47 protein-coding genes (2 of these 47 only partly in view) are annotated in these 57,671 nt (G+C 61.1%); 18 read left to right on the top strand and 29 right to left on the bottom strand.

Going from position 1 to position 57,671, the window contains the following annotated elements; translation table 11 throughout:
- Nucleotides 1-1,703: the 5' portion of an IlvD/Edd family dehydratase gene (locus tag B0D71_RS04295; RefSeq protein WP_103393633.1), read on the bottom strand. The gene continues 34 nt to the left of window position 1, outside the view; the window shows 1,703 of its 1,737 coding nt (coding positions 1-1,703); its start codon is at nucleotides 1,701-1,703; its stop codon lies off the left edge, out of view.
- A gap of 194 nt (nucleotides 1,704-1,897) precedes the next feature.
- Here B0D71_RS04295 and B0D71_RS04290 point away from each other — a divergent pair, with 194 nt between their 5' ends.
- The 8 genes from B0D71_RS04290 (at nucleotide 1,898) to B0D71_RS04255 (ending at nucleotide 8,665) form a co-directional block, all read left to right on the top strand.
- The gene (locus B0D71_RS04290) at nucleotides 1,898-3,220 is read left to right on the top strand and encodes an MFS transporter (protein ID WP_103393632.1); all 1,323 of its coding nucleotides are present in this window, start codon (nucleotides 1,898-1,900) and stop codon (nucleotides 3,218-3,220) included.
- A gap of 74 nt (nucleotides 3,221-3,294) precedes the next feature.
- Entirely contained in the window at nucleotides 3,295-4,287 is a 993-nt protein-coding gene (gene araD1, locus B0D71_RS04285; RefSeq protein ID WP_103393631.1) for an AraD1 family protein, read from the top strand.
- Between the two features lie 10 nt (nucleotides 4,288-4,297).
- Nucleotides 4,298-5,878 (top strand): aldehyde dehydrogenase (NADP(+)), encoded by a 1,581-nt coding sequence (locus B0D71_RS04280; protein ID WP_103393630.1) that lies wholly within the window; start codon nucleotides 4,298-4,300, stop codon nucleotides 5,876-5,878.
- A gap of 134 nt (nucleotides 5,879-6,012) precedes the next feature.
- Nucleotides 6,013-6,351, top strand: a complete 339-nt coding sequence (locus B0D71_RS04275) for a DUF5629 family protein (protein WP_103393629.1) — start codon at nucleotides 6,013-6,015, stop codon at nucleotides 6,349-6,351.
- Nucleotides 6,344-7,513, top strand: coding sequence for a lactonase family protein (locus tag B0D71_RS04270; RefSeq protein WP_103393628.1), 1,170 nt, complete (start codon nucleotides 6,344-6,346; stop codon nucleotides 7,511-7,513). The genes B0D71_RS04275 and B0D71_RS04270 overlap by 8 nt, the downstream gene beginning before the upstream one ends.
- A 155-nt stretch (nucleotides 7,514-7,668) precedes the next feature.
- Complete coding sequence (locus B0D71_RS04265) at nucleotides 7,669-7,848, top strand: hypothetical protein (RefSeq protein WP_103393627.1); 180 nt, start codon at nucleotides 7,669-7,671, stop codon at nucleotides 7,846-7,848.
- 350 nt (nucleotides 7,849-8,198) lie between these two features.
- Entirely contained in the window at nucleotides 8,199-8,411 is a 213-nt protein-coding gene (locus tag B0D71_RS04260) for a hypothetical protein (RefSeq protein WP_103393626.1), read from the top strand.
- Nucleotides 8,408-8,665, top strand: coding sequence for a hypothetical protein (locus B0D71_RS04255; RefSeq protein WP_103393625.1), 258 nt, complete (start codon nucleotides 8,408-8,410; stop codon nucleotides 8,663-8,665). Before B0D71_RS04260 ends, B0D71_RS04255 begins: the two co-directional genes overlap by 4 nt.
- A gap of 167 nt (nucleotides 8,666-8,832) precedes the next feature.
- On the opposite strand, the gene B0D71_RS04250 is transcribed toward B0D71_RS04255, so the two are convergent.
- From B0D71_RS04250 to B0D71_RS04205, 10 genes are all read right to left on the bottom strand, one after another.
- A complete protein-coding gene (locus tag B0D71_RS04250) occupies nucleotides 8,833-9,429 on the bottom strand; it encodes a glutathione S-transferase (protein WP_103393624.1) in 597 nt (198 codons plus the stop codon).
- Nucleotides 9,426-13,067: an AAA family ATPase gene (locus tag B0D71_RS04245; RefSeq protein WP_103393623.1), complete on the bottom strand. Its 3,642-nt coding sequence runs from the start codon at nucleotides 13,065-13,067 to the stop codon at nucleotides 9,426-9,428. The genes B0D71_RS04250 and B0D71_RS04245 overlap by 4 nt, the downstream gene beginning before the upstream one ends.
- Nucleotides 13,064-14,308, bottom strand: coding sequence for an exonuclease SbcCD subunit D C-terminal domain-containing protein (locus B0D71_RS04240; protein ID WP_103393622.1), 1,245 nt, complete (start codon nucleotides 14,306-14,308; stop codon nucleotides 13,064-13,066). Before B0D71_RS04240 ends, B0D71_RS04245 begins: the two co-directional genes overlap by 4 nt.
- 254 nt (nucleotides 14,309-14,562) lie before the next feature.
- On the bottom strand, nucleotides 14,563-16,200 hold the full coding sequence (locus B0D71_RS04235) for a BatD family protein (protein WP_103393621.1): 1,638 nt from the start codon (nucleotides 16,198-16,200) through the stop codon (nucleotides 14,563-14,565).
- A complete protein-coding gene (locus B0D71_RS04230) occupies nucleotides 16,197-17,936 on the bottom strand; it encodes a tetratricopeptide repeat protein (RefSeq protein WP_103393620.1) in 1,740 nt (579 codons plus the stop codon). Before B0D71_RS04230 ends, B0D71_RS04235 begins: the two co-directional genes overlap by 4 nt.
- Complete coding sequence (locus tag B0D71_RS04225) at nucleotides 17,933-19,015, bottom strand: vWA domain-containing protein (protein WP_103393619.1); 1,083 nt, start codon at nucleotides 19,013-19,015, stop codon at nucleotides 17,933-17,935. Before B0D71_RS04225 ends, B0D71_RS04230 begins: the two co-directional genes overlap by 4 nt.
- Nucleotides 19,008-19,502, bottom strand: a complete 495-nt coding sequence (locus B0D71_RS04220; protein WP_085725184.1) for a DUF4381 domain-containing protein — start codon at nucleotides 19,500-19,502, stop codon at nucleotides 19,008-19,010. The genes B0D71_RS04225 and B0D71_RS04220 overlap by 8 nt, the downstream gene beginning before the upstream one ends.
- Entirely contained in the window at nucleotides 19,499-20,443 is a 945-nt protein-coding gene (locus B0D71_RS04215) for a DUF58 domain-containing protein (RefSeq protein WP_103393618.1), read from the bottom strand. Before B0D71_RS04215 ends, B0D71_RS04220 begins: the two co-directional genes overlap by 4 nt.
- 5 nt (nucleotides 20,444-20,448) lie before the next feature.
- Nucleotides 20,449-21,408, bottom strand: a complete 960-nt coding sequence (locus tag B0D71_RS04210) for an AAA family ATPase (RefSeq protein ID WP_103393617.1) — start codon at nucleotides 21,406-21,408, stop codon at nucleotides 20,449-20,451.
- Between the two features lie 293 nt (nucleotides 21,409-21,701).
- Entirely contained in the window at nucleotides 21,702-22,055 is a 354-nt protein-coding gene (locus B0D71_RS04205) for a hypothetical protein (protein WP_103393616.1), read from the bottom strand.
- A 503-nt stretch (nucleotides 22,056-22,558) separates the two neighbouring features.
- On the opposite strand from B0D71_RS04205, the gene B0D71_RS04200 reads away from it, so the two are divergent.
- A complete protein-coding gene (locus B0D71_RS04200) occupies nucleotides 22,559-27,454 on the top strand; it encodes an NAD-glutamate dehydrogenase (RefSeq protein WP_103393615.1) in 4,896 nt (1,631 codons plus the stop codon).
- A gap of 159 nt (nucleotides 27,455-27,613) precedes the next feature.
- On the opposite strand, the gene B0D71_RS04195 is transcribed toward B0D71_RS04200, so the two are convergent.
- The 4 genes from B0D71_RS04195 to pdxR form a co-directional block, all read right to left on the bottom strand.
- Nucleotides 27,614-28,324 carry an ATPase gene (locus B0D71_RS04195; RefSeq protein ID WP_103393614.1) on the bottom strand — a complete coding sequence of 237 codons (711 nt, stop codon included), beginning with the start codon at nucleotides 28,322-28,324 and terminating at the stop codon, nucleotides 27,614-27,616.
- A 229-nt stretch (nucleotides 28,325-28,553) separates the two neighbouring features.
- A complete protein-coding gene (locus B0D71_RS04190; protein WP_103393613.1) occupies nucleotides 28,554-28,964 on the bottom strand; it encodes a cupin domain-containing protein in 411 nt (136 codons plus the stop codon).
- A 307-nt stretch (nucleotides 28,965-29,271) separates the two neighbouring features.
- Nucleotides 29,272-29,565, bottom strand: coding sequence for an antibiotic biosynthesis monooxygenase family protein (locus B0D71_RS04185; RefSeq protein ID WP_103393612.1), 294 nt, complete (start codon nucleotides 29,563-29,565; stop codon nucleotides 29,272-29,274).
- 123 nt (nucleotides 29,566-29,688) lie between these two features.
- Complete coding sequence (gene pdxR, locus B0D71_RS04180) at nucleotides 29,689-31,122, bottom strand: MocR-like pyridoxine biosynthesis transcription factor PdxR (RefSeq protein ID WP_103393611.1); 1,434 nt, start codon at nucleotides 31,120-31,122, stop codon at nucleotides 29,689-29,691.
- 205 nt (nucleotides 31,123-31,327) lie between these two features.
- On the opposite strand from pdxR, the gene B0D71_RS04175 reads away from it, so the two are divergent.
- The 3 genes from B0D71_RS04175 to B0D71_RS04165 all read left to right on the top strand — a co-directional run bounded on the left by B0D71_RS04175 (nucleotide 31,328) and on the right by B0D71_RS04165 (nucleotide 33,546).
- Nucleotides 31,328-31,768, top strand: coding sequence for a carboxymuconolactone decarboxylase family protein (locus B0D71_RS04175; protein WP_103393610.1), 441 nt, complete (start codon nucleotides 31,328-31,330; stop codon nucleotides 31,766-31,768).
- A gap of 71 nt (nucleotides 31,769-31,839) precedes the next feature.
- Entirely contained in the window at nucleotides 31,840-32,817 is a 978-nt protein-coding gene (locus B0D71_RS04170) for a LysR family transcriptional regulator (protein WP_103393609.1), read from the top strand.
- A 207-nt stretch (nucleotides 32,818-33,024) separates the two neighbouring features.
- Nucleotides 33,025-33,546, top strand: coding sequence for a GNAT family N-acetyltransferase (locus B0D71_RS04165; protein WP_103393608.1), 522 nt, complete (start codon nucleotides 33,025-33,027; stop codon nucleotides 33,544-33,546).
- A gap of 1 nt (nucleotide 33,547) precedes the next feature.
- Here B0D71_RS04165 and B0D71_RS32060 read toward each other — a convergent pair whose 3' ends face one another.
- Entirely contained in the window at nucleotides 33,548-33,670 is a 123-nt protein-coding gene (locus B0D71_RS32060; RefSeq protein ID WP_276310315.1) for a hypothetical protein, read from the bottom strand.
- Nucleotides 33,671-33,719: 49 nt separating this feature from the next.
- On the opposite strand from B0D71_RS32060, the gene B0D71_RS04160 reads away from it, so the two are divergent.
- Nucleotides 33,720-34,214, top strand: a complete 495-nt coding sequence (locus B0D71_RS04160) for a hypothetical protein (RefSeq protein WP_103393607.1) — start codon at nucleotides 33,720-33,722, stop codon at nucleotides 34,212-34,214.
- A 301-nt stretch (nucleotides 34,215-34,515) separates the two neighbouring features.
- Nucleotides 34,516-35,478, top strand: coding sequence for an IS110 family transposase (locus B0D71_RS04150; protein WP_103393606.1), 963 nt, complete (start codon nucleotides 34,516-34,518; stop codon nucleotides 35,476-35,478).
- 116 nt (nucleotides 35,479-35,594) lie between these two features.
- Here B0D71_RS04150 and B0D71_RS04145 read toward each other — a convergent pair whose 3' ends face one another.
- The 13 genes from B0D71_RS04145 to B0D71_RS04085 form a co-directional block, all read right to left on the bottom strand.
- Nucleotides 35,595-37,955, bottom strand: coding sequence for a tetratricopeptide repeat protein (locus tag B0D71_RS04145; RefSeq protein WP_103393605.1), 2,361 nt, complete (start codon nucleotides 37,953-37,955; stop codon nucleotides 35,595-35,597).
- A gap of 160 nt (nucleotides 37,956-38,115) precedes the next feature.
- Nucleotides 38,116-40,629: a fused MFS/spermidine synthase gene (locus B0D71_RS04140; RefSeq protein WP_103393604.1), complete on the bottom strand. Its 2,514-nt coding sequence runs from the start codon at nucleotides 40,627-40,629 to the stop codon at nucleotides 38,116-38,118.
- A 190-nt stretch (nucleotides 40,630-40,819) separates the two neighbouring features.
- Nucleotides 40,820-42,394, bottom strand: a complete 1,575-nt coding sequence (locus B0D71_RS04135) for an arylsulfatase (protein WP_103393603.1) — start codon at nucleotides 42,392-42,394, stop codon at nucleotides 40,820-40,822.
- Between the two features lie 73 nt (nucleotides 42,395-42,467).
- Nucleotides 42,468-43,496 (bottom strand): HAD family hydrolase, encoded by a 1,029-nt coding sequence (locus tag B0D71_RS04130; protein WP_103393602.1) that lies wholly within the window; start codon nucleotides 43,494-43,496, stop codon nucleotides 42,468-42,470.
- Nucleotides 43,493-44,920, bottom strand: a complete 1,428-nt coding sequence (locus B0D71_RS04125) for a BatD family protein (RefSeq protein WP_103393601.1) — start codon at nucleotides 44,918-44,920, stop codon at nucleotides 43,493-43,495. The genes B0D71_RS04130 and B0D71_RS04125 overlap by 4 nt, the downstream gene beginning before the upstream one ends.
- Complete coding sequence (locus tag B0D71_RS04120) at nucleotides 44,917-46,497, bottom strand: VWA domain-containing protein (protein ID WP_103393600.1); 1,581 nt, start codon at nucleotides 46,495-46,497, stop codon at nucleotides 44,917-44,919. Before B0D71_RS04120 ends, B0D71_RS04125 begins: the two co-directional genes overlap by 4 nt.
- A gap of 1 nt (nucleotide 46,498) precedes the next feature.
- Complete coding sequence (locus B0D71_RS04115) at nucleotides 46,499-47,491, bottom strand: vWA domain-containing protein (RefSeq protein WP_103393599.1); 993 nt, start codon at nucleotides 47,489-47,491, stop codon at nucleotides 46,499-46,501.
- The gene (locus B0D71_RS04110) at nucleotides 47,478-48,068 is read right to left on the bottom strand and encodes a DUF4381 domain-containing protein (RefSeq protein WP_103393598.1); all 591 of its coding nucleotides are present in this window, start codon (nucleotides 48,066-48,068) and stop codon (nucleotides 47,478-47,480) included. Before B0D71_RS04110 ends, B0D71_RS04115 begins: the two co-directional genes overlap by 14 nt.
- Complete coding sequence (locus tag B0D71_RS04105; protein WP_103393597.1) at nucleotides 48,065-49,000, bottom strand: DUF58 domain-containing protein; 936 nt, start codon at nucleotides 48,998-49,000, stop codon at nucleotides 48,065-48,067. The genes B0D71_RS04110 and B0D71_RS04105 overlap by 4 nt, the downstream gene beginning before the upstream one ends.
- The gene (locus B0D71_RS04100; RefSeq protein WP_103393596.1) at nucleotides 48,997-49,977 is read right to left on the bottom strand and encodes an AAA family ATPase; all 981 of its coding nucleotides are present in this window, start codon (nucleotides 49,975-49,977) and stop codon (nucleotides 48,997-48,999) included. The genes B0D71_RS04105 and B0D71_RS04100 overlap by 4 nt, the downstream gene beginning before the upstream one ends.
- A gap of 8 nt (nucleotides 49,978-49,985) precedes the next feature.
- On the bottom strand, nucleotides 49,986-50,933 hold the full coding sequence (locus B0D71_RS04095; RefSeq protein WP_103393595.1) for a SphA family protein: 948 nt from the start codon (nucleotides 50,931-50,933) through the stop codon (nucleotides 49,986-49,988).
- A 14-nt stretch (nucleotides 50,934-50,947) separates the two neighbouring features.
- On the bottom strand, nucleotides 50,948-52,351 hold the full coding sequence (locus B0D71_RS04090; protein WP_103393594.1) for a DUF1254 domain-containing protein: 1,404 nt from the start codon (nucleotides 52,349-52,351) through the stop codon (nucleotides 50,948-50,950).
- A 597-nt stretch (nucleotides 52,352-52,948) separates the two neighbouring features.
- The gene (locus tag B0D71_RS04085; RefSeq protein WP_103393593.1) at nucleotides 52,949-53,374 is read right to left on the bottom strand and encodes a YciI family protein; all 426 of its coding nucleotides are present in this window, start codon (nucleotides 53,372-53,374) and stop codon (nucleotides 52,949-52,951) included.
- Nucleotides 53,375-53,555: 181 nt separating this feature from the next.
- Between B0D71_RS04085 and B0D71_RS04080 the strand changes: the two genes are divergently transcribed.
- The 4 genes from B0D71_RS04080 to B0D71_RS04065 form a co-directional block, all read left to right on the top strand.
- Nucleotides 53,556-53,999 carry an SRPBCC family protein gene (locus tag B0D71_RS04080; RefSeq protein ID WP_103393592.1) on the top strand — a complete coding sequence of 148 codons (444 nt, stop codon included), beginning with the start codon at nucleotides 53,556-53,558 and terminating at the stop codon, nucleotides 53,997-53,999.
- Nucleotides 54,000-54,174: 175 nt separating this feature from the next.
- On the top strand, nucleotides 54,175-54,675 hold the full coding sequence (gene tpx, locus B0D71_RS04075) for a thiol peroxidase (RefSeq protein WP_103393591.1): 501 nt from the start codon (nucleotides 54,175-54,177) through the stop codon (nucleotides 54,673-54,675).
- A 177-nt stretch (nucleotides 54,676-54,852) separates the two neighbouring features.
- Nucleotides 54,853-56,169, top strand: a complete 1,317-nt coding sequence (locus tag B0D71_RS04070) for an MdtA/MuxA family multidrug efflux RND transporter periplasmic adaptor subunit (RefSeq protein ID WP_103393590.1) — start codon at nucleotides 54,853-54,855, stop codon at nucleotides 56,167-56,169.
- A protein-coding gene (locus B0D71_RS04065) for an MdtB/MuxB family multidrug efflux RND transporter permease subunit (RefSeq protein WP_103393589.1) crosses the window boundary here: on the top strand, nucleotides 56,166-57,671 show its start. The gene runs 1,599 nt beyond the window's last position; 1,506 of the gene's 3,105 nt are visible here — the first part of the coding sequence; it begins with the start codon at nucleotides 56,166-56,168; the stop codon falls past the right edge of the window. The genes B0D71_RS04070 and B0D71_RS04065 overlap by 4 nt, the downstream gene beginning before the upstream one ends.

The raw sequence follows: 57,671 nt of genomic DNA, 5'->3' as shown, positions 1-57,671 counted from the left end.
CAACCGACCAGGAAGTCGAAGTCACAACCCTGGTCCGCTTGCAGCACGTGGTCGATATACAGCTGACGATACCCACCGACGATCAGGTTCTGTGGCGGTTGCAGGTCAGCCATGCGCGCCGCCAGTTCGGCGTCCGGGATGTCCAGGTGCAGGCGGCCGCTGGCGCAATCGAGTTCGATCCAGTCACCTTCTTTCACGGCGGCCAACGGCCCGCCGGCGGCGGCTTCAGGGGCGACGTGCAGGACAACGGTGCCGTACGCCGTTCCGCTCATGCGCGCATCGGAAATGCGCACCATGTCGGTCACGCCCTGGGCCAGCAGTTTGGCCGGCAGGCCCATATTGCCGACTTCGGCCATGCCTGGATAACCCTTCGGCCCGCAGTTTTTCATCACCAGGATCGAGTTGGCATCCACGTCCAGTTCTGGGTCGTTGATCCGTGCCTTGTACATGTCGAAGTTCTCGAACACCACCGCACGGCCACGATGCTGCATCAACTCGGGCGTGGCGGCGGAAGGCTTGAGCACCGCGCCCAGTGGCGCCAGGTTGCCGCGTAATACGCAGATGCCGCCATCGGCGCGGATCGGGTTGTCGAGGGGGCGGATCACTTCGTCCTCGCCATAGATTGGCGCGTTCTTGGTGTTCTCGCCGATCGACTTGCCGTTGACGGTCAAGGCATTCGGGTTCGGGATCAGGTTGGCTTCACCGAGGCGACGCAGCACCGCCGGCAAGCCACCGGCGTAATAGAACTCTTCCATCAGGAAACGCCCGGACGGTTGCAGGTCGACGATGGTCGGCATGCCGCGACCGATACGGGTCCAGTCATCCAGGTCCAACTCCACACCAATGCGCCCGGCGATGGCCTTCAGGTGGATCACCGCGTTGGTCGAGCCGCCAATGGCGGCGTTGACGCGGATGGCGTTTTCGAAGGCTTCCTTGGTGAGGATCTTCGACAGCTTCAAGTCCTCGCGGACCATCTCTACGGCACGCATGCCGGACATATGTGCCAGCACATAACGGCGCGCATCCACGGCCGGGATCGCCGCGTTGTGGGGCAGGGAAGTGCCGAGCGCTTCTGCCATGCAGGCCATGGTCGAGGCGGTGCCCATGGTGTTGCAAGTGCCGGCCGAACGGGACATGCCGCCCTCGGCCGCGAGGAAGTCATCGATGCTGATGGTGCCGGCCTTGACCTGTTCGCTGAGCTGCCAGACCACAGTGCCGGAGCCGATGTCCTTGCCTTTGTGCTTGCCGTTGAGCATCGGCCCGCCGGTGACGACGATCGCGGGAACATCGCAACTGGCGGCACCCATCAGTAGCGCCGGAGTGGTTTTGTCGCAACCGGTCAGCAACACCACGCCATCGATCGGGTTGCCGCGAATCGCTTCTTCCACGTCCATGCTCGCCAGGTTGCGGGTGAGCATGGCGGTAGGGCGCAGGTTCGATTCGCCGTTGGAGAACACCGGAAACTCCACCGGGAAGCCGCCGGCCTCGATCACGCCGCGTTTGACGTGCTCGGCAATCTGGCGGAAATGCGCGTTGCACGGGGTCAGTTCCGACCAGGTGTTGCAGATGCCGATGATCGGCTTGCCATGGAACTGGTGGTCGGCGATGCCCTGATTCTTCATCCAACTGCGGTACATGAAGCCGTTCTTGTCGGCGGTGCCAAACCATTGGGCGGAGCGCAGGGTGGGTTTCTTATCAGACATGATCGATTCTCTTATTGTATGACTATATTGTTCAAGCTGAGGCGTAACATAAGCTCAAATCCCCATATTTGGAAGTGTTGTTGATTAAATAGTAATACTATATAGTCCGCTCAAACGGAGGGATGGCCCTGGCGAATATTTCGCGAGAGGCGTCCCCCGAGGTTCCATAACAACAACAATCGGAGACCGATCTCATGAGCCAGGAACTGCGGCTTATCCGTCGCATCACGCTGAAACTGATTCCCTTCCTGATCCTGCTGTACCTGATCGCCTACGTGGACCGCTCCGCGGTGGGCTTCGCCAAATTGCACATGGGCGCAGACATCGGCCTGGGCGATGCCGCCTACGGTCTCGGTGCCGGGCTGTTCTTCATTGGCTACTTCCTGCTGGAAATTCCCAGCAACCTGATGCTCGATCGCTTTGGCGCGCGGCGCTGGTTCGCACGGATCATGATCACCTGGGGCGCCATCACCATCGGCATGGCCTTCGTCCAGGGGCCGAACAGCTTTTATGTGATGCGCTTTTTGCTCGGTGCCGCCGAGGCGGGGTTCTTTCCGGGCGTTCTGTACTACATCACCCAATGGTTCCCGGTACGCCATCGCGGCAAGATCCTCGGGCTGTTCATCCTTTCCCAACCCATCGCGATGGTGATCACCGGCCCACTGTCCGGCGGCTTGCTGGGCATGGACGGCGTGTTGGGGCTGCATGGCTGGCAATGGCTGTTCATCGTCATCGGCACCCCGGCGATCCTGCTGACCTGGCCGGTACTGCGCTGGTTGCCGGACGGTCCGCAACAGGTGAAGTGGATGGACCAGGCGGAAAAGGACTGGCTCAGTGGCGAGTTGAAAAAGGATCTGGACGCGTATGGCCAGACCCGTCACGGCAATCCGTTGCACGCACTCAAGGACAAGCGTGTCCTGCTGCTGGCGCTGTTCTACTTGCCGGTAACCCTGAGCATCTATGGCCTCGGTTTGTGGCTGCCGACCTTGATCAAGCAGTTCGGCGGCAGCGACCTGGTGACCGGTTTTGTCTCAGCGGTGCCGTACATCTTCGGGATCATCGGCCTGCTGATCATTCCACGCAGTTCCGACCGTTTGAATGACCGCTACGGCCACCTCGCCGTGCTTTACGTGCTAGGTGCGATTGGCCTGTTCCTCAGCGCCTGGCTGTCGGTGCCGGTGCTGCAACTGGCGGCGCTGTGCCTGGTGGCGTTCGCACTGTTCTCCTGCACAGCGGTGTTCTGGACCCTGCCGGGCCGATTCTTTGCCGGCGCGAGTGCGGCGGCGGGAATCGCCTTGATCAACTCGGTGGGCAACCTCGGCGGCTACCTCGGTCCGTTCGTGATCGGCGCGTTGAAGGAGTACACCGGCAATCTCGCGTCCGGCTTGTATTTCCTTTCCGGGGTGATGGTGTTCGGCCTGATTCTGACTGGCGTCGTCTATCGCCTGCTGGAACGCAAACACGTCCTGCCAGCCGATGAGTTTGCGGCGAGTGCGCGTGGGGCGTCCCGTACCTGACAGGAAACAGTAAATCACCACGGACCCTGTGGGAGTCGTGTTTGCCCAGGTTCTGCGTTAACAGGAGAAAATTCATGCGATTGGTTCAGTTCGAATTGAGTAACGGCGAACGCCGTGTCGGCGTGGTCGAGGCAGACCAGGTCCGTGAAGTGCAGGACGCGCGCACCGTTCGCGATCTGGCATTGGCGGCGATCGAGGCGGGTGCAAGCCTTGAGCAACAAGTGAAGGCACTGGGCCTGGGCATCAGCCATGACTACGCCGAACTGCTGACGCAACGGCGCATCTTGCCGCCGCTGGACCATGTGGACCCGGCGCACATGCTGGTCAGCGGCACGGGCCTGACCCACCTGGGCAGCGCGTCGGCCCGGGACAAGATGCACCAGCAAAGTGGCGACGAAACCGCGATGACCGACACCATGCGCATCTTCAAATGGGGTGTGGAGGGTGGCAAGCCTGCGGCGGATGAAGCCGGTGTGCAGCCGGAATGGTTCTACAAAGGCGACGGCAGCATCGTCGTCAGGCCGGGCCAGCCGTTCCCGCTGCCACCGTTTGCCGAAGATGCCGGTGAAGAGCCGGAAATCGCTGGCCTGTACGTGATCGGTCACGATGGCAAGCCGTATCGACTGGGCTTTGCCGTGGGCAACGAGTTTTCCGATCACGTCATGGAGCGCAAGAACTACCTGTATCTGGCTCACTCGAAACTGCGCAGTTGCAGCTACGGCCCGGAATTGCGGGTCGGCGAACTGCCCCAGCATCTGGCCGGTACCAGCCGCATTCTGCGCGACGGCGAAGTGCTGTGGCAGAACGAGTTTCTCAGTGGCGAGGCGAACATGTGCCACAGCCTCGCCAACCTGGAGTTCCATCATTTCAAGTACAGCCAGTTCCTGCGCCCGGGGGATGTGCACATCCACTTTTTCGGCACCGCGACCCTGTCCTTCGCCGATGGCATTCGCACCCAGCCGGGTGATGTGTTCGAGATCACCCAGGCCGAATTCGGCGCGCCATTGATCAACGGCATCGCACCGGTCGCAGCGTCTTTCGAACCCGGCAGCGTCGGTACACTTTGAGGAATTACCCATGATCCGGATTCTTGGTCACAACTACATCGGCGGCCAGCGCAGCGCTGCCGGCAGCGTCAAGTTGCAGAGTGTCGATGCAACGACGGGCGAGGCTTTGCCCCACGACTTTTCCCAGGCGACAGTGCAGGAAGTCGATGCGGCGGCCTGCGCGGCGGCGGCCGCGTATCCGGTCTATCGCAGTCTGAGTGCGGAGCGTCGGGCGCAGTTTCTCGATGCCATTGCCGATGAGCTGGATGCCCTCAGTGATGATTTTGTCGCGGTGGTCTACCGCGAAACGGCATTGCCCGCAGGACGGATTCAAGGCGAGCGTGGACGTACCAGCGGGCAGATGCGCCTGTTTGCCAAAGTGCTGCGGCGTGGCGATTTCTACGGCGCACGGATCGACCGGGCATTGCCGGAACGGCAACCGTTGCCTCGCCCGGACCTGCGTCAATACCGTATCGGCCTGGGACCTGTGGCGGTGTTTGGGGCCAGCAACTTTCCGTTGGCGTTTTCCACCGCCGGCGGCGACACCGCGTCGGCGCTCGCCGCCGGGTGCCCGGTGGTGTTCAAGGCCCACAGCGGACACATGGCTACGGCCGAGCAAGTGGCCGACGCGATCATTCGCGCCGCCGAGAAAACCGCGATGCCGGCCGGTGTATTCAACATGATCTACGGCGGTGGCGTCGGCGCGGCGCTGGTCAAGCATCCGGCCATTCAGGCCGTTGGTTTCACCGGTTCGCTCAAGGGCGGTCGTGCCTTGTGCGACATGGCGGCGGCCCGTGCGCAACCGATTCCGGTGTTCGCCGAGATGTCGAGCATCAACCCGGTGATCGTGTTGCCCCAGGCATTGCAGGCGCGGGCCGACACGGTTGCCCGTGACCTTGTGGCGTCGGTGGTGCAGGGTTGCGGGCAGTTCTGCACCAATCCCGGTTTGGTCATCGGTATTCGCTCGGCGTCATTCAGCGCCTTTGTGCAGCAAGTGACCGGGTTGATGGCAGATCAGCCGGCGCAAACCATGCTCAACGCCGGCACCCTGGGCAGCTACGGCCAAGGGTTGCAAAAACTCCTCGCCCATTCGGGCATCGAGCATCTGGCCGGCAATCCGCAGCAGGGCAATCAGGCACAGCCGCAGTTGTTCAAGGCCGATGTCAGCCTGTTGATCGACGGTGATGAAGTGCTGCAGGAGGAAGTGTTCGGCCCGACTACGGTGGTGGTTGAAGTGGACGACCCTGCGCAGCTCACGGCCGCCTTGAACGGCCTGCATGGCCAGTTGACCGCCACCCTCATTGGCGAGCCGGAGGACTTCGAGCAGTTCGCCGGGTTGACTGCGTTGCTGGAACAGAAGGTCGGGCGCATCCTGCTCAATGGCTATCCGACGGGTGTGGAAGTCTGCGATTCGATGGTCCACGGCGGGCCTTACCCGGCTACGTCCGATGCGCGCGGTACGTCGGTGGGCACACTGGCCATCGATCGTTTCCTGCGCCCGGTGTGCTTCCAGAACTACCCGGACAGTTTGCTGCCGGAGGCGCTGAAGAACGGCAATCCGCTGGGTATCCAGCGGCTGGTCGATGGGCAGCCATCGCGCGACGGGTTGTAACAGACAGACCCAATCCCTGTGGGAGCAGGCTTGCCAGCGATGGCGGCCTGACAGTCAGCAAAGAGGTTGGATGTGCCGGCCTCATCGCTGGCAAGCCAGCTCCTACAGGTTTGTGTGAAACCCTGTTTGGGTGCATGAGCTATCATTGGCGCTTTCCCATTCAAAGACTGATTGCCATGACTGCCCCAACCGACACCTTGCTCAATGCCCTCGAACACTGCGGAATGGTGGAAATCGACGGGCTGCATGCCTTCGAATTCTCCCTCGACGAGTTTGATAACCTGCACATTGAATGCATGGATGGCCGTGTGGCCAAACACTGGGAGTTCACTCCGGCGCAGATCCAGGCCGCGACCTTCGACACTACGCTGCAAAGCTGGGTGATCACCGGTGACTCGGGTGAACACCGATTGGTGTGCCTGGGCGATGTCGTCAGCGGTGATAACGAAGATGACGACCAGGACGATGCGTAACCTCTGGCCACTGTTGATGGCCGGCAGCATCGGCGCCATGGGCGTCCAGGCTGCATCCGCCGACGACTATCAACTGCTCGTGGGCTCCTACACCGCCGGTCAAAGCCAGGGCATCTACCGCCTGGCGTTCGACAGCCGCACCGGGCAGATTGATGCCAGGCCCCTGCAAGTGATCAAGAGCGAAAACCCGTCGTGGCTGACCCTGTCGAAAGATCAGCGACACCTGTTCGTGGTCAACGAAAACGGCCCGGGCCAGACCGATCCGGTCGGGCGCGTCAGCAGTTACGCTATCGATCCCAAGACCCATGCGCTGAGCCTGATCAGCCAGGTGCAAAGCCTGGGCAACGAGCCGACCCATTCCAGTCTCAGCGCGGATGGTAGCCATTTGTTCGTCAGCAATTACTCGGTGGCCGAAGACCCAGGCGGCACTCTTGCGGTATTGCCGGTGACGGTCGATGGCAAGCTCAAACCCGTGGTGCAGATGAGCAGCCACCCGGCGAGTCGGGTCAATCCCGAACGCCAGGCGTCGGCTCATGTGCATTCGACCATCTCGTCGCCAGATGGCAAATACGTGTTTTCCAACGACCTGGGCGCCGACAAGGTGTTTGCCTACCGCTTCGACCCCAAGGCCAACCCGGAACTGCCGTTGACCGCGTCCACCCCTGCATTCGTGCAACTGCCACCGGGCAGCGGGCCGCGCCACCTGCTGTTCAGCGCCGATGGCAAACATGCCTGGCTGACCATGGAAATGAGCGCGCAAGTAGCGGTGTTCGATTACCACGACGGCCAACTCAAACAGACGCAGATGGTCGATCTGGCCGCCGGGCAACCGGTCTCAGACAAGGCAGCGGCGGCTTTGCATGCCTCGGCTGATGGCAAATTCCTCTACGTCAGCAACCGTGGTGCGGCCAATCAACTGTTGGTGTTTGCCATCGATCCGGCCAGCGGCCACCTCAAGGAGCTGCAACGCCGGGCGGTGGAGGGCGATCATCCGCGGGAATTCAGCCTCGATCCAAGTGGCAAGTTCCTGTTGATCGCCAACCAGAAGAGCAACCAGATCGTCGTCGTCGAACGCGATGCCAGGACCGGTCTGCTGGGCAAAACGGTACAAAAACTGCCGATGGACGCCCCGAGCGACCTGAAGTTTCTACCGCGTCAATAAGCCGCAGGCCCCGGTTGATGGGGCCTGCCTGCTTTTATCAATGACGCTGATATCTGGTAATGCTACAAAGCATTTCAAGGCATGAACCCTCGAGGGTTAAGTTTGCTTCACGGCCCCACCGGGCAAGCAAGCCAACTGAATCGAGGAATCCCGCCATGAACTTCAACATTTTCTCTGTCATCGCCGCTTCCGCCATCTCTGCCACCGTTGCGCTGCCAGCCAGTGCCAACAGTGAAATCAGCGACAAAAAAGCCCACACCCAGAGCTATACCCAGAAATACCTGCAACAGAGCGCCAACTTCTACGCTGCGCTGGATCACAAAAACCAAGCCTGAGCGTTTATCCCTGCCTTTATGCAGGAGCGAAGTCACTGATGATCGACAGCACTTGTGTTGAAAACGATCAGAGTGATGTCGCTCCTGCATAACGCATTTGCGACAGTATCAGTCTGCCATCAATGTCGCGCTTGATATCACATTCTATTCAACCCCCATTTTGTCGGCAGCCGACCCTGTTCCAAGTGAGCCGGAGCCAGCCCGCGAGCGCTTGATGAGTTTTATTGAAGGCTGAAATAGCCTGGCTTAATGATCAACGAAGCTGATGGTCACTATGGATAACCCTGAGTGGTTACCCAGGCTTTTTTGATCGATTCTGTGGGCATTGAAACATGCCTGTGGAGAACATCATGGCCAGCTCAATTCTCACTTCTGCCAAACACGGCGCCTATTTGGCGATCGGTCTGTACCTTGCCATGGTGCTGGTGGTCAGCCTGTCGTCCCAATCGCAGTTCACCTTCGAAGCACCGATCCAGGTCGCTCATCCCGGTATCCAGTTTGAACACCGCGCGCAAAAAGCGAGCGCTGAACAGGCTGAACTCGCAGGAGTCGCCGGCGCATGAAAGGGTGCAAGCTTTTGATCATCGCTTTCCTGGCATTCATCACCAATGGCTTTTCCTTGCTGGGGATCGGGCAAGGCTCGATAGGCGGCGTGGCCCGTGCCATGGAGGCCAACCACAACATTGCACGCAATATCGACACCGCCAAGGCCATGGGGCTGTTGGCAGGCAACCCGCCGGTCAGGAATGAAGGGGTGGTGTTCGGGCCGTTCCAGGTGGATTGCTCGGCTATCGGGATGTGCGGGGTGTTGGCCTGAATCTCACTGTCGATGAAAGGCTTTTGTGGCGAGGGGGCTTGCCCCCGTTCGGCTACGCAGTAGCCGCAAAACCTATGCATGCGATCTGGAGATGCCGCGATAGTCCGCGATAGGGGTTGCTCCGCAACCCAACGGGGGCAAGCCCCCTCGCCACAGTGTGTGGTGGCTTACTTGCGCATCACACCGGTAAACAACTCCGACTCCAGAAACCGCTGCAACCAATCCTGCAACCGCTTATACGGCGTCTGCGCGAACCATTCGCGGTCGACGTGGGCGAACTGGCGCACGAAGGGCATCAACGCCACATCGGCCAGGCTTGGATGGTCGGCCAGCAAGTAGTCACGTCCCTCCAGCAACTCATCCAGCCTTTGCAGAATCACCTCGCCTTCGCCGCGATACGCCTCCATCGGCTGCTCGGGATAGCGCTCGGCGTACTTGTAGCGATTCAAGTGCACCTTGAACACCTCATCGTTCTGTTCGATCAGCGTGGCGATTTGCGCCGCTGCGTCAGGATCATCCTTGAGCAGCCAGTCCTGCGGATCATTCTGTGCCAGCGCCCAGCGCATGATGTCGAGGCTTTCGTCGATTACCCGGCCATCGGCGCTCAGCACTGGCACCGTGCCTTTGCCCGACAGCGCGAGCATCTCGGCGGGCTTGGCTTTCAGGCTGACTTCGACGATGTCCACGGCCACGCCCGAATAACGCAGGGCCATGCGTGCGCGCATGGCGTATGGGCAGCGGCGGAAGGAATACAGCCTGTTCATTTCACCTCCAGGGTGCTCAGGCCATTGCCTTGGCGGCGGACCTGGATCTGCACCGGAATCCGTTCATGCATTTCCTGTACGTGGGAAATCACCGCGACCTTGCGCCCCTGGGCCTGCAGGCCGTCGAGGGCGTCCATGGCCAGTTGCAGGGATTCCGGATCGAGGCTGCCGAAGCCTTCGTCGATGAACAGCGACTCGATTTTCAGCGTGCTCGACGCCATCGACGCCAGGCCGAGAGCCAACGCCAGCGAGACCAGGAAGGTCTCGCCACCGGACAGCGAATGCACCGAACGCAGTTCGTCGCCCATTTCGGTGTCCATCACCAGCAACCCGAGCATGCTGCCGCCGCGCTTGAGGCGATAGCGGCGCACCAGTTGGCGCAATTGCACGTTGGCGTGATGCACCAGCAGGTCGAGGTTGTAGGCCTGGGCGATCTTGCGGAAAGTGTCGCCGGTGGCGGAGCCGATCAAGGCATTCAGGCGTGCCCAGCGCTGATACTCGTTGTAAGCGTCGGCAATCTGGTGCGCCAGGGCCTGGTTGGCATTCTGCCGACGCTGGTCCTCGGCCTGTTCGGCGCGCAATTCGGCGCAGTGATGCTCGCAGGTGGCGGCGAGGTTTTGCAGGTCGACCAGTGCCGCGGCCAACTGCTCGGCATCAAGGTTTCCGTTGTGTTGTGCCTGGTGAGCGAGCAAGCGCTTGTCGCGCTCCTGCACCAGGACGCTGGCCTGTTCGATGGCTTTCTCGCTGTGCTGCAAGCGCTGGCGCAGTTCGCTGACCTGGGCGTCGTCGACGCGCAGCAGGTCTTCGAGGCCGCCGTCATTCAGCTCGGGATGGCGGGCGCGCCAATCGCCGATCTTGCCGGCGAGCTCACGTTCTTCGCCTTCCAGTGCGTGCAGGCGCTCCTGCTGGGCCTTGAGCTCGGCGGCGAGTTGCACTGACTGCGTGTGCACGCTTTGCAACGTCTGCGCGGTATTGGTTTCGGCGCTGCGCGCCTGCTCCACGGCCTGTTCCAGTTGCTGCTGCCAATGCTCGGCGCTGCTGTGTTCGCCGAGCAGTTGCCCGAGCGTGTGCTGGCTCGCCTGTTGCTGCTCGGCCAGGCCGGTGAACTGCTGTTCGGCAGTCTGCAATTGCTGCACGCGGCTTTGCTGGCGATCCTGCTCCTTCTCCAGGTTTTGCTGGCGCTGTTGCTGCTCGGCCAGTTCTTCCTTTTGTTGCTCGAGCTGCGCCAGGCGCGCGGCGATCTGCCGGTCGAGCTGCATGAAGGTCGCGGCCGGCTCGACGCGCAGCGCTTGCAGGGTCTCGGCTGGCAGCAGATTAGCGAATGCGCTGAGCTCTTCGTCCAGGCGCTGGCGGTCGTTGCCCAGTTCACGCTGTTGGTTGCTCAGGTGCTGGGCCGCTTGCTGGTACGCGGTTTCGGCATGACGCAGTTGCTGGGTCAGGCGCACGGCATCCTGTTGCAGGGTGAGCAGGGCACTCTGCCGTTGCTCGTCCTGGCTGATGCTCTGGTTGAGCTGACTGTTTTGCTGGTTGAGCCAGGCGTCGCGTTTGGCGGCGTCCTGATTAAGCAGTTGGGCTGCCAGCGGATGAGCGTCCAGGCTCGGTGCGAGGGCTTGCTGGCGGGTCGCCAGTTGCTCCTGCTGTTGCAGCAGTTCCTTTTGCTGGGCGATCAGCCCGCCCACTTCGGCCCGCAAGTCGGTGAGTTTTTCCTTGAGCAGGTCGACGGCCATTTGCGCGTTGGCCTGTTCGCTTTCATCAAAACGCCCGAGGCTTTGCAGCAGTGCCTCCGGCTGATGATAGGGATGCTCGTTGCTGCCGCAGACCGGGCATGGCTGATCGTCTTGCAACTGCGCGCGCAGCTCTTCGACACTGGCACTGCGCGCCAGACGCTGGCGCTCCAGCAGTTCGCGAGTGACGTTGAGGGTCTGTTCGGCAACGCTCAGATCAGCCTTGGCCTTGACCCCGTCCTGGGTCAGGCGCTCACGCGCCTGTTGCGCGGTGAGCTGGCGCTGTTGCAGCTCGGCGCCGTGCTGGTCCAGTTCCTGCTGACTGGCCCACAAGCGCGTCAGGTCTTCGACGGCGCGCAGTTGTTTACGGTTGTCCTGCAACAGGCTGCCGAGGATACCGATCTGCTCGGCGACGGCATCCGGTTCGGCGCCGGCCTCCTTGAACAGCACCTCCAGTTGCTGCTTCTGCGCGCTAAGGGTTTGTTCGGCGCTCGTGGCGTTTTGCTCGAGGCTGGCCAGTTCGGCCTGGCCCTGATTCAGGCGGTTGCCAATCAACATCAACTGTTGCAGGCGATCACGGTAGGCATTCCAGGCATCGCTCAACGGTGCCAGATGAGCGCTTTGCTCCAGCTCGGTGGCGATGCGCTGCAAGTCCCCGGCGCCACGGGTCTGCTGATCGAGCAAGGTCTGAATAGTGTTCTGGCCCTGAGTGCAGGCCTGTTGCGCCTGTTGCCTGGCCTCGGCACTGAGGGCGGCATCCTTGGCCAGGCGTGCGAGGGTGCTTTGCGCTTCGAAGGCCTGACGCAACAACGGCGTGCTGTCGGCTTGCCGCTGTTGCGTTTCGCCTAGCACGATCCGGGCGGCACTGAGCTGTTGCTCAAGTTGCGTTTGACGCTCACCGAGTTCGCCCTGTTGCTGCGTATGCAGGGCAATTTGTGCCGCCAAGGGTGCCAGCAGCCCATCGACCTCGGCTTTACGGGCGAACTGGTGCCGTTGCGGGGCCAATTGTTCGAGGCGGGTGTGCCTCAAACGCTCGCTGGCGAGGCTATCCCAATGGGTCTGGGCCGATTGCAGTTGCTCGGTCGCGGCCAGATGCTCGTCCTGCAATCGACGCAGGTCCTTGAGCCAGGTGTCCTGCAGTTCAAGCTGCTTGAGTTGCACCTGTTGAGTCTTGAGCTGCTGCTGCGCCTGGTTGAAACGCTCATCCAGTTCCGCACGGGCCTCGGGCGACAGCGGCGTCACACCACTGGCCTGATCCTGCAGCAGCTTGTGAGCCTCGCGGGCCTCCTTGGTCTTGTCGAATGCCCGACGACCGAGGCGGGTATAGAGCGCCGTGTCGGTGAGCTTTTCCAGCAGTTCGCTGCGGTCGTTGTCGTCGGCCTTGAGGAACGCACTGAACTCACTCTGCGCCAGCAGCACGGCACGGGTGAATTGTTCGAAATTCAGGCCCAATGCGGCTTCGAGCTGAGCCTTGTATTCGCCTTTCTGGCTGGCCAGCAATTGATCCTGATCGATGTCGCGCAGGCTCTGGCGGCTGGCCTGCAGCTTGCCGCCGGCCTTGTCCCGGGCGCGATTGGCTTCCCAGCGGGCGCGGTAACGACGGCCGTCGACACCGACGAAATCCACTTCCGCATAGCCCTCACCCGTGCCGCGACGTAGCAGGGTGCGCGGGTCGCCGGTACCGATTTCGCCATCGGCGTCCGGCACCTTGGCGTCACGGCCGGTGTTGTTCAGGCGTGGTACGGCGCCAAACAGCGCCAGGCACAGGGCATCGAGCAGGGTGCTTTTACCGGCACCGGTGGGGCCGGTAATGGCGAACAGTCCGGCACTGGCCAGGGGTTCAGCAGTGAAGTCGATTTCAAACGGCCCGGCCAGCGAGGCGAGGTTTTTCAGGCGGATCGCGAGGATTTTCATGGTTGTTCGCTCTCCATCTGCACGTATTGCAACAGCTCGGCAAAGTCCTTGAGGGTCTGCTCGTCGACCTCGCTGCCGTAGTTGTCCTGCCAGGCACGGCTGAACAGTTCCTGAGGCGTGAGCTGGTCCAGTTCGATCAATGCGTTGCCATCGTCGCTGCCGTCACGATTGCCGTTGCCGGCGTACTCGGCGGCAATGCGCACCAGGCGCACGGCCTTGCCTTGCAGGGCGGTTTCCACTTGATTGCGCAAGTCAGGCTGCGGTTCATCGAGGCGCACCCGCACCTCCAGCCATGGCTGGCGCTGGAGGTCGGCCAACAGGTCGATGTTCGGCAGGTCCGCCAGTTGCAGCAAGATTTCGCTCAATGGCGCCGGGCCGATGCGTTGCAGGTTGACTGCGCGGGGGATCAGTTTCGGCTCGACGCTGACCAGGGTTTCGCCGTCGAGTCTGATGTCGAGAATCTGGTGCTGATAGCTGATTTCGGAGAACGACAACGGAATCGGCGAGCCGCAGTAGCGAATGCGCTCCTCGCCGTTGACCTTCTGCGGCTTGTGCAGGTGACCGAGGGCCACGTAGCTGATGCTCGGCCCGAACAGGCTGGCGGGCAGGGCTTCGGCGTTGCCGATGATCAGACTGCGCTCGGAGTCTTCCGACACCGATCCGCCCGCCATGTGCGCGTGGCTGATGGCGATCAGTGCCTGACCCGGCTGGCGCTTGGCGTTGGCCGCTTCGATCAGCCATTCGTGCACCTGACCGATCCCGCGCAGGTAGTTGTCGCCCAAGTGCGCGCCGGTGACTTCCGCCGGGCGCAGAAATGGCAGTGTCAGACACCAACCGGCGATTTCACCTCTGGCATCCGGCAATGGCAGTAGCAGGCGCTCGGCGTCCAGTTGCCCGTCATCCAGCCACAACACACGACCGAGCGCATGAGTGCGCAAGCGCCGCATCAATGGCGCGGGCAGTTCGATCCGCGAGCCGGAGTCGTGGTTGCCGGCGATCATCACGATGGTCAGCGATGGCTGCTGCTCGTGGGCGCTGACGATGAAATCGTAGAGGCGTTCCTGGGCTTTTACCGGCGGATTGACCGTGTCGAAGATGTCGCCGGCGATCAACAGCACGTCCGGTTGATCCAGTTTCAGCTGGCGCAACAGCCACTCAAGAAAACAGCCGTGTTCGAAATCGCGATCCTGGCCGTGCAGGTTTTGCCCCAGGTGCCAGTCGGAGGTGTGAAACAAGCGCAAGGCGGACTCCGCTACAAAATAGGTGATGGCCGCGTGAAAAATGAAGGCGGCGAAAGGGGGGAGAGTTTACTGGCAAAAAAGTCCGGTCGCGCAACGGATTGTTCGGTGGCGAGGGGGCTTGCCCCCGTTGGGCTGCGAAGCGGCCCCTGGCTTTTTCTGGCGCATCGAGTGACCTGGATTTACGGTCGCTTCGCGACCGAACGGGGGCAAGCCCCCTCGCCACAGGTAATCTCCCTTGTTACATAGATCGATGTTTACTTCGGATAAAGCGGCGGCAACCCACTGTCACCGACCGGGTCCTGCACCCTTTCGGCCATCGGAATCGCCTTGATCACCCGCCACAATTCGTCACCTTGCCAGTGCTGGCCGGTTTCGCTGTACAGCGCGCCGTTCAGGCCGTCGAGGGCGTCGGACAGTGGCACGAAGCGGGCGGCCATGTCGGCCAGGGTTTCCGGTTGTTGACGGGCCCAGGCGTCGAGGGCCTGGCGGGTGGCGTGGGAATCGTTGGCCTGGCAGGCACGCTTGAGGTCGTCGAGCACGGTGCGCGGGCTCGGGCCGGTTTGGGCGACACGCGCCACCGCTGGTTGCCAGCGGCCGCGCCACCAGAGGCCGAAGCCGAGCAGGGTGGTGCAGGCCAGAATCAAGGTGCTGAGCTTCCAGCGCCAGAGTGCTTCGCTGTCGGCGCTGGCATCGACCGGTAAGGCGCCGGCCGGGGTGTCGACCACCAGGCTTGGATTGGCCGACACATGCAACGTGCGGGCGGGCAGGCTGCTGTGTTCCAAATGGTCTTCGAAGGTGTTCCACCAGACCACGTCGACGGTCGGCAACTCGATGGCGCCGGTCCGTGTCGGCACCAGGGCCTCGCGGTCTTCACGACTGCCCACCAGACCGCGTTCGCTGTTCTGGTTGCCGAGTACCGGTTGATCCGGGTAGCGGCGCAAACCGCCGACATCGGTGCCGGGCAGTGGTGGCAGTTGGGTGCTGGACAAGCCTTCGGCTTTCACCGTCAGACTGCGGGTCAATGAATCGCCGACCTGGGCGTGATCCGGCTCCGGGTTCCAGCTTTCGCTCAGGGTCAGGCTGCGTGCAGGCAGCCAGGGCGCGTCGGCCGGATAGGTAATGGGTTTGGCCTTGACCGTCAACAGCAGTTCAGTCGATGTGACGCGCATCAGCTTGCCGGATTTCGGTCCCTGTGCGGCGTCCTGTGCCGGCTGCGCATCAACCAGCGCGGCGTTGAAGATCTGTGTCGGAATGATCAGTTCGCCACTGTGTTGCGGGTAGATCGCGTAGCGCATTTCGATCACGCCGTGGCGCAGGCCATCGATGTCTTTTTCGTAGGTGCGTGAGTCGCCCAATTGTTCGATGCGCGCATCAGGGATCTGCAAGGGTGGCAGGCTGCTGTCGTCGTACAGCGACACCGAATGGTAGATGCGCAGGGTCAGGACTGCCTGAGCCTGAACGTACACACTGGTTTGATCGAGGCTGGCATCGATGAACACCGGGGCGCGCTTGTTCGGGTTGTCCGGTGTTTCGCTCTCGACCACTTGCAGGGTGATCGGCTGGCTCTGCAGTTCGCCCAGCTGCAAGGGCGGAATCACCACGCTGCCGTTTTGCCGGGGCAGGAGTGTGACGATCCAGCGCGTGGCGGCCTGGTTTTCCCCGCTGAGGGTGTTCAACTGGTTGACCTGGCGTGTGCCGCGCACTTCGAACAGTGGCTCCAGCGGTGTCAGGTCGGGTTTGCCGAACTGCGTTACATCGGTGGATTCCAGGGTCAGCTCGACCGTCTCGCCTGAGCTCAGGCGACTGCGGTCCACACTGGCGACCAGCTCTGCGGCCTGGGCTTGAAAAGTCCAGAGCAGCAGAGCGAGCAATAAAGCGGTGAAGCGGGTCATCGAGTTTCTTCCTGATCCTGATGTTGTTGCTGTTCGTACCAGAATTTGCGCCGCAGCAATTCACCAGGGTCATCCGGGATTTGCCGCAGCCACTGTTCCAGTGCCTGGCGCTGCTCGCCTTCGATGCTGTCGGAGGCCGGACGCAGGGGCGGTGTAGTGTGTTGTTCGTCACCCAATTCGCTGCCCGGTACTTCGTTGGCCCCCGGTTTCGGCGGCGCGGTGGGCGGTTGCGCCTCGCCCGGCCTGGCCGGCTGCTCACTGGTGTTCGGTTCGCCGCTGCTCTCGGGTTGGGCCGCAACACCGGGCGGTGGTTCCTGCGTTTGGGCTTCGGGCCGGGTGTTCTCGGCTTTGTCTGGCTCGGCAGGGGGTGGCGTGTTTTTTTCCTTGAGCAGACGTTCCACCAGCGCTTTGTTGGTCAGCGCCGGGCGCAAATCCGGTTGTCGTTCCAGTGCCTGTTCGTAAGCGTCCAGGGCGGCCTCCAGCTCACCGCCTTTGGCCAGGGCATTGCCCCGATTGTAGTGGGCGTGGGCATCGTTGCCTTCGGCGAACCGCTCGGCGGCGCTGGCGTAGTCTCCAGCTTCATAGAGCGCCACGCCTTGCCACTGATGGTCTTCGAAACGCCGGGCGGCTTCGGCCGGGCGCTTTTGTTTGAGTAAGTGCAGGCCTTGTTGATCAGGACGCAGCCACAGGTCTGCGAGGTCGAAAGCGTAGCCCGGCTGCGGCAGCGCCAATAGCAGCGGCAGGCAGAGCAGCCAGCCGCGACGTCCCGCGCAGGCCGCGAGCAACAGGAGCGGTAGTAGCAGCCAGTAACCTTGATCGGCCCAGGTGTCCAGGCGCAGGGTCTGACCGTCGTTGCGCAAATTGCGTGGGCCGTCGAACAGGCCAAGGGCATGCAGGTCACTATCGTCCAGGCGTGCCTGGCGAAAGCGTCCATCCAGGTCGCCGGCAAAGCTTTTCAAGCCTGGCTCGTCGAGGCGCGGCACGAGAATGGCCCCTTGTTCATCCTTGAGGAAACTACCGTCCTCCTGGGTGATGGGCGAGCCTTCGGCGGTGCCGATGCCGAGCATCAGAAATTGAGTCGATTTGCCGTTCAGCGCGTGACGGATGCCCAGCCGTTCCTGTTCAGTCAGGGACGAACCCATCAGCAGGATCCGGCCGTCGCCGAGAGCTGCCTGTTTGAGCAGCGCCAGGGCCTTGATCACAGCCAGATCGGCGCGATGACCGGCCTCTGGCATCAACGACGGTTTTAGTGCATCCAGCAGATTGCGGCTGGTGGAAAGATCATCCGACAGCGGTACCAGCGTATGGGCACTGCCGGCGTAGACGACGATGGCGGTTTGCGCGTCGCTGCGAATCTGCAGCAGATCGAACAACTTGCGTCGCGCCTGTTCGAGTCGGTTGGGCATGACGTCGGTGGCGAGCATTTCCGGGGTCAGCTCGAGAATCACCACCAGAGGGTCAGCGGGCTTTTGACTGGTCTGCTCGACACGCTGCCAGCTCGGACCCAGCAGGGCGAGCACGGTCAACAGCCACGCGAGACCGAGGGCGACCCAAGGCAATTTGCTGTCACGTCCACTGCCACCGCTGAGCAGTGCGGCGTGGAAGGCCGGCGGCAGGATCATCTGCCAGCGCCCGGCGCGTTTCTTGCGGTGCCAGAGTTGCCAGAGCAACCAGCCAAGCACCGGCAGCAACAGCAGCCACCAGGGACGGAACCAGTAGGGCCACAGCACACTCATCGACGCCTCCGCAGGCGCAGGCGTTTGAGACGCTGGCGCCAGTCAGGCAGCAGTTGGGATTGCAAAAACAGATCCTTGGTAAACAGGCGTTGCAAGGGGTTGTCCGGCCAGAGTACGGGGGCCACCAGTAGCATGCTCAACCACAGCGCCAGGGCCAGCGGCCAGTGGTACAGCGCTTGAGTCGGGCGGGCCTGGGTGGGTTGCTGGGCCACTGGCTCGAGTTGGTCAAGGGTGTCCTTGATAGCCTGCAGCTCCTTGCCGTCGTGAGCGCGGAAGTACTGGCCGCCGGTGGCCACGGCAATGGCCCGCAGGGCAGGTTCGTCCAGGTCCAGGCTTGGATTGAGGCCGAGAAAACCGACCGTGCCACTTTGCTCAGGATCGGCACCGATGCCGATCGGGTAGATTCTCACGCCTTCCTTGGCTGCCAGCCGTGCAGCGGTGAGCGGGTCGATTTCACCGCCATTGTTGGCGCCGTCGGTCACCAGTATCAGCACGCGGCTTGTGGCTGGACGCAAACGCAGGCGTTTGAGGGCCAGACCGATTGCATCGCCGATGGCGGTGTTTTTGCCGGCAATGCCGATGCGCGCTTCGTCGAGCCAGACGCGCACGGTGTGCCGGTCGAATGTCAGCGGTGCCTGCACATAGGCCTGGCTGCCGAACAGGATCAGGCCGACTCGGTCACCCTCGCGACTTTCGAGAAAGTCCCCGAGCAGATGCTGGACCAGCGAGAGACGACTCACCTCTTCGTCCTGCCACTGCATGTCAGGGAAATCCATGGAGCCGGAAACGTCTACCGCCACCAGCAGATCACGGCCGCTGGCGGCGATCGGCAAGGGGTCGCCGAGCCACTGCGGACGTGCCGCCGCGACCAGCAGCAACAGCCACAGCAAAATGAACGGTGCCTGCTGGCGCCATGCCGGCAGGTTGGCCCGGGCGCGACGTCCGGCAAGGCCTTCGAGATCGCTGAGGAAGCTGACCTTGAGCGCCGGTTCACCACTGTCGGCCACTGGCAATAGGATGCGCATCAGCCACGGCAGCGGCAACAGGGCAAAAATCCACGGCCAGGCGAATTCAAACATGCTTGCGAATCCATGTGTCCACGGCCTGGGTCAGGCCGGCGATGGCCTTGTCGTCGAGTTTGCATTCCGGTTTGTAGGCGCCTTCGACCAGCACCATCCAGCGGGTCAGGCCGGCCGCCGGGCAGCGATTGTCGAGGAATGCCAGCCACTTGCGGCCGTTGAGGGTATGGCTCTGGCTGTAGGGGTAGTGGTTGCGGCACAGACGCTTGAGCAAGCCGTTGAGTTGCTGCAGCCAGGCACCGGCCGGCGCACCATCGTAAGGCTTGGGCATCAGCGCCAGCTCCGCCAGGGCAGCAAGGCGCACCGGGTCAAGCGGCTGCTCGGCACGAACCACGGGGCGCTTGCTCGGAATAAAGCGACGCAGCTTCCACAGGCCCAGACCGATCAGTGGCACCACTAAAAGCAGCAGCCACCAACCCGGTGCCGGTGGCCAGAACTCCACCGGTGGCGGGGATATCAGCGGTTGCAGTTGATCAAGGCTGCTCATCGACCTTTCCCCGAATTCTGTGGGTTCAGGTATTCGCGCAATTGCTCGACCATCTCGCTCTGAGTGCTCAGAGGCATCAACAGTACACGCAGCTTCTGTGCGAGCAGTTCCCAGCGAGCGATGCGTGCTTCGGCCTGGGCCCGGTAAGTCTGGCGCAGGTCGAAATTGAGCGTGTCGAGCTCCAGTTGCGCACCCCGTTCGGCGAAACGCAACAGCCCGGCGGCGGGCAGGGCATGATCCAGTGGGTCCGACACCGGCAGCAGCAACAGGTCGCAATGTCGCGATAACAGGCTCAACTGTTGCTCGGCACTTTCTGACAGTGCGCGTTCGTCGCAGATCACGATCACCAGGCTGCCCGGGCGGGACACTTCCCGGGCACGGCGCAAGGCAATGCCAAAGGCGTCGCGGTCCGGCTCGCCTTCGGTATTGAGCGACTGGTTGACCCGCACCAGCCGGTTGAGCAACTGCAGCAGGCTTTGCTTGCTGCGCCGGGGCTTGATTTCGTAGTGCTCATTATCGCCAAACACCAGCCCGCCGACCCGGTCGTTGTGCCCCAGGGCGGCCCAACCGATCAGGCTCGCAGCCTGGGCGGCGAGCACCGACTTGAACATCAGGCCCGAACCGAAAAACAGCCGACGACTTTGTTCGACCATGATGAAAATTGGCCGCTCGCGTTCTTCGTGGAACAGTTTGGTGTGAGGCTCCTGAGTGCGCGCGGTCACGCGCCAGTCAATGGTGCGTACGTCGTCGCCGGCCTGATAGACCCGCACCTGATCGAAGTCGACGCCACGCCCGCGCAATTTGGAATGGTGCAGGCCGATCAGCGGGCTGCGCTGGCTCGGCGTGGAGAACAACTGCACTTCGCGCACGCGATGGCGCATCTCGATCAGCTCGGCGAGGCTGACACGAATGCCCGGCTCGGGCGGCAGGCTGGCGTTCATCGGGGTCAAGCGACGGCTACGACGTCGAGAATCCGCTGGACCACCCGGTCCTGATCGATGCCAGCGGCTTCGGCTTCAAAGGAGAGAATGATGCGATGGCGCAGCACGTCGAACAGTACGGCCTGGATGTCTTCCGGACTGACAAAGTCGCGGCCGGCGAGCCAGGCGTGGGCACGGGCGCAGCGGTCCAGGGCAATCGAGCCGCGCGGGCTGGCGCCGTAGGCGATCCACTCGGCCATCTCCGGGTCGAACTTGGCCGGGATGCGGGTGGCCATGACCAGCTGTACCAGGTACTCCTCTACGGCGTCGGCCATGTACAACCCCAGGATTTCCTTGCGTGCGGCGAAAATCGTCTGCTGGGTCACCCGACGCTCAGGCTTGGCTTCACCGTTCAGGGCTTCGCCGCGGGCCTGTTGCAGGATCTTGCGTTCAACCGTCGCGTCCGGGAAACCGATTTTTACGTGCATCAGGAAACGGTCGAGCTGCGCTTCCGGAAGCGGGTAGGTGCCTTCCTGCTCGATCGGGTTCTGTGTGGCCATCACCAGAAACAGCGGCGACAGCTCATAGGTGCTGCGCCCGACACTGACTTGCCGCTCGCCCATGGCTTCGAGCAGCGCAGACTGCACCTTGGCCGGGGCACGGTTGATTTCGTCGGCCAGAACCAGGTTGTGGAAGATCGGGCCTTGCTGGAACACGAAACTGCCGGTTTCCGGGCGATAGATTTCCGTTCCGGTAATGTCGGCCGGCAACAGGTCAGGGGTGAACTGGATGCGGTGGAACTGAGCTTCGATGCCTTCGGCGAGTTCTTTGATGGCCTTGGTCTTGGCCAGGCCAGGGGCGCCTTCGACCAGCATGTGGCCGTCGGCGAGCAGGGCGATGAGCAAGCGCTCGATGAGCTTTTCCTGGCCGAGAATCTGCGTTGAAAGAAAGGTTCGCAGCGCGAGCAGCGCTTCACGATGTTCCATCGATGACTGTTCCTGCAAAAGGGTGGCCGAGGACGTTCGAAATACGCCAGGGCTGGGGGCGTTACTTTAATCCATCGCGGGGGGCGGCGACTAACGGCATTTTGCGCAAAGTGCGGGAAATGGTTGGCAAAGTTGCTTGAATTTTACAGGGCGGGAGAGTGGTGGTGTTCTTTCGACTGCTTTCGCGAGCAGGCTCGCTCCTACATTGGGATAGTGCCGGATTCAAGTTACGCGTCCGCTGGAGTTCCCCTGTGGGAGCGAGCCTGCTCGCGATGAGGGCCGCCCAGACGCTATCAGAGCTCGCTGATGTAAGTCCCGGTGCCCTTGAGAATGTTCTGCAAGGTTTCTTCCACTTCAGCCAGGTCCGTCATATCAGCATCAAAGGTGATTTCCAGCACATCATCCCCATTCAACGCATCAGCATCCGCCGCCGCAATTTCTATCTTCAGCAGGGAAGGGCTGAGGGTGACTTTCACGCCATCAAGGGTCGAGGGTTCGCCATCGAGGGTGATTTCCAGCTCGTCTTCATCCGGGTAGCGGCTCATCAGGAACATTTCGCCCTGGTCGCTGTGGCAGCAGAGCATGGCCATGTTGTCTTCTTCTTCGTCGCAGGGGTTGACGATCAATAGGGCGGTTTTCATTTTCATGGGAAATTCCTGGCTCGACGAGCGTGGTAAACGCAACAAAGGGCGATTCTGCCAGCCCGCGCACATTTCTGCTCGGCCACGTGTGAGTGGCCATGCCGTGAACGGCCAGAGTGTAACTGGTCATTTCTGGTACGCATGTCCCGTAAAACCGGACGGAAAACCGTCATTTTTCTGTGTGAATGCTAGTGTTGTTCGATGCGCATGCCTTGAGCTGCGTGCCGATGACCGAATATGTCGCAGCACCGCAAGCATGGGCCTTGCCGCACTCGTTAAGCTGCGCAACGGATGAGCACCCGTAAAGACATTGCGCTGCACCCGGCCCAGTCGTTTTTGCAGATGCCCATTCACGGAAGGTGAATGTGACCTGAGTGTCTCGTCCAGCTTCACCCACCTGTCACCCTGTTTCCTCTGCCCGAGAATCAGGAGCCGGGTGACGGACCACCCCGAAAGGGGTTTTGCACGCGACGCTTTCATCAATAACAAGCCCAAGCGGAGTACCACAGATGGCGTTCTTCACCGCAGCCAGCAAAGCCGACTTCCAGCACCAACTGCAAGCGGCACTGGCGCAGCACATCAGTGAACAGGCACTGCCACAAGTGGCGCTGTTCGCTGAACAATTCTTCGGCATCATTTCCCTTGACGAGCTGACCCAGCGTCGGTTGTCCGACCTTGCTGGCTGCACCCTTTCTGCATGGCGCCTGCTTGAGCGCTTTGATCACGCGCAACCGCAAGTACGCGTCTTCAACCCCGATTACGAACGCCACGGCTGGCAGTCGACCCACACCGCGGTCGAAGTGTTGCACCACGACCTGCCATTCCTGGTGGACTCGGTGCGTACCGAGCTGAACCGCCGCGGCTACAGCATCCATACCCTGCAAACCACCGTGCTGAGCGTGCGTCGTGGCAGCAAGGGCGAGTTGCTCGAAATCCTGCCTAAAGGCACCCAGGGCGACGACATTCAGCAAGAGTCGCTGATGTACCTGGAAATTGATCGCTGCGCCAACACCGCCGAGCTCAACGTTCTGAGCAAGGAACTGGAGCAGGTGCTCGGTGAAGTCCGCGTGGCCGTCGGCGATTTCGAGCCGATGAAGGCCAAGGTCCAGGACATCCTGACCAAGCTGGACAACAGCCAGTTCGCCGTCGACGCCGACGAGAAGAACGAAATCAAGAGCTTTCTGGAATGGCTGGTGGGCAACCACTTCACCTTCCTCGGCTACGAAGAGTTCGTGGTCAGCGATGAAACCGATGGCGGCCACATCGTCTACGACAAGGAGTCCTTCCTTGGCCTGACCAAGCTGCTGCGTGCCGGCCTGACCTACGATGACCTGCGCATCGAAGACTACGCCGTGAACTACCTGCGCGAACCGACCCTGCTGTCGTTCGCCAAGGCCGCGCACCCAAGCCGTGTGCACCGTCCGGCTTACCCGGACTACGTATCGATCCGCGAAATCGATGCCAACGGCAAGGTCATCAAGGAATGCCGTTTCATGGGCCTGTACACCTCGTCGGTGTATGGCGAGAGCGTGCGGGTGATCCCGTACATCCGCCGCAAGGTCGAGGAAATCGAACACCGTTCCGGCTTCCAGGCCAAGGCTCACCTGGGCAAGGAACTGGCGCAGGTGCTCGAAGTGCTGCCGCGCGACGATCTGTTCCAAACCCCGGTGGACGAGCTGTTCAGCACCGTGATGTCGATCGTGCAGATCCAGGAGCGCAACAAGATTCGCGTGTTTCTGCGCAAAGACCCGTACGGCCGCTTCTGCTACTGCCTGGCCTACGTGCCGCGTGACATCTACTCCACCGAAGTGCGCCAGAAGATCCAGCAAGTGCTGATGGATCGCCTGAAAGCGACCGATTGCGAGTTCTGGACCTTCTTCTCCGAGTCCGTGCTGGCCCGCGTGCAACTGATCCTGCGCGTCGACCCGAAAAACCGCCTCGACATCGACCCGCTGCTGCTGGAAAAAGAAGTCGTGCAGGCCTGCCGCAGTTGGCAGGACGACTACGCCGCCCTGACCGTTGAAAGCTTCGGCGAAGCGCACGGCACCAACGTGCTGGCCGACTTCCCGAAAGGCTTCCCGGCCGGTTACCGCGAGCGTTTCGCAGCCCATTCGGCTGTGGTCGACATGCAGCACCTGCTGAGCCTGAACGAAAAAAATCCGCTGGTGATGAGCTTCTACCAGCCGCTGGGCCAGGTTTCCGGCCAGCGCATGCTGCACTGCAAGCTGTACCACGCCGATACCCCGCTGGCGTTGTCCGACGTCCTTCCGATCCTGGAAAACCTCGGCCTGCGCGTGCTGGGTGAGTTCCCGTACCGCCTGCGCCACAACAGTGGCCGCGAGTTCTGGATTCACGATTTCGCGTTCACTGCCGCCGAAGGCCTGGAACTCGACATCCAGCAACTCAACGACACGCTGCAGGACGCCTTTGTCCACATCGTGCGTGGCGAAGCCGAGAACGACGCGTTCAACCGTCTGGTGCTGACTGCCGGCCTGCCATGGCGCGACGTGGCGCTGCTGCGTGCCTACGCCCGCTACATGAAGCAGATTCGTCTGGGCTTCGACCTGGGCTACATCGCCAGCACCCTGAACAACCACACCGACATCGCTCGCGAGCTGACCCGGTTGTTCAAGACCCGTTTCTACCTGGCGCGCAAGCTGACCGGCGACGATCTGGAAGACAAGCAACAACGCCTGGAACACGCGATTCTCAGCGCCCTGGACGACGTTCAGGTGCTCAACGAAGACCGCATCCTGCGTCGCTACCTGGACCTGATCAAGGCCACCCTGCGTACCAACTTCTACCAGACCGATGCCAACGGCCATAACAAGTCGTACTTCAGCTTCAAGTTCAACCCGCACTTGATTCCCGAGCTGCCGAAACCTGTGCCGAAGTTCGAAATCTTCGTGTACTCGCCGCGCGTCGAAGGTGTGCACCTGCGCTTCGGCAATGTGGCTCGTGGCGGCCTGCGCTGGTCCGACCGTGAAGAAGACTTCCGTACCGAAGTCCTGGGCCTGGTAAAAGCCCAGCAAGTGAAGAACTCGGTGATCGTGCCGGTGGGTGCGAAGGGCGGCTTCCTGCCGCGTCGCCTGCCACTGGGCGGCAGCCGTGACGAGATCGCGGCCGAAGGCATCGCCTGCTACCGCATCTTCATTTCCGGTCTGCTGGACATCACCGACAACCTGAAGGACGGCGCCCTGGTGCCACCGGCGAACGTCGTGCGTCATGACGACGATGACCCGTACCTGGTAGTGGCGGCGGACAAGGGCACTGCGACCTTCTCCGACATCGCCAACGGCATCGCCATCGACTACGGCTTCTGGCTGGGTGACGCGTTTGCATCCGGTGGTTCGGCCGGTTACGACCACAAGAAAATGGGCATCACCGCCAAGGGCGCGTGGGTCGGCGTACAGCGCCACTTCCGCGAGCGCGGCATCAATGTCCAGGAAGACAGCATCACCGTGGTGGGCGTCGGCGACATGGCCGGCGACGTGTTCGGTAACGGCTTGCTGATGTCCGACAAGCTCAAGCTGGTCGCGGCCTTCAACCACCTGCACATCTTCATCGACCCGAATCCTGAGCCGGCATCGAGCTTCGCCGAGCGTCAGCGCCTGTTCGACCTGCCGCGTTCGGCCTGGTCGGACTACGACACCAGCATCATGTCCGAAGGCGGCGGTATCTTCTCGCGCAGCGCGAAGAGCATCGCGATTTCCGAGCAGATGAAAGAGCGCTTCGACATCGAGGCCGACAAGCTGACCCCGACCGAACTGCTGAACGCCTTGCTCAAGGCACCGGTGGATCTGCTGTGGAACGGCGGTATCGGTACTTACGTCAAGGCCAGCACTGAAAGCCACGCCGATGTCGGCGACAAGGCCAACGATGCACTGCGCGTGAACGGCAACGAACTGCGCTGCAAAGTCGTGGGCGAGGGCGGTAACCTGGGCATGACCCAGCTGGGTCGCGTCGAATTCGGCCTCAATGGTGGCGGTTCCAACACCGACTTTATCGATAATGCCGGTGGCGTGGACTGCTCCGACCACGAAGTGAACATCAAGATCCTGCTGAACGAAGTGGTTCAGGCCGGCGACATGACCGACAAGCAACGCAACCAGTTGCTGGCGAGCATGACCGACGAAGTCGGTGGTCTGGTGCTGGGCAACAACTACAAGCAGACTCAGGCCCTGTCCCTGGCAGCCCGCCGCGCCTTGCCGCGGATTGCCGAGTACAAGCGCCTGATGAACGATCTGGAAGGTCGCGGCAAGCTGGATCGCGCCATCGAGTTCCTGCCGGCCGAAGAAGCCATCAACGAGCGCGTCGCGGCAGGCCATGGCCTGACCCGTGCCGAGCTGTCGGTGCTGATCTCGTACAGCAAGATCGACCTCAAGGAGCAGCTGCTGGGCTCCCTGGTGCCGGATGACGACTACCTGACCCGCGACATGGAAACCGCTTTCCCGCCAACCCTGGTGAGCAAGTTCTCCGCGGCCATGCGTCGTCACCGTCTGAAGCGCGAAATCGTCAGTACCCAGATCGCCAACGATCTGGTCAACCACATGGGCATCACCTTCGTTCAACGACTCAAAGAGTCGACCGGCATGAGCCCGGCGAACGTGGCTGGCGCCTACGTGATCGTACGTGACATTTTCCACCTCCCGCACTGGTTCCGTCAGATCGAGAACCTGGACTACCAGGTTTCCGCCGACGTTCAACTGGAGCTGATGGACGAGCTGATGCGTCTGGGCCGTCGCGCCACGCGCTGGTTCCTGCGTGCCCGTCGCAACGAGCAGAATGCTGCCCGTGATGTCGCACACTTCGGTCCGCATCTGAAGGAGTTGGGTCTCAAGCTCGACGAACTGCTGAGTGGCGAGATCCGCGAGAACTGGCAGTCCCGTTACCAGGCGTATGTCGAAGCCGGTGTGCCGGAGTTGCTGGCGCGCATGGTGGCTGGCACTTCGCACCTGTACACCCTGTTGCCGATCATCGAGGCTTCCGACGTGACCGGCCAGAACCCTGCGGACGTGGCCAAGGCCTACTTCGCCGTGGGCAGCGCGCTGGACATCACCTGGTACCTGCAGCAGATCAGCGCTCTGCCGGTTGAAAACAACTGGCAGGCCCTGGCCCGTGAAGCGTTCCGTGATGACGTCGACTGGCAGCAACGTGCGATCACCATCTCCGTCCTGCAACAGGGCGACGGCACCCAGGACGTGGAAACACGGCTTTCCCTGTGGATGGCGCAGCACGAGAGCATGATCGAACGCTGGCGCGCCATGCTGGTGGAGATCCGTGCCGCCAGCGGCACTGACTACGCCATGTACGCGGTGGCCAACCGCGAACTGCTCGACCTGGCGTTGAGCGGTCAGGCGGTAGTGCCTGCCGCTGCGGCCGTCGAGCTGGAACCGGCGGCCTGATCAGGCGTTGAATGAAAAGACCCCGCATTGAAAGATGCGGGGTTTTTTTGCCGCAGGTTTTTGTGCTGAAGGGTCGTGCCTCTTCGCGGGCAAGCCCGCTCCCACATTGAAATGCGATCAACTGTAGGAGCTGGCTTGCCAGCGAATCGGGCGATGAGATCAATACAACTTCTGGCTTGTTTTATTATCGATCTTCGACACATTACTTGTCGGACTGGTCAATAAATTATTGAGCGACTGATCAAACTTTTGCAGCGCCCTGATTTGTACATTCTGTTGTTCATTAATATCCGCAACTATCTCTTCACTGCGTTTGTAGTCGGCCCATACCGGACTAAGTGCCTTGGCGTCATGGCCTTGTGCAGTACCGATGTAGTTGAAGTTCTTGTCGTAAAAGTCCGCACTGATATCCGACTGTATGTCTGAACTGCGCGAGGTGATCAATTGACTACGGGTGTCGACCACCGCCATCACATCCGGGTTCGCCGCCCTGAGGCTCTGCATGTCCGGGTACACGATCACCGAGCCGAATTGCCGCTGCAGGGAGGCCTTGACCCAATCCACGGCCTGGTCTGGCCTGGAGGTGGCGACGTAGGCGTCATGAATAGGCTGCACCAGCAGACTCTGGCCGAAACCGGTACCGGCGTTGGCCTGGTAGTCCTGAAGATATGCGCGGCTGGCCTGGGTGTTCTGGCTATAGATAATGCCCAACGAGACGTTGCTGCCGTTGGAAATACGGGTGGCACCGCTGCGGCCAACCGGTTCGGTGAAGATACCGTTCAGCGATGAAACTGCCGTCGGCGCGGTGGGGATCGAGCAACCGATTAACACAACTGCCATGATCAACGTACTGGGAAGTGCAAGTTTCATGGTGTTTCTCCAGTGAAACAACTTCAGTCGAAAGTTTAAGTTGCCGGTGCTGTACCGGCGGTGACTCCAGACTAAACCCTGGATGATTTATTTAAATGGCCAATATCCGCCCTTCGCCGGTGACCAATAGTTTTGTTTGGCTTAAACGTTTGCGGTTAATTGCGTGGAGAAATAAAAAGGCCCGAATTCGCGATTCGAGCCTTTTTATTTATAGCTGTTCGCTCAGCCATCAGTGTTCCAGTGGGATCAACACTTTCTCGTCAGGGGCCAACACCATGAACACCAGCAACTTGGCCGGCTGGGTGGCGCTGGCGTTTTTCGACACCATGTGTTCCGACCCCGCTGGCTCGTACCAGAACTCACCGGCCTTGTAGGTCTTCGCAGGCCCGCCTTTCACCTGGGAAACGATCGCGCCCGAGAGGACATAGGCCATGGCGGTGCCGTCGTGTTTGTGGGCGATGGACGACTGGCCGGGTTGATAATCGACTTCGATCATCAGCGCTTTTTTGCCGGGGGCATTCTTGAGCATCTCGTCTTGCAGGACCGTGACCTTTTCCGAAGGGTCGTGGGCAAAGGCCGATGCCGAGATCATCAGGGCCAGGGCGGCAAGGGGGGCAGCACAGAATCGCAACACGTTCATGGTTCTTTACCTGCGGTGGGTTAGTTGTTGAAAACAACAGTAGTCCGCAAGCGGTAACGATCAAACAGCCAATATTCGGGAAGGCGAGGGGACCAATGACAGGCGATAGCGGGGGAGGGTGGAAAATATTGTGGCGAGGGAGCTTGCTCCCGCTGGGCCGCGAAGCGGCCCCAAATCCAGCCTGCGCATTGGGTCAGGTAGACCGCGTTTGCCGGTTTTGCGTCTGCTGCGCAGACGAGCGGGAGCAAGCGCCCTCGCCACAGGAGTGGGTCAGGGGATCGGGAATCGCCCTTGCCACAGGAATGGGTCAGACGATCGGGAAACTGTTGAAGTCCACGGAATTGGCCAGTTGGCTGTCGATCAGGTTGATAAAACCCTGGACTTCCGGGCAGTTGAAATGCGATCGCATGGCCGCTTCCGATTGCCAGCGGGCGCTGACGGTCCAGCGATTGGTGTCCTCGGGGCAGCGGTCGACCATATAGGTATCGCAGCCCGGTAGTTCACGCAGGGTCTCGACAATCTTTTGCAGTTGCTTACCCAGTTCATCCGAGCGGCCGGCGGCGGCCTGTACCTGTACGGTATTGATCACTTCATAGGACATTGCTCACACTCCTGAATCAGGCCGGACGAATCCTGCTCATTGAGGGATAACGCCTTTGCAGGATAGGCCTGCCCCTGGGGACCGCCAATAGCCAATCGCCGGATAAAGTCGCAGGCCAATCCGTCAGGCTACCTGCTGCAAAATGTCGCGCAAACGGTCCAGGGCGGTGTCGATGTCGAGGGTTTCGATGGCGCCAAAACCAAGGAAAAGCCCAGCCTTGGGCACTTGCTGATAGAAAAAGCTGTCGATGGCATAGAGTCCGACTTCGACTTTTTTCGCCAGTTCGATCACTAATGGAATATCCATCGGCACTTTGCACATCACCACCATGTGGAATCCGGCAGTGGACGGCACCGCCTCAAACCAGGGCGAGAGGTCGCCGGCCATGCGCGTCAGGATGCGCTCGCGGCGTCCGGCATAGATCGTATGGCAACGCCGGATGTGCTTGAGCAGGCAGCCTTCGGCGATGAACTTGGCCAGCGCCCATTGCGGCAGAGTCGAGGTGTGCAGGTCGGTGAGCTGTTTGGCGCGCACCACGGCCTCCAGGATCGCTGGCGGCAGAATCGCATAGCCGAGCCGCAGTTCCGGCAGCAGGGTTTTGGAAAAGGTCCCGACGTAAGCGACGATTCCCCGTTCGTCCATGCTTTGCAGGGAATCGGTGGGGCGGCCTTCATAGCGAAATTCGCTGTCATAGTCGTCCTCGATAATGATCGCGCCCAACTCATGGGCCTTGGCCAGCAACGCGACACGGCGCGCCTGACTCATGGCTATGCCAAGCGGAAACTGGTGCGAAGGGGTGACGTAGATTAGCCGTGTGCCGCGAGGAATCTTGTCCACCACAATGCCTTCAGCGTCCACCGGCACGCCAATCACCGTGGCGCCATGGGTGCCGAACAGCAGTCGCGCCGGCGGGTAACCGGGGTCTTCCATGGCGACCAGGCTGCCCGGGCTGATCAGCACCCTGGCAATCAGGTCCAGCGCCTGCTGTGCACCGTTGCACACCACTACATCCTCATCCTGACAATTGACCCCGCGGGAGAACGCGATGTGCCGCGCAATGGCATTGCGCAGTGCCGGCAAGCCCTCGGGCAGGCTGTAGTAACCCTTGGAACCGGCAATCTGGCGCAGCGCGTGAGAGGTGCAGCGCCGCCAGTCATCCTGGGGGAACTGGCCCTTACTGGTGGCGCCGCCAATGAAGTCGTAGCGCAGCGAGCCTTCCAGGGTCGGATGGCGCAGGAACACCGGCAGGTTGCGCCAGGACTCGATCACGTCGAAACCGGCAAGCTCGTTATGGCTTTGTTTGCGCAACACCTTCGACGAGCGCGCGTTGACGTAAGTGCCTTTACCGACCACCCCGGTGAGGAAGTTTTCATAGGTCAGCTGGGCGTAGGTATCGGAAATGGTCTTGCGCGAAATACCCAATTGTTCGGCCAGCAAACGGCTAGGCGGCAGTTGTGTCCCGGCGGCCAGGCGGCCTGATTCGATGGCGCTGCGCAGTTGGTTGTACAACTGACCCGCGAGGTCCTTGCGGCCGTTGATGACAACATGTAGTTCCATACCGGCGAGGCTCCGGGAATGTTGAGGCGCGTGTGCGTCGCGCAAGATTACCCCTATCCGCTTGTCGTGCAGAAGTTGTGCAGTGGAAAAACCGTCAATTGGTCTGGCGACGGTGGTCCACGGGGAAATCGCGTAATTGGATCTGTCCTGCCTTCGCGCGAGCGATTACCGTAAGAATCACATCACAGCTGCACGAGATCGCTCCATGACCCCCCGCCTGGATTACTACAGCGCGTCCCCCAAAGCGATGAAAGCCATGATCGCCATGGAGGCCCTGACCAGCAGCTTGAGCATCGAGCAGGGCCTGCTGCACCTGATCAAGATTCGTGCTTCCCAGCTCAATGGCTGTGCCTTTTGCACCGACATGCACTCGGTGGATGCAAGGCGCCTGGGGGAACGCGACCGGCGTCTGTATTCCATTGTGGTCTGGCGCGACAGCAACTTTTTCAATCCGCGGGAAAGAGCCGCGCTGGCCTGGACCGAGGCGGTCACCTTGCTCGCCGAAAGCCACGTGCCGGACGATGTCTACGCCCAAGCCCGTGAGCAGTTCAGTGACAGCGAAATGGTCGACCTGACGATCGCCGTCACCACCATCAACAGCTGGAATCGCCTGGCCGTGAGCTTTCGGCAAACGCCCAGCGCCTGAGCCATTGTCATATCAGGTTCATGAACGATGCGCAGGATGGAACTGTCAGTCTGGTCGACAGGGAGTCCGCGATGTCAGTCATGCAAACCAGCGCTCACCAAGGGGCTACCGAGTATCGTGTAGCCATCGATAAAAACGCGTCCTGGCGCCAGATGGCGGCGGCAATCGACCCCGAACTGGCGCTGTGTTTCACCGCCAGTGCCCGTTGCGGTTGCTTCATGCAGGCCGCCCGCAGCCTCAACATCAAGGCCACCCGCCTGCGCCGGCAACTGGCGCTGCTGGAAACGCAACTGAAGTGTTCGCTGTTCAACCCGGCCGACAATGGTTTGAGCCTCAGCCGCGATGGCTTGCGGCTCCACGCACAATTGATCGCCCTGGCCCATGAGCGTGATTTGCCGGTGATCGAGCAGCCGCTGATTCGGTTGGCCGTGGCGGATTCCATCCTGCATGACATTCTCGGACGTGACCTGGTGGCGCTGCTGCGGCGCAACGCCAGCGTGCGACTGGACATCATCACGCTCGACAGTGAATTGTCATTGCAGGCGGTCAGCGCCGACGTGGTGGTGTGGCTGGGTGAGATCGAATCGCCGTTGCCGGGGCCGAGCTTCGCCACCGCCGAACCCCGGCGCCTGGCGCAACTGGATTACCTGCCGCACATTGCCAAGCGCTACTCGCGGGTGGCTGCCAGGCCGGAAAGCCTGGATGACCTGGCCGATTTTCTCCTGGTGCAATGGCGGCAGGATTGCCAGGTTGAAAGCTTCCGGCCATGGAATGCATTGGTGGATCAGCGCCTGGCCGGCGCGGTGCAGCTGCAATCCTGGGAGCTGATGCTGGAGATGATCCGTTGCAGTGCCTGCATCGGCCTGCTGCCGCACTACATGAGCCACTTCGACCGCGGGCTGGTCGCCTTGCCGGGGTTGTTTGGCCAGCCGATGCGGCGTCAGGTGTGGATGGCGGTCAACGCCGATTCCAGGGACAACGCGCAGGTAGGGATGATCGTCGAGTTGATTGAAAACACCTTCAGCGAGCGCCGTGAGTGGTTCGAATGAAGATAGCTTGAATGGACTGCAGTCCTTGTGGCGAGGGGGCTTGCCCCCGTTGGGTTGCGAAGCAACCCCCGACAAACTATTTGAAAACCGATTGCGTCTGCTTCGCAGCCGAACGGGGTGGTGCGGCATTCCGACAAGCCCCCTCGCCACAAAGGTTTCGTTCGGGATACAGTGAACGGCCATGTCTGCTTCAAGGATGATTCACCCATGCCGACAACCGACCCCGTCATCACCCTCGAACGCTTCAACGAATCCCATATCGAAGGCATCACGGCGCTGTACAACGATCCGGCAATCGCCCGGCAGACCCTGCAAATGCCGTTTCAGTCCACCGAGCTCTGGCGCAGTCGCCTGGCGCTGGATAACGAGCGACTGGTGAAAGTGGTGGCCCTGCATCAAGGCACGGTCATCGGCAACATTGGCCTGGAGCAGTTCTCACGCATTCGTCGCAGCCATGCCGGCAGTTTCGGCATGGGCGTTGCGGTCGAGTGGCAGGGCAAGGGCGTGGGCTCGAAGCTGCTCGCGACGGCGCTGGATATCGCCGACAACTGGATGAACCTGCAACGCGTCGAGCTTTCGGTGTATGCCGATAACGAAGCGGCCATTGCGCTGTATCGCAAGTTCGGCTTCGAGACCGAGGGCTTGTTGCGTGATTACGCCGTGCGTGACGGCGTACTGGTGGACACCTTGAGCATGGCGCGCCTGCGTCGCCCGCCCAAGGCCGGTTGAGTCACTCGCCCAGGGCGAACGCCACCGCAGCCTGCGCATGCAGCTCGGTGGTGCCGAGCAACGCTCCGGCCCGAGGCGCGCCCACGTACCTCCTGGCTGTTAGTCGCACACCGGCATCACGCATCTGCCATGCTCAATGTCCGTAGCACCGCGCCAACCAAAGGAACACTGCAATGGACGACGTACAACAACTGGGTGAAATGCTGCGCCACTACGCAGAAAGCGAAGCGCACAAGAAGCAACTGTTTGAATCCCAGTCGGCTAATTGGGAGGTGCGTATCAGTGAGCTGTTCGATCAGATCGGGCAATGGCTGGAGCCTGTGCAGGCGCCGAATTTGCTGGTGGTGAATCGCGAGGCATATGTCGCCTCGGGCCCCAGCATTCCTGTGGAGACTTCGACATTCAAGACCGAGAAGCTGTCCATTGTGATTGCCGGCAAACCGGTGGAGTTTGTCCCGGAAGTGATGGGGGCGGGTGGGCAGATTTCATTGGCGGTGATGGGATTGACCGCCGCGCGTTTCGGCAGTGTCTCGCTGGTTTGCCAACCCCCTTTCAACAGCTGGCAATGGCGCAAGACCAATGGGTTGAAGGACCCGGATGTGTTCCCGTTCGATGCGAGTTTTCTGGCGCAGCAGTTGCAGGTCTTGATTCCCCGGGATCGTGCCTGACACCTGTAGGAGCGGGTTTGCTCCGGGCGGCGTTTCGACGAAGGCCGATAGTCAGGCGACACTGATGTTGAATGTACCGGCCTCATCGCGAGCAGGCTCGCTTGTATGTTTAGACTTGAAGGGGTGGGTGGGACTAAAGCTCGTCATCTGACTCTGACCAGTACAGACCGTGGGAGACTTCGTCCCACCCCTTCACCTAATGCGCCGATAAGGAATGCATCGGCTCGGACCGACGATAGAAACAAGCCAGCGCAACGGTGAACCCCAACAAGTCTTTAAACCCTAGCTCGGAGGGTGGGCCATGACAATCCTTGATTCTCAGGTGGTCGTTGGTGTGGATGTGGCGAAGGACGAGATTGTTATCTATCGATCCGACCTGGAACGAACCCGAAATGTCGCGAACAAGCGATCAGCCCTGAAGCAATGGCTCAAGACGCTACCTGCGAACAGCGCTATCGCGCTTGAAGCGACCAATATCTATCACCTTGATACAACGGAAATAGCCCATGAAATGGGCCATGACGTTTATGTCATCGATGGCTGTCGCCTCAACAAATACCGCGACGGAATAGGCATGAGGGCGAAAACAGATGCCTTGGATGCCGAACTGCTGGCGCGTTACTTGAGCAGGGAGTCCGACAGACTGAGGATCTGGAGTCCTCCGCCGAAGGCTTACACCCAACTCAAAAGCCTGCTTCGTCGCCGGGCTCAGTTGGTCCGGGGCTGTGTCGCACTCAAGCAAAGCTGGAAAAACGAACCCCTGCTCAAAGAACAGTTCAAGCAGCTTCTGGCCGCCATTGCCCAGTTCGAAAAAACGATTCAGAAAACACTCAAGGAGATTGCTGAGGACGCCGGGATGCAGGATCAGGTGAAGCGCTGCCAGGCCGTCGAGGGTGTCGGGCTCCTGACAGCCACAGCAGCGGCCACAGCGTTTTTGCGTGGAAAATTTGCTAACAGCGACGAATACGTGGCCTTCCTCGGCATGGATCCGCGGGTGAGGCAGTCAGGACAAAAGGATCAAAGGCGTCGACTCTCCAAGCGAGGAGACTCGGAGTTCCGGCGCCTGTTTCACAACAGCGCCATGGCCGCCAGCCGTTCGCCGATCTGGAAACCGTACTACGAGAGTTATCTGGCCAGAGGCCTAAAAGGTACTCAAGCCTTGGTTATCCTGGCACGCAAGCTGGCCAGAGTGATGTTCGCGTTGATGAAAAACCAAAGTGAATACAAGCCTAATTCTATGCTTGGGGGTTCCCCCCAAACATAGAATCTCCCACAGGTGATCTCTGGTGTATCCGGATCCAATGTGGGAGCGAGCCTGCTCGCGAATACGTCACTAATGCCAATACAGAACGCAGGTCAGACAGCCCTTCTAGCCCCGCATCATTTCAACGCCGGATCCCCCATGTTCATTTTCTTCCAGCCTTGCAACAGCACTTGCGCCTTGGGTTCGTGCCCGTTGTCCAGGTAGTACTGCATCAACGACAAGCGGGCATTGCGGTTGGCCGGTTGCACCTTCAACAGGCGCTCCAGTTCCTCGCACGCCTCATCAATTTTTCCACTGTCATGCAGAGCCACCGCCAGCACATAGCCGAACTGCCCGCTCTGCGGTTCCAGTTGCGCGGCCTTGCGCAGGTACGGCATGGCTTGAGCCGCCTGGCCCGCACGAATCAGCGCCAGTCCCTGGGTGTGTTGCAGCAGGCCTGAGTCGGGATGATCCTTGAGGCTTTGCGCGAGCAGGGCATGGCCTTCCTGACTGCGACCGTTGGCCTCCAGCCACTGCACCAGGGTGACCAGCGCCGGGTAGAAGTCCGGATCGCGCTGCAGGGCCGTGCGCAGCAATCCTTCGACTTCAGCATTGCGCCCGCTGGCCTGATACAGCATCGCCAGGTTGAGGTTCGCTTCGGCGCGTTCGAGCAGGTTTTTCTGGACCGTCTCGTATTCGGCGATGGCGCTATTCCAGCTGTCCTGAGCCGTGCCCAGGCCGGTGCGCGCCACACTGAGCAAGTCCCTGGCGGCGGCGATGCGCACGGCTCTCACTGGGTCATTCAACAAGGGGGTCAGCAGCGGAGCACGCTCCGGTGGCGGCAGGAATGCACTGATCGCGCGGATGGCGCTCTCACGGACTTGCGGCGCCGGGTTGTTGAGGTCCTTGGTCGCGAGTTTCAACGCCTGTTCGCTCGGGTACGCCGGCAGCTCGGCCAGCAGCGTCGCCCGTTGAATCGCTGGCAGATTGCTGCGTTGCAGTTGCTCGAACAAGGCCTCGGCAGCACCGGCCTGACCGTTGCGAATCAGCCACAGGCTTTCGTCGTAGCGAGGGGCCTGGAGCGCGCTGGCGTTGGCGCTGTTCCACAGTTTGAACTGTTCGGTGACCTTGTCGCCGGCTTTGCCCTGGTGACAGGTCAGGCAAGCGTCCGGCGTCCCCAGCTTTTTCGCCCGCTCGGGGTTGGGGATGCTGAAGCTGTGGTCATGCCGGAAGTCGTTGCCCATGTAGAACTTGCCGGGCATGTGGCAATCCACGCACTGCGAACCCGGCTGGCCCATGGTGTGGCGAGTGTGTTCGATGGAATCGTAGTTTTTCGCTTGCAGGCCCTTGCCGTCGACACCTTCCACGGTGGTTTTGCCGGCGGTGTTGTGGCATTGCAGGCAGACGCCGTTGCCTGGCGCTTTCAACTGCGTGCTGTGGGGGTTGTGGCAATTGCTGCAACGCACGCCCTTGTCGAACATTTTGCTCTGGGCAAAGGAGCCGTGTTCGAACACTTCGTCCTTGATCTTGCCATCCAGCGCGTACAGCTCGCGGGTCAGGACACTCGGCAGGTAGTCGTCCATCAGGCGCTTGCCGACCGTAAAACCGTCGTCCAGCGGTGCGCGGCGCGAGTGGCAGCGGGCGCAGGTCTCGATTTCACCGGTGGCGTTCTTGTCCTTGAGGTCGACGGCAAAGCCGGCATGGATCAGGTCGGTTTTCTTTGCCGTCCATTCCAGGTGATTGGATGCCGGACCGTGGCAGGCCTGACAGCCGACACCGAGGCTGTTCCAGTGGCTGTCGAAGGTGTTTTTTGCCGCATCGAAATTGCGTTTGAAACCGGTGGTGTGGCACTCGACGCACATGAAGTTGGCGTTCTGGCTCGGTTTGCTCCAGTGCAGCGGGTTCTTGAAGTTCACACCCTGGCCCGGATACAGGTGAAACCAGCGGTGCTTCTCGGTATCCCAGGCGATGCCAAGGGCTTGCAAGCGGCCTTCGCCGACCTCGATCAGGTATTGCTGCAAGGGGGCGATGCCAAAGGCATAGGCCACCTTGAAGTCGGCGTTCTTGCCGTCGATGCCCGGGGTATTGACCCAGAATTCGTCGCCTTTGCGCGAGAACACGGTGGTCTCTTTTTCAGCCTTGAAGGTGACATTGTTGAAGTCGCCGAGCAGGGTGTCGGCGTTGGCTGGCTGCATCGCCAATTGGTGATGGGAGCCTTGCCAGTCCTTGACCTGTTCGCCGTGGCAACCCTGGCATTGTTGCTCGTCGACCATTTTCGCCGGCGCGACAGCGACCGGTTGCGGCTTGGCCGGTTCAACCACAGGGGCGCTGACAGGGACAGGCTTGAGCGGCGTGGGTGTGCTGCTCAGCAAAAACCAGCCAATACCCGCCACAGCGAGCAGCAAGATGCCGATGGTGACAGGGAACAGATAACGGTTGATCAGGGTCGGTTGCGAATCAGGGTTTGGGGTTGCAGCTTTATTTTTATGTTTCGGCATTACGACTTCCATGGTCCAGGTGCGATTGCCTTGCGGCGCGCGTTGAAGCTCGGTGCAGCTTTGCCGGATGGCCGGTTTGTGTCAAATGGCAAATGCTGTGTTCGACACCGAACTTTGTGGGAGCGAGCCTGCTCGCGAAGGCGGCCGCCAGGGCGCTGCATCACTCCCCGACAAACCACCGGTAATACGGATTCCCCGCATCCCCGCGCATCACCTCGCGAATATCCCTGGCCCAGGCATCACGGTCGCCATCGTACGCATGCAGGCTGGCCCGATAGAACTGCATCAGGCGTTGCTGGTGGACGCTCATGCGCTCGGTGAACCCGACATCGGCATTGAGCAGGGCGGGCGGCTGATACAGGTCCAGCAGGGCCGGGAGCACACGACTGATCTCTTTTGAGCGAACCCAGGGTGCGTACTCGATGCGCGGTTGATCGTCAGTCACCGGTTGCGCGTCGGCGGCGAAGCGTTCCAGCCCTGCACGGTCAGTCACCCAGGTGGCGAGCAATGCTGTGGCCGAACCAACCCCCACATCCTGCAAGGTGCTGCGAACACTGTCCTGCTGGAAGCGCGTGTTGATCTTCGCCGCATCCAGCTCGATCGGCTCCATCGAACCTACCAGCAGCATCTCGTGGAACTCGCTGGTCCACAGGGTCGCGTAAGGGAACACGTCCAGGAAGCTGCGTACCAGTGAGCGCGAGTCGTCGATGTTCTGCGTCGGCAGCGGCAGCCATTGGGCGACCAGGCCCTGTTTCTGCAAGCGGCTGGCGGCCAGTTGATAAAAGTCCCGGGAATACAGGTTGACCACGCCGGCAGCGGAGGGCGGTGGCGGTTCGAGGGTAATCAGGTCATAGCGCTGCGGATTGCGCAGCAGTTCCTGGCGGCCATCGCGCAGCCGGACATCGACACCGGGATCGGAGCCGGCGTTGAAGTTGCCCTTGAACAATGGCGCCGCCTTGACCACCGAAGGCAGCAGTTCGGCGACCACGCGGTGTTCCAGGCCGGGGTAGCGGGTCAGGGCGCCAGCGGTGATGCCGGTTCCGAAACCGATCACCAGCGCCGAGCGCGGCTCACCGTTGTGGATCAACAGGGGCAGCAACGCCTGAATTCGCATGTAGCGCAGGGACGGCATGGCATCGCCGGTATTGGACACGCCTTGAATGTACAGGCGCTGGAACGCTCTTTCGCCCTTGCCCTGGGAGACCACGGCGACGGTGCCGCCACGGCCTTCTTCGTAGAACGTCAGTGTGCCATTGCGCGCCCCCGGCAGCAGGTTGGCGAGCTTGTTGATCGGGGTGAACAGGGCGAGTGCCAGCGACACCAGGCCGATGGCAACCACCACCTGGCGCCGGCCTTTCCTCACGCCATGGCCCTTGCGCACGGCGAGGTAGGCAATCCCGGCGGCGATTATCGCCAGCAGACCCAGGGTCCGTACCAGGCCCAGCATCGGGATCAGGACAAAGCCGCAGAGCATCACGCCGATAATCCCGCCAAGGGTATTGAATGCGACGACTTCGCCGACGTTGCGCCCTACCTGTTCGCCGCCGACGCTCAAGCGCAGGGCCAATGGAAATGCCGCGCCCAGCAGCAGGGTCGGTACAAACACGATGCTCAAGGCGGCCACGGCAAATCGTGTGCTCATGCCTGCCAGTTCACTGCCGCCCCATGCCAGTACCCAGGATTCGGCCATTGACTGGGCGAGTACCAGCCAGCGTCCCAGCAAGGCGATTTCCAGCAATGCAACCATCCCGGCCCCGGCGATCAACAGGCCGAACACACCCCAGGGATCACGCAGGCGATCGACCCGACGGGCCAGCAGCATGCTGCCCAGAAACAACCCGGTGAGGTAGGTCGCCAGCACCACGGCGAAGGCATAGGTACGGGTACTCATGAACTGCACGATCGATTGCGACCACACCACTTCGTAGCCCAGGGCCACACCGCCGGCGATGGAGTACAGCCACAGGGCCAGGCGCTCGGGGGCTTTTTCACTGTGATGTTTCACTGGGGCATCGACGGGTGCCACGCGCTGGCGCTGGAACCACAACGCCCCCGCGGCGGCCAGCAGGTTGAGCATGGCGGCGGCCAGCGCGCTGCCGCGCACACCGAGGGTGGCAATCAGCAGAAATGCGGCGAGCAGGGTGCCGGCGATGGCCCCGGCAGTGTTCGCCGCATAAAGCTGTCCGCCGGCCTTGCCCAGGTGCTGTGGGTCGCTGGCCAATGAACGAACCAGCACTGGCAACGTACCGCCCATCAACAGCGCGGGAATGCCCACCAGCGCGAATGGCAGTACCCAGGCCAGCAGGCCCACATGTTCTTCCAGCCAGGCAAACGGGCTGGCCGCCAGGCTCATGGCGAAGGTCGCACCGACGCCGAGCACGGCCACCAACACTTCCAGCCCCGCGTACAAGAGCACCGGTTGCTGCATCCGGTCCGCCCAGCGCCCGAACAGCAAGCCGCCCAGGGCCAGCCCGGCGAAGAACGCACTGATTCCGGTGGTGATGGCGTAGACCTCGACACCCACCACCAGCGACAGTTGCTTGATCCACAGCACCTGATACACCAGCGCCGCGGCACCGGAGACGAACAGTAACAGGGCGGGGATCAACAGCGCCGGGGAGGCGACATGGGAGGCAGGTATGGCCGACGACTTGCTGGCGACACGTGAGGTCATTGCGGATTGCCTTTGCAATTCAAAAAAACTGCGACTGTGCTGGCCTCATCGCGGGCAAGCCCGCTCCCACACTGGATCTTTGGTACGACAAAATCCCTGTGGGAGCGGGCTTGCCCGCGATAGGGCCGAAACGGTCCCAAGTCGAAAACAGTGCCGCTCGCCGGTGAAGACGAGCGGCGGTCAAGCGGTCTTATTTTGCAGTTTTCATTTTTTCTGCGATTTTCGCATCCACCGCTTCGCGGATCTGGTCGATGCTGAAGCTCGCCGGACGTTGGCTCGGCGGATAGTCGACAAAGGTCTGCAGGAATTTCGCGGATCTGCGGGTACCGTCGAAGATCAGGTAGTCGTTCTTGGTCAGCCAATCATAGTATTGGTCAGACACGACGTCGGCACGCTCGTACGGGTCCATGCGCAGGTTGAACATTTTTGGCACACGCAGGCAGACGAATGGTTCGCTCCACACCTGCAGGCCACCAGGCGCACGCTGCTCACAGAAGACGATTTTCCAATCGTTGAAGCGCATACCCACCAGAACACCGTCATCGTTGAAGTAGTAGAACTCGTTACGCGCACTCTTGTCGGTTTTACCGGTCAAGTAGTCCAGTTGGTTGAAACCGTCCAGATGCACCTTGAAGTTCTTGCCGCCAACGTCAGCCCCTTTTAGCAGGCGGTCCTTGATGTCGGTATCGCCAACTGCGGCCAGCAATGTCGGGAACCAGTCCAGCCCGGAGAACATCTGGGTAGACACCTCACCTGGCTTGACCTTGCCTGGCCAGCGAATCATCGCCGGAACCCGGTAAGCGCCCTCCCAGTTGGAGTTTTTCTCGTTGCGGAACGGAGTAGTCGCCGCGTCCGGCCAGGACCATTGGTTCGGGCCGTTGTCGGTGGTGTAGACCACGATCGTGTTGTCGGTGAGCTTCAGGTCATCCAGCGTTTTCAGCAACTTGCCCACGTCGCCGTCATGCTCGATCATGCCGTCGGCATATTCGTTGCCGATCATGCCGCTTTGACCTTGCATGGATTCACGCACGTGAGTGAAAGCATGCATGCGGGTGGTGTTCATCCAGACGAAGAACGGTTTGTCCGCCTTGGCCTGCTTCTCGATAAACGCCTGAGCGGCCGCGGTGGTTTCGTCGTCAATGGTTTCCATGCGTTTTTTGGTCAGGGCGCCGGTGTCCTCGATCTTGCCGTCGGCAAAACTGTGGATCACGCCACGCGGAGAGGCTGCCTTGACGAAATCGGCATCATCCTTGGGCCAGTAGGGACGCTCTGGTTCCTCTTCGGCATTGAGGTGGTAAAGGTTACCGAAGAACTCGTCGAAGCCGTGGTTGGTGGGCAGATACTCGTCTTTGTCCCCCAGGTGGTTCTTGCCAAATTGACCCGTTGCATAGCCTTGGGCCTTCAGCGCCTGGGCAATGGTCACGTCCCTTGCCTGCAGCCCGACCGGCACGCCAGGCATGCCCACTTTGGACAGGCCGGTTCGCAGCGGCGTCTGGCCAGTGATGAACGAAGACCGTCCTGCAGTGCAGCTGTTCTCCGCATAGTAATCGGTGAACATCATGCCTTCTTTGGCAATCCGGTCGATGTTCGGAGTCTTGTACCCGACCACGCCCATGGAGTAGGCGCTGATGTTGGTCTGGCCGATATCGTCGCCGAAGATCACGAGAATGTTTGGCTTTTCAGCGGCCCCGGCGGCTGCCGAAAACGCCATGACTGTAGTCGCCACCAGGGCGAGTTTCGGTATCCACTTGCGTATGCGAGTCATCTGACTGGCTCCTTATGCTCACTTGCGTCGCGTACTGCGACAAACGTTTATTGCGGTCCTGCGTTACGTCTTTTTATTGCGCTTGCTCAGGTGTGGCGGCATCGAACGGATAGATTCGACGCCATTCGGACGCCATGTCGACGACCGTCCAGCCACGTTTGTTTGCTTCATCCAGGGCCTTGTCGAGACGACCGATCTGCGACTGTCGGTCGTAAGCCCATTCGCGTTTGGCGTCGGTGTGGTGCACCAGGCCCATGAAGCGTTTGCCGGGACCGGCGGCGGTCCACTGGAGCATTTGCAAGTCGCCGTCGGAATTGCCGAAGGCGAGGATTGGCCGGCGTCCGATCACCGCGTCGATGCTGACCGGTTTGCCCGGGCCATCGTCGTTGTGGGCCAGTTTCGGCGTGCGCAGGATCGACGCCTTGCCGTCCTTGTAATCAAAGGTGGTCACGAAGGTCGTGCCGATAACCTGCTCGGGCGGGATGCCATAGACCTTCTCGGCGAAGGCGCGCATGAACCCGGTGTCACCGCCGGACACGATGTAGGTCTTGAAGTCCTGGCCGCGCAGGTAGTCGAGCATTTCCAGCATCGGCTGGAAGATCATCTCGGTGTACGGCTTGCCGGTTTTCGGATGGCGGGCCTGGCTCAGCCAGGTCTTGGCGTAGTCCTCGAAGGCTTCGGTGCTCATGCCGGAGTGGGTCGCAGCGACGATTTTCAGCAGGCCTTCCATGCCGGTGGCGGCCAGGGCCTTGTGATCGTTTTCCAGCACCGCCTGGAACGGCTGGGTGGTTTTCCATTCCGGGTGCTGCGGCGCGGTGCGCTTGACCTCTTCGAGAGCAAACAGCAACTCGAAGTACATCGGCTGCTCGCTCCACAAGGTGCCGTCGTTATCGAACACGGCAATGCGGTCTTCGGGTTTGACGAAGTCCTTACTGCTCTGGTCGGTGACGGCCTGTACGAACTCGATGATCTGCTTCTTCGACGGGCCATCGTTCCAGGAGGGCAGTGGCTCGGCCGCCTGCACCAGCAACGGCAGGCTCAAGGCCAGGGTCAGCAGGAAACCGAATGCGCGATGATGGCGTAGCGATATCGAATTCGTCATGGGAAGTCCTTCTCGTGAACGGGGTTGAGCGGATGAAGTGCAGAGGAGACTGATTCTCTGTTGCTCGCGGCCTGACTATGCAGCGTAGACAAGGATTCCCCGATTTGACGCAGTGCCTGATCTTTTGTCGGCTCGCGGCCGTAACAGGCGCGCAGGAACGTTTGCAGGCGTGGGCTGAGGTTCGTCAGCTTCAGGCCGTGGCGGCTGCGCCGGGTCCACAGGTACAAGGCGCTGAGTTGTGCCGGTTTGCCCTCGATTTGCGTCGGGATCTGCCGCCACGCGTAGTCGGCGGACTCAAGCCAGGCGGCGTGTCGGGCGCGGCGTCGGGCCTGCCAATTGAGGTGCGCGCGATGCACGAGCGGGCGACTGAACCAGCCCAGTACCACCACCGCCAATACCAGTGCCAATAGTCCGAACCAGTGCCCGGAAAGGTGCAGGCGATTCTGCTGGCCGAGTCTTTTCAGGTCCTCGGTGATGGAAAACACCGGCTTGTAGGCGCTATTGGCCGCCGCGTCGAAGGTCACGGCAGGCACCGTGGTCGTGCGGGTTTTCTGGCTGCTGGCATCCCACCATTTCAGTTCGACGGCTGGCAGGCTGTAGTGGCCTTCCTGGTTGATGCGGTAGGTCACGCTGTCGATGCGCTGGCCGCCATTGAAGTTGCCGCGACCGTCATCCAGATTGCGGATCTGCGGCGCTTTCGGGTATCGGCTCAGGCCTTTGATGTCGTCCAGCGTCGGTGTCGGCAGTGACATGGCCAGGGCACCGTCGGCCTGCAAGGTCAGTTCCCGGGTGATGCTGTCACCGACCTTCAATGGCGTGGACGAATTGACGGTCTGCTGGGTAAACCGCAGTCCTTGAGCCACCAGTACCGTTTCACCGGGCTGGAACCCGGGTGGTTGCGCGGCGTTGAAATGCAAAGGCTGGCTCTGGGCGCTGAGTTCGTGGCTGGCCTGACCCGGTGTGGCTTGTACCGTCAGTGCCGGAATGTCGAAGCCCTGGGCCAGGTTCGGGGTGATCAGGTAGCTGTAGCGCATGCCGCTGAAGGATTGGCCGTCGAAGGTCTGGTTGATGTGTTCGGCATGGCCGTCCGGTGGCATCACCAATGCGCCGGGCAGTTTCAGGTCGGGCAGGGTGGGGGCGCTGGTGAACCAGGAGTCGGTGAAGATATCGAGTTGCAACTCGACCAGGCTGCCGACCATGACGGGGTCGGCGGGTTGCAGGGTGGCCTGGACTTTCAGTTGAGGGTCGGCGGCGAAGGTGTTGAGGCTGATCAGGCCGATGAGCAGGGCGCCGAGTGTTGTGGTGAGTGGTCGGGCCCTTTCGCGAGCAAGCCCGCTCCCACACTGGATTTGTGTGAGCCACAGATCCCCTGTAGGAGCTGGCTTGCCGGCGATGGCGGCGACTCGGTCTTGAAGACAGCTCATGGCTTGGCCCCCGCCTGATCCTGCAAGCTGAACTTCTGTTTGAGAAACTTCGCTGGCGATGTGGTCAGGTTCTGCAACCACTGCTCATCCGATGCCGCTTGCTGGGTTTCCACCTTTTTGCTTTCGCCTTTACCAGGCGCCTTGTCCATCTTGATTTCGTCGGGCTTGACCTCCGGCGCGTTCTTCTCGGCGCTTTCGGTGTCTTTCTCCAGGGCGATAGCCAAGGCCAGGTTGGCCGTGGCTTCGGGGAACTGCGGTTGCAACTTCAGCGCCTGCTGATAGGCCGCGATGGCCTGGTCGAACTTAAACCGGCGCACGTAGATGTTGCCCAGGTAGAAATAGGCCTGCGGTGTGTCCAGGCGCGCGAAACTGGCCAGCGCCAAGTCGAAATCGGCCGCGTTGTAGGCAGCCACGCCTTTCCAGTAGGGGTCGACAAACAGGGCCGCCGCTTGAGGAAAGTGCTGATGCTCGAAGGCCCAGCGGCCTTGCTGGTCGCGGGTAAAGAAGGCATCGGTCAGTGCGTTGGCCTGTGCCGGTGCCGGTTGCAGGCCCAAGCCTGCCGCCAGCAGCAGTCCAGCCATCCAGTTCACACTCCAGCCCCGGCGTACGCTGAAGAAGGCGATCAACAGCAGCGGCCAGCACAGCCAGTACCCGGCGTCTTTCCAGTGCAATTCGCGCTGCTCGTCACTGGCTGACTGGAAGTGTTGCTCGGCGTGCAGTTCGATCCAGTCCAGATCGTCATCGTTGAGGGTCAGGCTGCCCAGCGGGGCATCCAGCGTTGATGCGAGCTGCTTGAGGGCATCCTGATCGAAACTGCCCATTTGCGGGCGACCGTTGCTGTCGGTGCGCGGCTGACCACTGGCATCTCGAATGATCCCGCCGTCTGTGCTGCCAGCCGCCAATACCAGCACTTGCAGCGCACTGTCGGCCAGTTGTTTGTCCAGCCCGGCCAGTGCCGAGGTGTCGGCGCCATCGGTGATCAGCAGCAGGGTGCCGGGTGTTTTTTCGGCGGCGAGCAGGCGCTTGGCCTGAACGATGACCGCGCTGACATTTTTCCCCGGTTTGCTGATCAGGTCGGTGCTCAGGGCCTGGATGAAGGTGTCGAGCAGCGCCGGGTCGTCAGTGGCGGGCAATACCAGGTGCGCGCTGCCGGCGTAGGCAATCAAGGCGTTGCGCGAACCGGCACGGCGCTGGATAAGGTCGTGGAGCTTGTGTTTGACCGCTTCCAGGCGACTGGGCGGAACATCGCCGGCGTCCATGGACGGCGACAGGTCGACGGCAATGATCAGCGGCGCACGGTTTTCCAGAAAGTCCGGGCGGTCCTGTTCCCAGGTCGGCCCGGCGGCGGCGACGGCACCCAGTACCAGCAGCGCGCACACCAGGTGCACCGGACGCAGGCGTTGCTGGTCTTGCGGAGTGATCAGCAAGTGCGGCAGCAGATGCGCGGCGATATTGCTGCGCAAGCGCCGTTGCAGGTCCTGATTGCGTCGCCACAGCAACGGCAGTAACGCACCGAAGATCGCGACGAGTAGCCACAGGGGACGCAGGAAATGGAAATCGCTGAGGTTGATGTCCATTTCAGGCCTCCTGCCGTTGGCGCGCGAGCATCAGGCGTGGAAGCAACAGGGCGCCCAGGTGATAAATCGCCAGCAGGGCAATGGCAGCGCCCAGCGGCCACCAGAACAGGTCGCGTTTGGGCTGGTGGCTGAGGGTTTTGACCTCATGCGGGGTGAGCTTGTCCAGGGTGCTGTAGACCTGATCCAGGGCGCTGCGGTCCTCGGCGCGGAAGGAGCGTCCACCCGTGGCTTGGGCGATGTCCTGCAAGCCTTGCAGGTTGACCTTGGCTTCGCCTTCGGCATTCGGGTCGCCAATGCCGATGGTGTGAATCACCACGCCTTTGGCCGCGGCCATGGAGGCAGCGTGGTCCGGAGTGATGGCGCTGCTGGTGTCGTTGCCGTCGGTGAGCAGGATCAGCACTTTCTCCTGTTCGTGGGCCTGATCCAGCAGTTTCAGGCTCAAGCCGATGGCGTCGCCGATGGCGGTGTTGGGGCCGGCCATGCCGATGCCGGTGTCGTCCAGCAACAGCGACAGGCTGGCGTGATCGAGGGTCAACGGCGCCTGCGGATAAGCCCCGGTGCCGAACACGATCAGTCCGATTCGATCTTCTTTACGCTTGTCGATGAACCCGTGTACCACTTCCTTGACCGCAGCCAGGCGATTGATTTTCTGGCCGTTGGCGTCGGTGAAATCGGTGGTTTCCATCGACTGGGAAATGTCGATGGCGAGCATCAGGTCGCGCACCGGTTGCTGGTGTTCAATGGGTTTTTCCACGAACACCGGCCGGCTCGCCGCCGCCAGCAACAGCGTCCAGACCAGCAGGTTCAGGAGTAGTTGCCAGCGGTTGCTGCGGGTGCCGGCCTGGCTCGGGGCCTGGCCGACAGCGCGGCTCATCGCCCCAAAAAACGGTACACGCACCGCGCTGCGCGCTTCGCGGTAATCGGGCAGGTAGCGATAGCCGAACCACGGCAGCGGCAGCAGGATCAGCAGCCAGGGGTAATCAAGCTGCCACATGATGACACTCCACCCAGGTTTTGCAGGTGCTGAACAGGCGCTGGCGCTGGTCAGGGGGCAGGGCCCGCAATGTTGCGTCGGGGGCGTAGGCCAGCAGCGAGAGCTGTTGGCTGAAGTCGGCGGGTAGCGGCTGTTTACTGTGCTGCTGCAAAAATGCCTGCCAGTCCGCATTTCCTAACGCCGCCGGCCCCTGTAGGCGCTGGCTTGCCAGCGATGGCGGTTTGCCGGCCGATATCAATGTTGAATGTGAAGGCCTTATCGCTGGCAAGCCAGCTCCTACAGGGTTTGTGTGTTGTCGGGAGGGCATGGAAAGGGCCACGCGTTTGAGCAGCTCGGGCAGTTCGCGCAACGCGCTCAGGTCATTGCTGCGCTGCTGCAATTCCTCCAGACGTACCAACGCCTCACGCCGATAACGATCGCGCCGCCATTGCCAGTATCGCCGTGCGCCTGTTACCACCAGTGCGATGATCAAAAGAGCCAGCAACGCCCACCAGCCCCAGGTTTGCGGCGCATAACTGACAGGCACCGGCAATGGCATTTCCTTGAGTTGATCGATGCTCGGGATGTTGGGGTTCATCGACGCCCTCCGATGAGCTTGCCCAGTTCGGCGCGCAGTTGTTCGTGGGCCTGCGTGGCAGTGCTGAACATCATCAGCGGCACCTGGCTGCGGCGCAGTAATGTCGCGACGTCCTTGAGCCGGCCGCTGAGAAAATCACCGAGTGGCTGATGCACCTGGCGTCGTTCCACCGCCAGCTCCACTTGCAATTGCCCTTGGGTGATCAGTACACGGCCGTTTTTCGGCAGGTTGAGCGCCAACGGGTCATAGACCTGCATGGCAATCACGTCGTTGTGTGCCGCCAGCTGCCGCATCAATTGCAAGGTGCGCTCGCCGGCTCCGGCGAAGTCGCTGACGATACAGATCAAGTGATCGTGACCCGCCACGGCCAGGCAGTGTTGCAATACCTTGTCGAGTTGGTCTTCGCCTTCGGCGTCCGGGTTAGCGGCATTGAGCGCCTGGTTCTGCTGGGCGATGCGGCTGCACAGCGCTTCGATGCGTTTGCGGCTGCGCAGCGGGGCGATGCTGTCGATACGTTGATCGTTGAACACCAGTCCACCGACGCGGTCGCCGGCGTTGAATACCATCCACGCCGCCAGGGCACCGAGTTCGGCGGCTACGGCGGATTTGAAGCTGCGTTGCGAGCCAAAGAACATCGACATGCGCTGGTCAACGAGGATCAGCGCCGGGCGGTCGCGCTCCTCGGTGAATGTGCGTACCACCGGCTTGCCGGTGCGCAGGGACGCGCGCCAGTCGAGGTGGCGCAAATCGTCCCCCGGTTGATAGCGGCGAAGCTCATCGAAATTCAAGCCACGGCCACGCAAACGCGAAGCGTGGTTACCGGCCAGGATGCTGCCCTGGGGCTGACGCGCCAGAAAACTCAGGTCACGGGCCTTGAACTCCAGGGCCATCAGTTGCGCCAGAGAGACATACACCAGGCCATTGATGTTCACGCGGGAATCGCCACTTTATCAAGCAGACGGTCGAGCACCTGATCGGCGCTCACGCCATCGGCCACCGCGTCGTAGCTCAATTGCAGACGATGGCGCAGCACCGGGTGCACCACGGCGCGGACATTGTCCGGCGAAACGAAATCCTGGCCCTGCAACCAGGCGTCGGCCCGCGCGCAGCGGTCCAGACCGATACCGCCGCGGGGGCTGGCACCGAGGCTGATCCAGCGGCCGAGATCGGCGTCGTAGTCGGCTGGGTGGCGGGTGGCGTTGATCAGGTCGATCAGGTAACGGTCGATGGCCGGGGAAACGTGCACAGTGCTGACTTCACGGCGCGCGGCGAACACCACGTCCTGGGATAAAGAGAAGCCTTGCACGGCAGCGGTCTTCGCACCGAGTGCCTGTTCTTCTTCGCGCAACAGGCGCAGCACCTGGCTTTCGTTTTCCGCGCTCGGGTAATCGAGCAACACTTTCATCAGGAAACGGTCCATCTGCGCTTCCGGCAGCGGATAGGTGCCTTCCTGTTCGATCGGGTTCTGGGTCGCGACCACGATGAACAACTCGGGCAATGCGTGGCTATTGCCGGCCACGGTGATCTGGCGTTCCTCCATGGCTTCGAGCAGCGCCGCCTGAACCTTGGCCGGTGCGCGGTTGATTTCGTCGGCGAGGATCAGGTTGCCGAACAGCGGGCCGGGCTGGAAACGGATTTCGTTCTTGCCTTCGACCTGATGCAGCACCTCGGCGCCGGTGATGTCCGACGGCAGCAAGTCCGGGGTGAACTGGATGCGGCTCATCTTCGCGTCCAGGTGTTTTGCCAGTGCCTTGACCGTGCGGGTCTTGGCCAGGCCGGGCAAGCTTTCCAGAAGCAAATGCCCGTTGGCCAGCAAACCGACGAGTATCTGCCGGATCACCTGATCCTGCCCGAGCACCGCTTCGGCGATGCTGGCTTGCAGGGCATTGAGGTCGTTGAGTGCGCTCATGCGGTCTCCTAGAAAAACGCCAGGGTCATGTTGACGCTGATTCCATTGCCTTCAGGGCGGTTCTTGGTGTCGAACTCCGGCACCCAGCGTGCATTGAAGTTGGCCTGGGCGTCGGCGAACTTGCCGGTCCAGCCCACTGTCGGGCCAGCACCCACAGAGCGACCGCGGAAGCCGCTGGTGGCGCCGGACCCAGAGTCATCGGTGATTTGCTGGATGTAACCGGCTGCGATACCGGCGTTCCAGCCGTTGCCAAAGCCGTGGGTCCACAGCGCATCGAGGGTGTAGATGTTGCCGTTGCGATAATCGGTGGCGTCGTTCTCGGTGTAGAACTCCAGGCCGCTCGACAGCGTGAATTCGCCGCCCTTGCCGTCCAGATGAGTGAATGCCACGGTCGGCATGAAGGTGTAATCGTTCTGCCCGGGGTTGGCCAGGCGATCGTCGTTGTAGGCACCGGTGGGCAAGTAGATCGGCAGCGAGAACGAGAGGTGGTTGAGTTCGTCGAAGTGGTAGCCGGCGGCAATTGGCGTCACCAGCATGTCGGCGAACTGGGTGCCCGTGTCCGAGGTGCCCAGGGTTCTGCCGCGAGGGCCGGTGATACTCGCGGTGATGTCGGTGTACTGCACCGGCACACCGATGGCCGAAGCGTAATTCCAGCGACCCTTGCCGGTGTCCCAGACATGGGTGAAGTTGGCCATGGTGTAGGAGACTTTCATGTCCAGCCCGGTACTCAGGGCACCCACGATCGGAACCTGGGCGGCGCCCTTGAGATCGCCGTCATACCAGATGCTGGTCAGGGACATGACCCAACCCGGCTCCGGGGGCACGATCCCGGCATTGGAGAATACTTGCTGGCCGGTAATCGGCCGTCCGACACCACCCTCGGCGGCCAGTACCAACGGGCTAACGCTGACCATGCACAGCGCCAACAGGGGGCGCACTACGAAAGGCCTGATCATGTGACTGACTCCGCTCATTGTTGTGGGGTAACGGGTGTCAGCAGCGGCATTTTCCATTCGCCGTTGGTGACTTCCGGTTTGGGCAAATACAGGCGCAATACGCCGTAGAACGGACCGTTTGGTGCCGGCAGCCAGTTACTTTGCAAGTCTTTGGCTGGGGCCTTGTGCTGCATATACAGGGTCAACCCGCCGTCGGTATCGAGCTTGAGATCAGGCAGCATGCGCGAGTTGATCAGATAGCGATTGAGCGGGTTGGCCACCAGCAGCTTGTTCTTGCCGTCGTACAGGGTCAGAGACCAGAACGCATCGGCCGGGGGCAGGGCACCCTTGTCGAAATGCAGGGTGTAGTCGCTTTTCGAGGCATCGACCGGTTTGCCGTCCTTGTCGACGAAATAACCGATGTAGTCCGCCTCTTCGGCTGAGTTGCCGAAAATCCCCATGTTGGCGCCGGCATAGCGGTACAGGTAATTGCCCTTGAGGTGGTCGCGGGTGCCGAAGAAATCACCGCTGGTGACCTCGTGGGTATCGACTTTGGTTTTCTTGAACTCGGCAAATTCAGCCTTGGCATCGCTGATGCCGTCCTCCAGCGGTTTGCGCTGCTCGGCGCTGAGTGAGTCCACGTTGAAAGGCTTGCCGGCCTCGACTCCGATTTTGGCGAAGCGCGCCAACAGGTCTTTTTCCGCGTCCTGGGTCGGGGCAAACGACAACATGAAATTCAGGTAACGGAACAGGTCCGGGGTTTCGCTCATGGTCGGCGTGGGTTTTGGCCAGTCGATCTTCGCTGCGGCAGCCGGCGCTTTCTGTTTGACGTAATGGCTCAGGGTTTCAACCTTGTAACCCTTCTGGATCTGCTTGACGTTGGCCAGGTCCTTTTCATCAAACAACTGCGTGCGGTACAGCGCATAGGCGATGTTGCTTTCACTGCGCAGCAGGCGATCGATGTTCTGCGGCTGCTGACCTTGCCAGCCTGGCCCGGCGATCATGAAATGCCCGCCATTGTTGCCAGTGCTGCGGGTGCCCAGGTAAGCAAAGTTTTGCGTATAGGCGTCGATCAGTTGCACCGAGTAATAACGATGCTCTTCGATGGGTGGCAGAGTCAGTACCAGTGGCTCGGCGCGCAGATCCATCCAGACAAAGGAGTAGGGCGTGTCGGCGTTCGGTGTGACAAACGCAGTGTCTTTGGCGGTGAAGGCCTTGGCGGTGTTGCCGATCTGGTTGAACGGCGCCTTGAAGTTCGGGCTCTTCTTGTCCACGGCCTGGGTGTAGAGCGTCTTGTACATCTCCACCACCGGGAAGCCGTACAGGTAAGCCTCCTTGGCAATGGCCCGGGCTTCTTCCGGGCTGGCGGTGAAGTCGGCCCAGGCGCTGGTACTGAGGGCGATCAGGCTGAAACCGGCTGCGCGAAAGGCAACGTTCATGGAAAAGTCCTTATGGCCTGAGCTGGCAGTGCGGCGGTAGCTCGGCGAATACATTGAGAATGTTGCGGGCACTCAATCTGGAGGGAATGGAGCGCGGAAAAGGAGGGTGTGCCAGTCGGATACTCGGCGGCGGGCGACAGGTTTGACGGGGTGTCGTGGTGTGTTCGGGTATAAAAGTCAGGCGCACGCAGAGTCGCCAAAAACAAGGCGTGCATCTCCATTCTTTTCAACATGATTCCCCCGGTTCCCTGGTGGCTCATTGGCTACTCGGCACTTTTGTCAGGCCGTTACTGCGTAATCCCTTTCCGATCAAGCCTGTAGGACGCGTCAGATGAAGTTAGCATCAAACCATGAGTTAGCCAGTCGAATGAATTAATTCTTTCGTTTTGTGTGCAGGTTCTCGATATTTTCGTGTACTAAAAAGTTAATACGGATCAGTAGGTTGCCGGCTGAAGCTGCTGTACGGTGCGAACATGCAGCGCAGGCTGGCGCAACTCGGATGCAGGCGTGAACAAGCTCGCGATGGCGGATTTGCATTCAGCGCGGACGGTGGCTGATCCGTCGTCTTCGCGAGCAAGCAGGCTCCTGCTGGGGGATTCAGTTTTTCTTTGCCTGCTCCCACACCCGTTCTTCCTGTTCACGCAGTTCCGGGGTGAATTCAGCGCCAAAGTCTTCGGCCTCGAACACCTGGCGAATCTCGATTACGGCTTCGGTGCCCGGCATCGGGTTAGGGCAACGCTTGACCCATTCGATGGCTTCTTCCCTGGATTTCACTTTCCACAGCCAGAAGCCGGCGATCAGTTCCTTGGTTTCGATGAAGGGGCCGTCGATGACCGAGCGTTGCTCCCCTGAAAACCTCACACGAGCGCCTTTGCTGCTGGGGTGCAGGCCTTCGCCTGCGAGCATGACACCGGCCTTGACCAGTTCTTCGTTGTAGTTGCCCATGGCAGTCAGCAGTTCCTGGCTGGGCATCACGCCGGCTTCGGAATCGGCGCTGGCCTTGATGATGATCATAAATCGCATGGTGTTCTCTCCGTTGTTATTGAGTGACTCATTGCCTGGTCGAATGGCCGCGAGGCAAATCGACAGGGTTGCCAACAAAAACTGTTGTAGATGGCGCCAAGCGTAGATTTATTTTCGACATCCGGTTCACGCTCCGGTATCTCTTGCCGGCTTATCTATCGACCCATGGAGTGTGTCCTTCGTGCCCATTCTGGAACTCACCACGCTCATCCCCGACCGCACGCCCGAACAGGTCCTCGACTTCTGCCTGGAAGGGGTCAACTTTCCAAAGATCTTCCCCGAACGCGTTACTCCGCTGGGCGATATCGATCTGAACAATCTGCGGATTGAAGCCGGGCGACAATTCCGCTTTCGCCACTGGATGTTCAACGTGATTCCATCGAACTGGACGGTGGTGATCCGTGAAGTCGGCGAAAGGCATTTCATCGACGAGATGCTTAACGGGCCGATGCGCGCCTTTCGTCATGAACATCGGGTAGAGGCGGGAGAGGGCGGTACGCTATATACCGACCGGGTGATGTATTCAGCGATAGGCGGCGCGCCAATGGAGTGGTTGCTGGTCGATGGCTACATGCGAAGGATTTTCGCAGCGCGGCACCGGAACATGCTGCATCTACTTAAATAGCGCTGGGTGCCTTGTGGGAGCGAGCAGGCTCGCTCCCACAAGGGGAAGGGTTTGTATCCAGTTTTGTGCGCCGATACATGACAATTTATCTTTGACCGTAGGTCGTCGGACAATTTCGTGGTTAACTTCGGCCTCGTCAAAATTCTCCACCACAACGTTCAGAAGGACTCCGTTCATGGCTCAAGTCACTCTTAAAGGCAACCCGGTTCAAGTCAACGGCCAACTGCCACAAGCCGGTTCCAAGGCGCCAGCCTTTTCCCTGGTTGCCGGCAATCTGTCCGACGTCACCCTGAAAGATTTTGCCGGCAAGCGCAAAGTACTGAACATCTTCCCAAGCGTTGATACCCCGACCTGCGCCACCTCCGTGCGCCAGTTCAACGCCAAGGCCAGCGACGTGGCGAACACTGTCGTACTGTGCATCTCCGCTGACCTGCCGTTCGCGCAGGCGCGTTTCTGCGGCGCCGAAGGCCTGGAAAACGTCCAGAACCTGTCGACCCTGCGCGGTGCCGAGTTCATCCAGAACTACGGCGTTGCTATCGCTGACGGCCCACTGAAAGGCCTGACCGCTCGTGCCGTCGTGGTTCTGGACGAGAACGACAACGTGCTGCACAGCGAACTGGTTGGCGAAATCGCTGACGAGCCGAACTACGAAGCGGCACTTGCCGTACTGAAATAAGTAAAGCATTACAATTGTTAACGGCCTGGCTCTGTCCAGGCCGTTTTCATTTGTGCTTCAGTGTCTTACACAAAACTCCTGTTACGTAAGCCGAAGGTAAATTGCCGGTAAAGGCGCTTTGCTTAAGACACGCCAGTGCTTATCGTTCAGCCTCATGTAAAAAAGCCCACGCGCCCAATGGTTGATCACTCAATGCAATCCTCCGCTTCCCGTAGTCCTCGTCGCTGGCTGTTCGGCCTGCTTGTCCTGCTGGTCATCGCCGCCCTGTGCTGGAAATTCTGGCCCGGCAGCGCTGCACCCAAAGAGGCCGCGGGGCAAAAAGCCGTTGCCGGGCATACCGGCCGATCGGGGGGGATGCGTCCGGGTTTCGGCGGCGCGTCTGGCCCGGTACCGGTGCGAGTGGCTCCGGCAGTCACCGGTGACTTCCCGCTGTATTTCAAGGCGCTGGGCACGGTCACGGCGCTGAACACTATCAATGTCCGCAGCCGCGTCGGCGGTGAGCTGGTCAAGATCTATTTCGAAGAAGGGCAGATGGTCAAGGCTGGCGACCTGCTGGCCGACATCGACCCGCGTCCTTACCAGAACGCCTTGCTTCAGGCTGAAGGCACCTTGCTGCAGAATCAGGCACAGCTGAAAAACGCCCAGGTCGACGTCGAGCGCTATCGCGGTCTGTACCGCGAAGACAGCATTGCCAAACAGACCCTGGACACCGCCGAAGCGCTGGTCGGTCAATTCCAGGGCACGGTCAAGACCAATCAGGCGGCGGTCAACGATGCCAAACTCAACCTTGAATTCACCAAAATTCGTGCGCCGATCACCGGTCGCGTCGGCCTGCGCCAATTGGATGTCGGCAACCTGGTAGCGGCCAACGACACCACCGCACTGGCGATCATCACCCAGACCCAACCGATCAGCGTGGCTTTCACCCTGCCGGAAAACAGCCTCGACATCGTGCTCGCCCGTTATCGCAGCGGTGCCAAATTGCCGGCCGAAGCCTGGGATCGTGGTGATACCAAACTCCAGGCCACCGGTGTCTTGCAAAGCCTGGACAACCAGATCGACGTCACCACCGGCACTCTGAAATTCAAGGCCCGTTACGAGAACCGTGATCAGTCGCTGTTCCCCAACCAGTTCGTCAATGTGCGCCTGCTGGCCGACACCCTCAAAGGCGTAGTGCTCGCGCCTTCCGCCGCGATCCAGTTCGGCACCAACGGCACGTTTGTCTATGCCATGGACGGTGACAAGAAGGTCAAGATCCGTCAGTTGAAAGTCGGCGCCAGCGATGGCCTGAATACCGTAGTCACTGAAGGCCTGTCGGCGGGTGAACGAGTTGTACTGGAAGGCACCGACCGCCTGAAGGACGGCAGCGACGTGGAGGTGGTCAACGACCCCCAGGACGTGCCGACCACGCCGACCGAACACCTGCAGGGCAAGTCGGCGGCTAACGCGGCGGAGCCTGCGACCACTGACAAGGCGAAAAAGGGCGGCGCATGAATCTCTCGCGGCTGTTCATTCTTCGCCCGGTCGCCACCACGCTGAGCATGCTGGCCATTATTCTGGCCGGTGTGATCGCCTATCGGTTACTGCCGGTTTCGGCGCTGCCCCAGGTCGATTACCCGACCATTCGCGTCATGACCCTGTATCCCGGCGCCAGCCCGGATGTCATGACCAGCGCGGTTACCGCACCCCTTGAGCGACAATTCGGGCAAATGCCCGGCCTGACGCAAATGGCTTCCACCAGTTCCGGCGGAGCGTCGGTGCTGACCCTGCGCTTCAGCCTCGACATCAACATGGACGTAGCCGAGCAACAAGTGCAGGCGGCGATCAATGCCGCGACCAACTTGCTGCCCAAGGACCTGCCGGCGCCGCCGGTGTACAACAAGGTCAACCCGGCAGACACGCCGGTGCTGACCCTGGCCATCACCTCCAAGACCATGCTGTTGCCCAAGCTCAACGACCTGGTCGATACACGCATGGCGCAGAAAATTGCCCAGATCAGCGGCGTCGGCATGGTCAGCATTGCCGGTGGCCAGCGCCAGGCCGTGCGGATCAAGGTCAACCCCGAGGCCTTGGCGGCCAACGGCTTGAACCTGTCGGATGTGCGCACGCTGATCGGCGCGTCCAACGTCAATCAGCCCAAGGGCAACTTCGACGGCCCGACCCGGGTCTCGATGCTCGATGCGAACGATCAACTGACCTCGCCCAAGGACTACGCCAACCTGATCCTGGCCTACGCCAATGGCGCGCCGTTGCGGCTCAAGGATGTCGCGGAAATCGTCGATGGCGCTGAGAACGAGCGACTCGCGGCGTGGGCCAACGAGAACCAGGCCGTGCTGCTGAACATCCAGCGCCAGCCCGGCGCCAACGTCATCGAGGTGGTGGACCGGATCAAGGCCCTGTTGCCGAGCATTACCGACAACCTGCCGGCCGGCCTCGACGTAGTAGTGCTGACCGACCGCACCCAGACCATTCGCGCTTCGGTCAAGGACGTACAGCACGAACTGCTGATCGCCATCGCCCTGGTGGTCATGGTCACCTTCCTGTTCCTGCGTCGCGCCAGCGCCACGATCATTCCGTCGGTGGCCGTGCCGCTGTCGCTGATCGGTACGTTCGGCGTGATGTACCTGGCCGGGTTCTCGGTCAACAACCTGACCCTGATGGCCCTGACCATCGCCACCGGTTTCGTGGTGGACGATGCAATCGTCATGCTGGAGAACATTTCGCGCTTCATCGAGGAGGGTGACAGCCCGTTGAACGCGGCGCTCAAGGGTGCCAAGCAGATCGGTTTCACCCTGATCTCCCTGACGTTGTCGCTGATTGCCGTGCTGATCCCGCTGCTGTTCATGGCGGACGTGGTCGGGCGCTTGTTCCGCGAGTTCGCCATTACGCTCGCGGTGGCGATCCTGATTTCCCTGGTCGTTTCCCTGACCCTGACGCCGATGATGTGCGCGCGGTTGCTCAAGCGTGAGCCCAAGGCAGCAGAGCAGGGGCGTTTC

The organism is Pseudomonas laurylsulfativorans (genome assembly GCF_002906155.1).
In the GTDB taxonomy this organism is placed as follows: Bacteria; Pseudomonadota; Gammaproteobacteria; order Pseudomonadales; family Pseudomonadaceae; genus Aquipseudomonas; species Aquipseudomonas laurylsulfativorans.
Note: the sequence above shows the minus strand (reverse complement) of the source record. Positions and strands in the feature narration are given on the sequence as shown.

What these genes read in the sequence shown, in the direction of transcription:
- B0D71_RS04290 (WP_103393632.1), top strand. Translation starts at nt 1,898, where the DNA reads ATGAGCCAGGAACTGCGGCTTATCCGTCGCATCACGCTGAAACTGATT.
- araD1 (WP_103393631.1), top strand. Translation starts at nt 3,295, where the DNA reads ATGCGATTGGTTCAGTTCGAATTGAGTAACGGCGAACGCCGTGTCGGC.
- B0D71_RS04280 (WP_103393630.1), top strand. Translation starts at nt 4,298, where the DNA reads ATGATCCGGATTCTTGGTCACAACTACATCGGCGGCCAGCGCAGCGCT.
- B0D71_RS04275 (WP_103393629.1), top strand. Translation starts at nt 6,013, where the DNA reads ATGAGCTATCATTGGCGCTTTCCCATTCAAAGACTGATTGCCATGACT.
- B0D71_RS04270 (WP_103393628.1), top strand. Translation starts at nt 6,344, where the DNA reads ATGCGTAACCTCTGGCCACTGTTGATGGCCGGCAGCATCGGCGCCATG.
- B0D71_RS04265 (WP_103393627.1), top strand. Translation starts at nt 7,669, where the DNA reads ATGAACTTCAACATTTTCTCTGTCATCGCCGCTTCCGCCATCTCTGCC.
- B0D71_RS04260 (WP_103393626.1), top strand. Translation starts at nt 8,199, where the DNA reads ATGGCCAGCTCAATTCTCACTTCTGCCAAACACGGCGCCTATTTGGCG.
- B0D71_RS04255 (WP_103393625.1), top strand. Translation starts at nt 8,408, where the DNA reads ATGAAAGGGTGCAAGCTTTTGATCATCGCTTTCCTGGCATTCATCACC.
- B0D71_RS04250 (WP_103393624.1), bottom strand. Translation starts at nt 9,429, where the DNA reads ATGAACAGGCTGTATTCCTTCCGCCGCTGCCCATACGCCATGCGCGCA.
- B0D71_RS04245 (WP_103393623.1), bottom strand. Translation starts at nt 13,067, where the DNA reads ATGAAAATCCTCGCGATCCGCCTGAAAAACCTCGCCTCGCTGGCCGGG.
- B0D71_RS04235 (WP_103393621.1), bottom strand. Translation starts at nt 16,200, where the DNA reads ATGACCCGCTTCACCGCTTTATTGCTCGCTCTGCTGCTCTGGACTTTT.
- B0D71_RS04230 (WP_103393620.1), bottom strand. Translation starts at nt 17,936, where the DNA reads ATGAGTGTGCTGTGGCCCTACTGGTTCCGTCCCTGGTGGCTGCTGTTG.
- B0D71_RS04225 (WP_103393619.1), bottom strand. Translation starts at nt 19,015, where the DNA reads ATGTTTGAATTCGCCTGGCCGTGGATTTTTGCCCTGTTGCCGCTGCCG.
- B0D71_RS04220 (WP_085725184.1), bottom strand. Translation starts at nt 19,502, where the DNA reads ATGAGCAGCCTTGATCAACTGCAACCGCTGATATCCCCGCCACCGGTG.
- B0D71_RS04215 (WP_103393618.1), bottom strand. Translation starts at nt 20,443, where the DNA reads ATGAACGCCAGCCTGCCGCCCGAGCCGGGCATTCGTGTCAGCCTCGCC.
- B0D71_RS04210 (WP_103393617.1), bottom strand. Translation starts at nt 21,408, where the DNA reads ATGGAACATCGTGAAGCGCTGCTCGCGCTGCGAACCTTTCTTTCAACG.
- B0D71_RS04205 (WP_103393616.1), bottom strand. Translation starts at nt 22,055, where the DNA reads ATGAAAATGAAAACCGCCCTATTGATCGTCAACCCCTGCGACGAAGAA.
- B0D71_RS04200 (WP_103393615.1), top strand. Translation starts at nt 22,559, where the DNA reads ATGGCGTTCTTCACCGCAGCCAGCAAAGCCGACTTCCAGCACCAACTG.
- B0D71_RS04195 (WP_103393614.1), bottom strand. Translation starts at nt 28,324, where the DNA reads ATGAAACTTGCACTTCCCAGTACGTTGATCATGGCAGTTGTGTTAATC.
- B0D71_RS04190 (WP_103393613.1), bottom strand. Translation starts at nt 28,964, where the DNA reads ATGAACGTGTTGCGATTCTGTGCTGCCCCCCTTGCCGCCCTGGCCCTG.
- B0D71_RS04185 (WP_103393612.1), bottom strand. Translation starts at nt 29,565, where the DNA reads ATGTCCTATGAAGTGATCAATACCGTACAGGTACAGGCCGCCGCCGGC.
- pdxR (WP_103393611.1), bottom strand. Translation starts at nt 31,122, where the DNA reads ATGGAACTACATGTTGTCATCAACGGCCGCAAGGACCTCGCGGGTCAG.
- B0D71_RS04175 (WP_103393610.1), top strand. Translation starts at nt 31,328, where the DNA reads ATGACCCCCCGCCTGGATTACTACAGCGCGTCCCCCAAAGCGATGAAA.
- B0D71_RS04170 (WP_103393609.1), top strand. Translation starts at nt 31,840, where the DNA reads ATGTCAGTCATGCAAACCAGCGCTCACCAAGGGGCTACCGAGTATCGT.
- B0D71_RS04165 (WP_103393608.1), top strand. Translation starts at nt 33,025, where the DNA reads ATGCCGACAACCGACCCCGTCATCACCCTCGAACGCTTCAACGAATCC.
- B0D71_RS32060 (WP_276310315.1), bottom strand. Translation starts at nt 33,670, where the DNA reads ATGCGTGATGCCGGTGTGCGACTAACAGCCAGGAGGTACGTGGGCGCG.
- B0D71_RS04160 (WP_103393607.1), top strand. Translation starts at nt 33,720, where the DNA reads ATGGACGACGTACAACAACTGGGTGAAATGCTGCGCCACTACGCAGAA.
- B0D71_RS04150 (WP_103393606.1), top strand. Translation starts at nt 34,516, where the DNA reads ATGACAATCCTTGATTCTCAGGTGGTCGTTGGTGTGGATGTGGCGAAG.
- B0D71_RS04145 (WP_103393605.1), bottom strand. Translation starts at nt 37,955, where the DNA reads ATGCCGAAACATAAAAATAAAGCTGCAACCCCAAACCCTGATTCGCAA.
- B0D71_RS04140 (WP_103393604.1), bottom strand. Translation starts at nt 40,629, where the DNA reads ATGACCTCACGTGTCGCCAGCAAGTCGTCGGCCATACCTGCCTCCCAT.
- B0D71_RS04135 (WP_103393603.1), bottom strand. Translation starts at nt 42,394, where the DNA reads ATGACTCGCATACGCAAGTGGATACCGAAACTCGCCCTGGTGGCGACT.
- B0D71_RS04130 (WP_103393602.1), bottom strand. Translation starts at nt 43,496, where the DNA reads ATGACGAATTCGATATCGCTACGCCATCATCGCGCATTCGGTTTCCTG.
- B0D71_RS04125 (WP_103393601.1), bottom strand. Translation starts at nt 44,920, where the DNA reads ATGAGCTGTCTTCAAGACCGAGTCGCCGCCATCGCCGGCAAGCCAGCT.
- B0D71_RS04120 (WP_103393600.1), bottom strand. Translation starts at nt 46,497, where the DNA reads ATGGACATCAACCTCAGCGATTTCCATTTCCTGCGTCCCCTGTGGCTA.
- B0D71_RS04115 (WP_103393599.1), bottom strand. Translation starts at nt 47,491, where the DNA reads ATGTGGCAGCTTGATTACCCCTGGCTGCTGATCCTGCTGCCGCTGCCG.
- B0D71_RS04110 (WP_103393598.1), bottom strand. Translation starts at nt 48,068, where the DNA reads ATGAACCCCAACATCCCGAGCATCGATCAACTCAAGGAAATGCCATTG.
- B0D71_RS04100 (WP_103393596.1), bottom strand. Translation starts at nt 49,977, where the DNA reads ATGAGCGCACTCAACGACCTCAATGCCCTGCAAGCCAGCATCGCCGAA.
- B0D71_RS04095 (WP_103393595.1), bottom strand. Translation starts at nt 50,933, where the DNA reads ATGATCAGGCCTTTCGTAGTGCGCCCCCTGTTGGCGCTGTGCATGGTC.
- B0D71_RS04090 (WP_103393594.1), bottom strand. Translation starts at nt 52,351, where the DNA reads ATGAACGTTGCCTTTCGCGCAGCCGGTTTCAGCCTGATCGCCCTCAGT.
- B0D71_RS04085 (WP_103393593.1), bottom strand. Translation starts at nt 53,374, where the DNA reads ATGCGATTTATGATCATCATCAAGGCCAGCGCCGATTCCGAAGCCGGC.
- tpx (WP_103393591.1), top strand. Translation starts at nt 54,175, where the DNA reads ATGGCTCAAGTCACTCTTAAAGGCAACCCGGTTCAAGTCAACGGCCAA.
- B0D71_RS04070 (WP_103393590.1), top strand. Translation starts at nt 54,853, where the DNA reads ATGGTTGATCACTCAATGCAATCCTCCGCTTCCCGTAGTCCTCGTCGC.